This is a genomic window from Halalkalibacter akibai JCM 9157 (assembly GCF_000513135.1).
In the GTDB taxonomy this organism is placed as follows: domain Bacteria; phylum Bacillota; class Bacilli; order Bacillales; family Bacillaceae_D; genus Halalkalibacter; species Halalkalibacter akibai.
In genome coordinates this window covers 1-57,671 of the sequence record NZ_BAUV01000028.1, presented here as the reverse complement: position 1 = coordinate 57,671, position 57,671 = coordinate 1, and the positions used below count along the sequence as shown (strand labels likewise).

General features: G+C 37.5%; 48 protein-coding genes, 4 pseudogenes and 1 riboswitch (1 of these 53 running past the window's edge). All 52 genes and pseudogenes read right to left on the bottom strand.

Annotated features, from left to right (window positions below):
* Positions 1 to 18: the 5' end (the start) of a helix-turn-helix domain-containing protein gene (locus JCM9157_RS14880; RefSeq protein WP_035665863.1), read on the bottom strand. Its footprint begins 438 nt before the window's first position; only the first 18 of its 456 coding nucleotides appear in the window; its start codon is at positions 16 to 18; its stop codon lies off the left edge, out of view.
* A 540-nt stretch (positions 19 to 558) separates the two neighbouring features.
* Positions 559 to 1,608 (bottom strand): PIN domain-containing protein, encoded by a 1,050-nt coding sequence (locus JCM9157_RS14875; RefSeq protein ID WP_035665862.1) that lies wholly within the window; start codon positions 1,606 to 1,608, stop codon positions 559 to 561.
* Positions 1,609 to 3,294: 1,686 nt separating this feature from the next.
* Entirely contained in the window at positions 3,295 to 6,165 is a 2,871-nt protein-coding gene (locus JCM9157_RS14865; protein WP_052013174.1) for an endo-1,4-beta-xylanase, read from the bottom strand.
* Between the two features lie 690 nt (positions 6,166 to 6,855).
* Positions 6,856 to 7,557, bottom strand: a complete 702-nt coding sequence (locus tag JCM9157_RS14860) for an SDR family oxidoreductase (protein WP_035665858.1) — start codon at positions 7,555 to 7,557, stop codon at positions 6,856 to 6,858.
* A gap of 9 nt (positions 7,558 to 7,566) precedes the next feature.
* The gene (locus tag JCM9157_RS14855) at positions 7,567 to 8,043 is read right to left on the bottom strand and encodes a VOC family protein (protein ID WP_035665856.1); all 477 of its coding nucleotides are present in this window, start codon (positions 8,041 to 8,043) and stop codon (positions 7,567 to 7,569) included.
* Between the two features lie 281 nt (positions 8,044 to 8,324).
* Positions 8,325 to 8,894, bottom strand: coding sequence for a LacI family DNA-binding transcriptional regulator (locus tag JCM9157_RS25430; RefSeq protein ID WP_235715024.1), 570 nt, complete (start codon positions 8,892 to 8,894; stop codon positions 8,325 to 8,327).
* Between the two features lie 17 nt (positions 8,895 to 8,911).
* Complete coding sequence (locus tag JCM9157_RS25425) at positions 8,912 to 9,364, bottom strand: LacI family DNA-binding transcriptional regulator (protein WP_235715023.1); 453 nt, start codon at positions 9,362 to 9,364, stop codon at positions 8,912 to 8,914.
* Between the two features lie 303 nt (positions 9,365 to 9,667).
* A complete protein-coding gene (locus JCM9157_RS14845) occupies positions 9,668 to 10,738 on the bottom strand; it encodes a LacI family DNA-binding transcriptional regulator (protein WP_035665855.1) in 1,071 nt (356 codons plus the stop codon).
* A gap of 296 nt (positions 10,739 to 11,034) precedes the next feature.
* Positions 11,035 to 11,790: pseudogene (bglS, locus tag JCM9157_RS14840) on the bottom strand (beta-glucanase); the annotation flags it as partial.
* 759 nt (positions 11,791 to 12,549) lie between these two features.
* Positions 12,550 to 13,014 carry a DUF421 domain-containing protein gene (locus JCM9157_RS14835; protein ID WP_235715022.1) on the bottom strand — a complete coding sequence of 155 codons (465 nt, stop codon included), beginning with the start codon at positions 13,012 to 13,014 and terminating at the stop codon, positions 12,550 to 12,552.
* Between the two features lie 432 nt (positions 13,015 to 13,446).
* A complete protein-coding gene (locus JCM9157_RS14830) occupies positions 13,447 to 15,495 on the bottom strand; it encodes a catalase (protein ID WP_035665853.1) in 2,049 nt (682 codons plus the stop codon).
* A gap of 305 nt (positions 15,496 to 15,800) precedes the next feature.
* Positions 15,801 to 16,576, bottom strand: a pseudogene (locus JCM9157_RS14825) (sulfite exporter TauE/SafE family protein).
* 59 nt (positions 16,577 to 16,635) lie between these two features.
* A complete protein-coding gene (locus JCM9157_RS14820) occupies positions 16,636 to 16,863 on the bottom strand; it encodes a sulfurtransferase TusA family protein (RefSeq protein WP_035665852.1) in 228 nt (75 codons plus the stop codon).
* 41 nt (positions 16,864 to 16,904) lie between these two features.
* On the bottom strand, positions 16,905 to 18,032 hold the full coding sequence (locus JCM9157_RS14815; protein WP_035665850.1) for an MBL fold metallo-hydrolase: 1,128 nt from the start codon (positions 18,030 to 18,032) through the stop codon (positions 16,905 to 16,907).
* Positions 18,033 to 18,169: 137 nt separating this feature from the next.
* Positions 18,170 to 18,745: a sulfurtransferase TusA family protein gene (locus tag JCM9157_RS14810; protein ID WP_035665847.1), complete on the bottom strand. Its 576-nt coding sequence runs from the start codon at positions 18,743 to 18,745 to the stop codon at positions 18,170 to 18,172.
* 55 nt (positions 18,746 to 18,800) lie between these two features.
* Positions 18,801 to 19,085: a rhodanese-like domain-containing protein gene (locus tag JCM9157_RS14805; RefSeq protein ID WP_035665845.1), complete on the bottom strand. Its 285-nt coding sequence runs from the start codon at positions 19,083 to 19,085 to the stop codon at positions 18,801 to 18,803.
* Between the two features lie 19 nt (positions 19,086 to 19,104).
* Positions 19,105 to 19,468 (bottom strand): annotated as a pseudogene (locus tag JCM9157_RS24065) (rhodanese-like domain-containing protein).
* Positions 19,469 to 19,492: 24 nt separating this feature from the next.
* Entirely contained in the window at positions 19,493 to 19,972 is a 480-nt protein-coding gene (locus tag JCM9157_RS14800; RefSeq protein ID WP_035665843.1) for a DsrE/DsrF/DrsH-like family protein, read from the bottom strand.
* A gap of 325 nt (positions 19,973 to 20,297) precedes the next feature.
* Complete coding sequence (locus JCM9157_RS14795; protein WP_035665841.1) at positions 20,298 to 20,558, bottom strand: metal-sensitive transcriptional regulator; 261 nt, start codon at positions 20,556 to 20,558, stop codon at positions 20,298 to 20,300.
* A gap of 565 nt (positions 20,559 to 21,123) precedes the next feature.
* A complete protein-coding gene (locus JCM9157_RS14790) occupies positions 21,124 to 22,323 on the bottom strand; it encodes an MFS transporter (RefSeq protein WP_035665839.1) in 1,200 nt (399 codons plus the stop codon).
* Positions 22,324 to 22,663: 340 nt separating this feature from the next.
* Positions 22,664 to 23,716 carry a tartrate dehydrogenase gene (locus JCM9157_RS14785; RefSeq protein WP_035665837.1) on the bottom strand — a complete coding sequence of 351 codons (1,053 nt, stop codon included), beginning with the start codon at positions 23,714 to 23,716 and terminating at the stop codon, positions 22,664 to 22,666.
* 133 nt (positions 23,717 to 23,849) lie between these two features.
* Positions 23,850 to 25,493 (bottom strand): SLC13 family permease, encoded by a 1,644-nt coding sequence (locus JCM9157_RS14780; protein ID WP_035665834.1) that lies wholly within the window; start codon positions 25,491 to 25,493, stop codon positions 23,850 to 23,852.
* A gap of 195 nt (positions 25,494 to 25,688) precedes the next feature.
* Positions 25,689 to 26,348 carry a response regulator gene (locus tag JCM9157_RS14775; protein ID WP_035665832.1) on the bottom strand — a complete coding sequence of 220 codons (660 nt, stop codon included), beginning with the start codon at positions 26,346 to 26,348 and terminating at the stop codon, positions 25,689 to 25,691.
* Positions 26,341 to 27,921, bottom strand: coding sequence for an ATP-binding protein (locus JCM9157_RS14770; RefSeq protein ID WP_235715021.1), 1,581 nt, complete (start codon positions 27,919 to 27,921; stop codon positions 26,341 to 26,343). Before JCM9157_RS14770 ends, JCM9157_RS14775 begins: the two co-directional genes overlap by 8 nt.
* 269 nt (positions 27,922 to 28,190) lie before the next feature.
* Positions 28,191 to 29,927 carry an SGNH/GDSL hydrolase family protein gene (locus JCM9157_RS14765; protein ID WP_035665829.1) on the bottom strand — a complete coding sequence of 579 codons (1,737 nt, stop codon included), beginning with the start codon at positions 29,925 to 29,927 and terminating at the stop codon, positions 28,191 to 28,193.
* 103 nt (positions 29,928 to 30,030) lie between these two features.
* Entirely contained in the window at positions 30,031 to 31,578 is a 1,548-nt protein-coding gene (locus JCM9157_RS14760; protein ID WP_035665827.1) for a glycoside hydrolase family 43 protein, read from the bottom strand.
* Between the two features lie 120 nt (positions 31,579 to 31,698).
* Complete coding sequence (locus JCM9157_RS14755; protein ID WP_035665826.1) at positions 31,699 to 33,210, bottom strand: glycoside hydrolase family 43 protein; 1,512 nt, start codon at positions 33,208 to 33,210, stop codon at positions 31,699 to 31,701.
* Between the two features lie 491 nt (positions 33,211 to 33,701).
* The gene (locus JCM9157_RS14750) at positions 33,702 to 35,156 is read right to left on the bottom strand and encodes a UDP-N-acetylmuramoyl-L-alanyl-D-glutamate--2,6-diaminopimelate ligase (RefSeq protein WP_035665824.1); all 1,455 of its coding nucleotides are present in this window, start codon (positions 35,154 to 35,156) and stop codon (positions 33,702 to 33,704) included.
* A 239-nt stretch (positions 35,157 to 35,395) separates the two neighbouring features.
* The gene (locus tag JCM9157_RS14745) at positions 35,396 to 36,415 is read right to left on the bottom strand and encodes a phosphotransferase (protein ID WP_052013173.1); all 1,020 of its coding nucleotides are present in this window, start codon (positions 36,413 to 36,415) and stop codon (positions 35,396 to 35,398) included.
* Positions 36,416 to 36,521: 106 nt separating this feature from the next.
* Complete coding sequence (locus JCM9157_RS14740; protein ID WP_035665823.1) at positions 36,522 to 38,033, bottom strand: cobyric acid synthase; 1,512 nt, start codon at positions 38,031 to 38,033, stop codon at positions 36,522 to 36,524.
* A 52-nt stretch (positions 38,034 to 38,085) separates the two neighbouring features.
* The gene (gene cobO, locus JCM9157_RS14735; protein WP_035665821.1) at positions 38,086 to 38,637 is read right to left on the bottom strand and encodes a cob(I)yrinic acid a,c-diamide adenosyltransferase; all 552 of its coding nucleotides are present in this window, start codon (positions 38,635 to 38,637) and stop codon (positions 38,086 to 38,088) included.
* A gap of 9 nt (positions 38,638 to 38,646) precedes the next feature.
* Entirely contained in the window at positions 38,647 to 39,426 is a 780-nt protein-coding gene (locus tag JCM9157_RS14730) for an ABC transporter ATP-binding protein (protein ID WP_035665820.1), read from the bottom strand.
* Complete coding sequence (locus JCM9157_RS14725) at positions 39,374 to 40,165, bottom strand: ATP-binding cassette domain-containing protein (protein ID WP_052013172.1); 792 nt, start codon at positions 40,163 to 40,165, stop codon at positions 39,374 to 39,376. Before JCM9157_RS14725 ends, JCM9157_RS14730 begins: the two co-directional genes overlap by 53 nt.
* On the bottom strand, positions 40,149 to 40,643 hold the full coding sequence (locus JCM9157_RS25420) for an ABC transporter permease (protein WP_235715020.1): 495 nt from the start codon (positions 40,641 to 40,643) through the stop codon (positions 40,149 to 40,151). The genes JCM9157_RS14725 and JCM9157_RS25420 overlap by 17 nt, the downstream gene beginning before the upstream one ends.
* 139 nt (positions 40,644 to 40,782) lie before the next feature.
* Complete coding sequence (locus tag JCM9157_RS25415) at positions 40,783 to 40,965, bottom strand: hypothetical protein (protein WP_235715019.1); 183 nt, start codon at positions 40,963 to 40,965, stop codon at positions 40,783 to 40,785.
* An 11-nt stretch (positions 40,966 to 40,976) separates the two neighbouring features.
* On the bottom strand, positions 40,977 to 41,909 hold the full coding sequence (gene nikB, locus JCM9157_RS14715) for a nickel ABC transporter permease (RefSeq protein ID WP_035665818.1): 933 nt from the start codon (positions 41,907 to 41,909) through the stop codon (positions 40,977 to 40,979).
* Between the two features lie 16 nt (positions 41,910 to 41,925).
* Entirely contained in the window at positions 41,926 to 43,458 is a 1,533-nt protein-coding gene (locus JCM9157_RS14710; protein WP_035665815.1) for an ABC transporter substrate-binding protein, read from the bottom strand.
* A gap of 25 nt (positions 43,459 to 43,483) precedes the next feature.
* Positions 43,484 to 44,132: pseudogene (bluB, locus tag JCM9157_RS14705) on the bottom strand (5,6-dimethylbenzimidazole synthase).
* Positions 44,133 to 44,224: 92 nt separating this feature from the next.
* Positions 44,225 to 44,791: a nitroreductase family protein gene (locus JCM9157_RS14700; protein ID WP_035665814.1), complete on the bottom strand. Its 567-nt coding sequence runs from the start codon at positions 44,789 to 44,791 to the stop codon at positions 44,225 to 44,227.
* Positions 44,763 to 45,557, bottom strand: coding sequence for a uroporphyrinogen-III C-methyltransferase (cobA, locus tag JCM9157_RS14695; RefSeq protein WP_035665813.1), 795 nt, complete (start codon positions 45,555 to 45,557; stop codon positions 44,763 to 44,765). The genes JCM9157_RS14700 and cobA overlap by 29 nt, the downstream gene beginning before the upstream one ends.
* Complete coding sequence (cobT, locus tag JCM9157_RS14690) at positions 45,554 to 46,612, bottom strand: nicotinate-nucleotide--dimethylbenzimidazole phosphoribosyltransferase (protein ID WP_035665812.1); 1,059 nt, start codon at positions 46,610 to 46,612, stop codon at positions 45,554 to 45,556. The genes cobA and cobT overlap by 4 nt, the downstream gene beginning before the upstream one ends.
* 20 nt (positions 46,613 to 46,632) lie before the next feature.
* Complete coding sequence (locus tag JCM9157_RS14685) at positions 46,633 to 48,012, bottom strand: cobyrinic acid a,c-diamide synthase CobB (protein WP_035665810.1); 1,380 nt, start codon at positions 48,010 to 48,012, stop codon at positions 46,633 to 46,635.
* Between the two features lie 15 nt (positions 48,013 to 48,027).
* Positions 48,028 to 49,152 (bottom strand): cobalt-precorrin 5A hydrolase, encoded by a 1,125-nt coding sequence (locus tag JCM9157_RS14680; RefSeq protein ID WP_052013171.1) that lies wholly within the window; start codon positions 49,150 to 49,152, stop codon positions 48,028 to 48,030.
* On the bottom strand, positions 49,149 to 49,922 hold the full coding sequence (gene cobM / locus JCM9157_RS14675; RefSeq protein ID WP_035665809.1) for a precorrin-4 C(11)-methyltransferase: 774 nt from the start codon (positions 49,920 to 49,922) through the stop codon (positions 49,149 to 49,151). Before cobM ends, JCM9157_RS14680 begins: the two co-directional genes overlap by 4 nt.
* A complete protein-coding gene (gene cobI / locus JCM9157_RS14670) occupies positions 49,922 to 50,623 on the bottom strand; it encodes a precorrin-2 C(20)-methyltransferase (RefSeq protein WP_035665806.1) in 702 nt (233 codons plus the stop codon). Before cobI ends, cobM begins: the two co-directional genes overlap by 1 nt.
* Positions 50,620 to 51,837 carry a precorrin-6y C5,15-methyltransferase (decarboxylating) subunit CbiE gene (gene cbiE, locus JCM9157_RS14665; protein ID WP_235715018.1) on the bottom strand — a complete coding sequence of 406 codons (1,218 nt, stop codon included), beginning with the start codon at positions 51,835 to 51,837 and terminating at the stop codon, positions 50,620 to 50,622. The genes cobI and cbiE overlap by 4 nt, the downstream gene beginning before the upstream one ends.
* Complete coding sequence (locus JCM9157_RS14660) at positions 51,824 to 52,939, bottom strand: cobalt-precorrin-5B (C(1))-methyltransferase (RefSeq protein WP_035665803.1); 1,116 nt, start codon at positions 52,937 to 52,939, stop codon at positions 51,824 to 51,826. Before JCM9157_RS14660 ends, cbiE begins: the two co-directional genes overlap by 14 nt.
* A 2-nt stretch (positions 52,940 to 52,941) precedes the next feature.
* On the bottom strand, positions 52,942 to 53,589 hold the full coding sequence (locus tag JCM9157_RS14655; protein ID WP_035665801.1) for a precorrin-8X methylmutase: 648 nt from the start codon (positions 53,587 to 53,589) through the stop codon (positions 52,942 to 52,944).
* Between the two features lie 2 nt (positions 53,590 to 53,591).
* The gene (gene cobK / locus JCM9157_RS14650; protein WP_035665799.1) at positions 53,592 to 54,383 is read right to left on the bottom strand and encodes a precorrin-6A reductase; all 792 of its coding nucleotides are present in this window, start codon (positions 54,381 to 54,383) and stop codon (positions 53,592 to 53,594) included.
* Positions 54,380 to 55,270, bottom strand: coding sequence for a sirohydrochlorin chelatase (locus JCM9157_RS14645; protein ID WP_035665796.1), 891 nt, complete (start codon positions 55,268 to 55,270; stop codon positions 54,380 to 54,382). The genes cobK and JCM9157_RS14645 overlap by 4 nt, the downstream gene beginning before the upstream one ends.
* A 21-nt stretch (positions 55,271 to 55,291) precedes the next feature.
* A complete protein-coding gene (gene cobJ / locus JCM9157_RS14640) occupies positions 55,292 to 56,932 on the bottom strand; it encodes a precorrin-3B C(17)-methyltransferase (RefSeq protein WP_035665794.1) in 1,641 nt (546 codons plus the stop codon).
* A 28-nt stretch (positions 56,933 to 56,960) separates the two neighbouring features.
* Entirely contained in the window at positions 56,961 to 57,344 is a 384-nt protein-coding gene (locus tag JCM9157_RS14635) for a (2Fe-2S) ferredoxin domain-containing protein (protein WP_035665792.1), read from the bottom strand.
* 147 nt (positions 57,345 to 57,491) lie between these two features.
* A riboswitch (cobalamin riboswitch) is annotated at positions 57,492 to 57,671 on the bottom strand.

Sequence of the window (57,671 nt, the reverse complement as noted above, 5' to 3'; positions counted from 1 at the left end):
CTTATTTGTGATAGACATGTATTTTCTCTCCCCTTATTTCATAAGATTTTATTAAAATATATGGTTATGAGGTGATATTAATGACATTATTCCGAAATACAATGGATGGAAAGTCGGCAGGGGAGATAGCGAGGGAAACTTGCAAGCGTGGTCAAAAAGGTTGCTAAAGTTAGGTGTGCAGTTGTTTGAGTAAAGCAAAAAAATTGTGATGTCAGTTTCAGATGTTTTCAATAAATGAAATAAAAAGTCATATTTGTTTTGTGCCAATCTTTTGCCTAATTTTGATTTATTGTTTTAAATACTCTTATTAAAAAAACTAAAAAAGCCTAATTATACATTTGCGTGAATAAAATAATGCATATTTAGGCTTCTTAAAATTTTATGTTTTATTCCACTATCGCTTCCCATTAGATAAGTACTTTCTTTTACAAAGATCTTTCAAATACATGTTGAATACACAGTTTCGTTGTACTGTACAGCAAAGGAACTCTCTACTGGACCAAAAATTTTTCATGTTGCTCGCACTCTTCTGCAATTCTTGGACCTCATCTAAGATGCTTATAGAAAACCTATTTCTTTCTCTACATAATCAGTCATTTTTCCTTCATTAAGAGAATATGTTATGTCTCCCTGTAGATATATATCTGTAGTGCTGCTTTCCGACATCATCCCGTCTCCAGAATCACCTCTTTCGTAAGATGGGTCTATCGTTTCTATACTAAAACTAACACATAACTCTACGCCAAATGTAATTAATAATTGATTCTCTTCGATATCAAAAGTTACTTCAAGTATCTCGAAGTTCACCTCATCAATGTAACCGTCGGTTCCCCACCCGCTAAAGTATTCTCCTTCAAACTCTGAATTCATCAAGAGGTCATTGATTGTATAATTCAAAGAATAATTCCCATCGAAAAAGATACTTAATTCGCTCTCCAATAGTTCTTTATCATATTCGTAATTATCGATGAAGTAATCATGTAAGTTATCTTCTTCGTGTTCAAGAAATGCACCCACTGAATTGTAAAAAAGTAGTCCGCGAATATCGTCTTCTAAATCATTGTGAATCCTGTTTTTGCTCTTATCAGCAAAATCTGTAGTATTGTTTGAAATAAACACTACAATCTCTGGATCTTCATCTTTACAATATTCAACAATACTCTGCCAAATGATAGCATCTTGGAAGGATATTTTATTTTCACCGAAAGGTTTAATCCCTTTAAAGTATCTCTCTGATATTTGAGCAGTAACATATTCTCCAGTTGGATAACCAACTATTTGTATATTATTATTTTCAATCATCTCATCTAGAAATAGTTTATAATGATCAACATACTTTTCTGCCCTTAGTTTCTCCAAATCAAACAAATCGCCAATTTCTAATTCCACCATTTTTTTACTTACACTATTTCTAACCTGTCGCACTTCTTTTATTGCAGGTCTCACGTTATCTCTATACTTTTTTATAATTTCGTTATAGTTGAATTCAGTAATGCAAAGTTTAACTGGTTCATGATTAGTGAACTTCAATAATTTTTTAATAGCGCTACTTTTAAAGAAAAAATCGTTATGCACAACATTAGTATCTATAAAAATTAGGTAACTCATTTGCTTCTCCTTTTGGTCGTGATTTTGTCGTATTCGACAAAAAAGGATATATATCCTTTAAAAACTATTTTAAAATTAGTTACCGAAATTATGATTCTACATCTAAACTAATCACCAGACAGAATAAAAAGACAACAGCATATTGCTGACTTTGGGATATTAATCCTTATTAGACTAAAGCTGTTAGTTTAAGTGTAGTCGTTCACAAAGTCATATGAAAGTGAATACACTAGTTGCACAGTAATTAGTCTACTGCGCAACAAATAACTATAATTCATTAGGTACTCTTCTCCAAAATGAGGGGTTTAAACATCAAAACAATTCACCATAAAAACCATTGTCGCTACATTTCTTACTGAAAATTTTATTATCAAACTGATATAATTTAATAAAGGTAGTGTTCCCTCATGTTTAAAGAACAAAAAAATGAACCTAAAAGAAAATATGACTGGTTAAGTATATTGTTTCACTCCCCCCATAATTGAAGAAATCTTGTTGTATAGCAATTGTCAAATATGAATAACGGTCACTTATGAAGTGACCGCTTTTAAAATTATGTTCCATTACCAGTATCGTTTTACACCATAGTAAATGGCTCGGTGTTTTTCAACAACTTCTTCAGGACTATTCTAATTGGTTAGTTCAGACTACCAAAAGCCCCTCCGAATTATTTATGTAATCTAACGAACGTGACGTTACAGTGACACCTTAACATCAATTGAAATTTCACCTCATAGGTGTGTCGCTTTTATCTCTCTTCTTTCGTTTTAGACTTTGTTATTGAATAAGACATGATAATAGTCCTCGTAAATTTTCCGAAACAACTATCCATTAATTTGAACTTTGATTTGTAAAATTACTCATAACTTCTTATCATATTTCTCTTAAAATCTGGTGCCAAGTTTGGTGCCCTTTTCAAAAAATTTGTTGATACTACGTGAGACTCTATATCACATAAACCTTATTACATAGCACGTTACAGCACTTGATGGTACTAGAAAATACATACCACCAAGAACTTCAAAACCGCTTGGGAGGCGCGTGCCGTCTCCGGTAGGTTCGATTCCTACACAGTCCCGCCATATTAAGATTTTTACGGTTCTAAGGGTTTTAGGTATCACACGGTCTCTGTTAGGTTTTAGACGAAACCGTGGCAGACCGTTTAGGTAAGACCGCCGCTTGGGTTCGTCTACATATTTATTTAATCTGTATCCTTCTACAAACAAATTGTGGAAGGTTTTTTTATGTCAAATCATGAGCAAAAAAGGGTTAGAAAATACTATAGGAGCAAAACTAGTACTAGTAATAGAAACTCCAACAAATCAAATCAGGGCATTCCTTCGGCACTGTTTTTTAGAAAGCTGGTTTAATGAGCCAATTGACGAACGGTTTACACCTGTAAAAACACAAGAAGAACACATTGGAATCTTTTACTCCTTCTGAAGTAAGAGACTTGATAAATACAATTGATGATTCAACTTTTAGAGGATTTAGAGATTTGGTTTTGGTTTATGTACTACTAGATTATTAGATCGTTTAAATCTTCGTCCACTTTAACACTTAACAACTAAAAAAGACCGAGTGAAGAGATAAGCTCTCCACTCAGCCTCTGACATATTTACTACTTCCTTTTACTCTGACCAGGTGGTGTAGCCGGTTTATTTCCGTTTCCTGGGTTAGGCGTTTCTACTCTCTTCTCAAGTCCTGGTGGTGTATCCGGTCTGTTTCCATTACCCTGACCCGGTTTGTCTGTTCCTGGTTCTTCCCCTGGATTTGTTCCCGGTCCTCAGTTCCTGGATCTTGTTCAGGAGCGACAAGTGTAATTACACCAAATACAGAAGGATCATTCCAACCTTGGCCCGTGATATCGTTCCAAGTAGCAAAGTTAGCTCGTTGGCCATTATTTGCATAGTTGATTTGAAGGTCTAAACCAATTTTCTTCATATCTTCTGGTGTTGTTTCGTTAAATGGAATCTTCATTTCAACAACATAATCGTTTCCAGTAATTTTCGTAGCTGACTCAAATCCTTGTCTAACAACATCAGTTCCTGGATTAAATGAAGCTTCATTATCAAAATTCACGCGATATTGTGCAATACCATCTTGATAAGAAGATGTTTTTAGATTTTCTCTGTCTAAGAAAACCTCAACTGAATCTTGTTCATGAGCATTTGTTGCTGATTTATCTAAGTTTGCACCATAAACTTGAATCATAACGTATAGATTTTCTTCATCCCAAAGGACTTTTCCATAGCCATTCCGAACGTTCCAAGCACCACTAACACGATCAAGTAATAATGTGGGAGCGTTATCCCATACACTATCAATTGTTCCATTAATCTCTGGAGTACCATAGACAGCTTCTCCTTGTCTATAAACTCTTCCACCTAATGGATAGTCTTCAAGGAATTTCTCAGGATTAACGACAGCATGGTAAGCTAGCTTCGGTTGTAAGTTACTCTTGAACAACAGTGGAGTTCTTTCTCCTCTCCAGCTCGCTCCATCATCAAGACCCCAGAACGTAACTCGTGAAATTTCATTAGAGTATTCTTTGTAAATTTGGAATAATTGTGCATATAACTGTGCTTGCCTAATTTCTTCTGCTTCAGTTTGAGGTGAATCAGCACTACCAGATGTAATATCTAGTTCCGTAACACCAATTTCAACACCTTCTAGTGAAGTAAACAATTCTAATGAAGCTCTAATAGTGTCAGGGTTCGTGAATTCATTGTAATGCCCTTGCATTCCTAACCCACTAATAAGAACTTCACCAGGGTTTTCCTTTGCATATCTCTCATTGATATCTTTCACCATGTGATACATGATTTCAGCCTTTTCTTTGATATGATCGTTATAATCATTGTAATATAGCTTCATATCCCAGCCGTTTTTATCAACAATTTTTTTAGCAATACGGAAAGCTTGTTCTACATAGTCATCACCAATTGCACGTTTCCATCCAGTGTCACGTAATGATTTTTCCCATTCTTCACTCGGATTGCTTGTGACAACGATTGCTTCGTTCACTACGTCCCATGACATGACTTTGTTACCATAGCGTGTCATGACGGTTTCAATATGTGTTTCCATGTTAGCAAGAGCTTCTTCTCTCGAAAGAGGTGTACCATTTACCGTGTGTAATTCAGGTCTTGATTGTTCATGCCATACAAGTACGTGCCCATGAATTTTCAGGTCCTCTTCTACTGCCGCATTAACAAATTCATCTTGATCAGCAAAATCAAACTCTCCAGTAGCCCGATTATAATAGTATTCTGGCTTCATGACGTTCTCAGCTGTTATTAAATTGTGGTGATGTTTTAGGTGTTCTAGACGAACTCCTTGAAATTCATTCATTGTAATTGCATTTCCGATTAAGAACTGATCTTGATACGTTTCATAAATTGATGGTAAATCTCCATTGAATGTTGGTCTATCTTCAGATTGAACTTTACCAATATGTTTTAATTCAAAGTTATCGATGTAGAATAATCTTTCTGATTCAGGCTGATTCACTAGTTCTACATACGCATTTAGTACAGACGGGGCACTGTTTAAAGTAAAGCGTCCAGATAACTGAACCCACTCTTCATCCGTAGCAGTTGTATCACTTGAAACGTTCGTAAATGAACTACTACCTGACTGAACACTAATACGAACACTCGTATCTGGTTGTCCTTCAGCCATTTTCACCCAAACAGATAAGTCATAAATATGACCTGGGTGCATTTTACCCATTACATCTAATAATGGACCTTGGTATTGTTCTGGAGCATTTGTTAATAAGCTTTGAGAACCATCAAATGCATCTGCATCCGTAGCAACTACGTTATAGCCACTACCTCGTGGAACCCAACCTTGCACACCATCTTCAAAATCAGAAAATACGCCAGACTGGTCGAGGTCTCCATCGTCACCAAAGTCTGGTGCAGGTGCTGTTTGAACCACTTTTACATTATCTACAATAAATTCCACTGTTGAATTATCTGATTCAAAATAAAGCGATACACTTGTCGCTGATAAATCATAAGTATATTCACCTTTAAATTCTACCCAAGCAGAGTCAGTAACCTGTAATGGCGTGGTGCCACTGATGTTAGGGAATTCGTTTCCAGCACCTGGTTGATTAGCAGATAGTTTCATACCACTTGGTGACTGACCTTCTACAAGTTTTGCATAACCAGATACTTCATATGTAGCGCCTTTTTCCATCAAATTTGAAACGTTGATGCTTGGTCCATGCCAACCCGCAGTACGACCTGTTGTTTTTAATGCTTGACTTCCATCATAACCATCGTTAGTAACAGAAACTGAAGCATCACCGCGTCCAGCCCATCCTTGTACGCCATCTTCAAAATCGTAGAATGCGATTTCGTTAGACTCAGAGAGTGTTTCACCTGAGTGTTGCGCAGCACCGTCCCCATTTTTAATCGTCTCATGATAAACTGTCTGCGTCTCACTGTTCGCTAATACCGGAACAACCCAACCAGTCGGGATGACCAAGGCAGCAATCAGTAATAACGCTAGAATCTTCTTGAATTGCTTAAACTTCCTACTCAATTCGCATTCCCCCATAAAAGTTTTTTGGACACATACATGTAATCGCTACCATTAAGCGCTTACATAAGAAAAAATTGGAAATAGTTTTACTACTTTATAAGTATGACATGTCAACAGCAATCAATTAACCTTGAAAACTATATACTTTACTCTGTAAACTTTATAACTATTGAAGTAAGAAGTATAGGAATGGTTCTTATATGGGACAATCAGAAGTTTTGCGTGAAAGGCACTACTCTGCCCCCATCCCTTGGTGATTCAATCTTTGATCCTTTCTCTAGGGTGTTTTGGTTAAAAAAAGAGGAGACCGCTGCAGACCGTTTTCTTAGACCGTGTGGTACCATCTTTTAGCCTCTATAAAATGAAATCAAGCGACCACACAGATTAGCAATGTGCTTTTTTACTTTATAAACGAACAGAAACACCAGCAAATAGAACGACTAAAATCTTTCTCCTCGGCTTTATAATGGAAGAACTCCCTTCCCACTGTAAGTTCATGTAGGTATATGAAGACTCCCACCAGCGTTACGTCTTTTATAGAGAGGGTAACGATTTTTTTCAAAACATTCCCTCCTCGTTATAACTAAGTTCCACTCATTGATTTATGTGACTTTGATAATTAATTGACCACCAAACGCTAGTTTGATGGTCAATGTTGTTTAGCAATGCACTAAGGCGCTTACTCGTTTTTTAAAATGGCATCGGTTCACCTTTAAAATTAATAAAAGTTGGAGAACCCTCAAGCTCCTTTTTTCTTTCAATAATATCTAATAAACCTCTTGCAGAATCCTCCGGTGTTCCCGGAGCTTTTTCTCCACCCATATCTGTTTTGATCCAGCCAGGATGTACAGCAAAAACAGATACTTGTTCATTAGATAAATATTTTCTTAGTTGCTCAGAAAACATATTCACTGCACTTTTTGATAGAGCGTAAGGATAATCACCGCCGTAAGCATTTTGAAAGCTCCCAGCTTCAGATGAGATATTAAGAATCGTCGAGTTAGGTCCTTTGACCAATACTGGCAAAAAGTGTTTAATTACTCTCATTGTTCCAAACAGATTAATTTGAAAAGACTCCTCTACTTTCTCAATATCCAATTCTTCTATCGCTTTTCCACGCTCATTTAAAATAGCTGCATTGTTAATGATTGCATCAAGGCGAATGTCGTCTGCCTCTAACTGTTTTGAGGCTTTCATACATGTGTCTTCATTTGTAACATTTAGTGGTACTATCTTGAGCTGGCTTGGAAAGTCAGCACTTAAATGCCTTAACGCATCCGCTCCCTGTTCCGGGTTTCTGACACCTGCTAAAACACTGTGTCCCCTTTTTATCGCCTCAGTTGTCAAAGCGAGCCCTAGACCACGGTTAGCACCTGTTATTAATAGTTTCATATAATCCCCCTATTTCTTATCATTTTCAAGAAGCTCGATTAAAATTTTTAAATCTTTGAAAGTATCCATGTAAGCATAGCGTCCACCAGTATATTCACCTTTTTGAACTAAAGGCATATTTCTAGCTTCCATTAAAGCTACTTTCTCTTTCATCCCTTCAATAACAAAGGCAATATGGTGCGGTCCTTCGCCATGTTCATTTAAATAATTTCTCCACGTGCTTGGATGCTGATCTGGTTCGATCAACTCTAACTGAAGCGATCCCATATCAAAAAATGCTAGTTTTGAACGAGCTTCCGAAGGAGCACCTTCGAATTCCGTTTGAGCAACATCCATTGGGTCAGTCCAACTCCATTGCGGCTTTTCAACTCCAAAAAAATCAGCATATGCTTGTGAAACGGATTCAATATCATTCACCAAAATACCAATTTGAGCAATTACCTTTGTACCTAACACACCATTTTGAACTTGAGCATGATTTGTCATAATTTTTCTCTCCTTTTACTTAGTTAATTTTTATAATGGACTATCCAACATATTTACACTAGATGTGGTGATTAAATAGATTCAATGAAATGATGTTAATTAAAAAAGAAGTACCTGTAGATAATTTGAAAGATTTATTATCAAGCCTCCTTCAACAATTTGATTATGTAAACACGCGTGAATGCGCGTTCAAACCAGACTAAAAAGAGCACGCTCACAAAATAAATAGAGTTAATCCTTTATCGTAAGCGTATACATCTAAACTAAGAAATTAATGGAGTCTAAAGAGAGCGACACGACTCCCTTACAATCAACTCAGACCCCATAGTAACCTTAATCCCTGATTCTTTTGTCTGCTCAATAGTTGTTATAACATCAAAGGTTAGACTTTTCATCATTTTGCTGAATTCTGCCCTAAAAGTTGTTAAGGGCGGCTGAAACAATTTACTTAAGACGTTATCGTCAATGCCTATGACGGAAATATCTGCCGGAACATTAATTCCTTTTTCTTTAAGTGCTCTAATAACACCAAATGCAATTTTATCGTTTGCAGCAAAAAAAGCTGTAGGTAGTTCCACATTCGACTTTAAAAATCGTTCCATTGTCTGATAGCTTTCATCGCTACTAAAATCTGATTGCAAAACCCATTCTCTACGAACAGACAAACCATGATGTTTCATGCCAGCGAGAAAGCCATTGTACCTAGCAATACCAGCATGTCTTTTTAAATTACCATTGATGATTCCTATCTTCCTATGATTAAGATTAACTAAATAATCGACAGCTTTAGTAGCACCATTTTCGTTATCGAAACTATAAACAATTCGGTTCGGTTCGTCTCTTCCCGGCATATCCTGATCAACAATCCCTAAGATAAAGCTTCTGCAATCAGTTCTTCAATTAAAGGTTCATGATTGTCAGTCCCCATAAAAATACCTGCGTCAATTCTATTCTGATAAAAAACGGCTTTCACCCGTTCTACATTATTAGGAGACCTACAATCTCGAATAATATTAGTTAAAACATAGTAATCATGCTTAGACGCTTCTTCGATGACACTAGTAATAAGTGTATTGCTTGTAAAATCACTGGATACACTCCCCTTATCAATGATGAATAATCCAATCGTCCTCATGTTCTTTCCAGCAAGGACTTGCGCAGACATGTCGGGAAAGTAATCATTTTCTTTAATAATTTTCATTACTTTTTCTCTAGTTTCAGATGGAACATTAGGATAATTATTAATTACTCTACTCACTGTACTTCTTGATACACCAGCAAGCTTGGCAATTTGTGCGCTGTTTATTTTATTTCTTTTCAATATAACTTCCCACTTTCGTGAACGCGCGTTTATAACTTTTCTTAATCCTAACCTTAACAAAATAAGTTGTCAATGGTTATTTAAATATTCAAACTTATTGTTATGTAGGTAATACAGACACTTTTATAGATCTTATATTTTATTCTAAATAACGATAAAGACAGTCCCAAAAAAACAACAAAGTATGCGAAAACATCCTAAATGAAAAAACACTCTCTACGTTTTTTACGAAGGAGTGGTTTTTACAGTAAATATTCTCTATATTTTTTTAAGAACTTCTCGATGTTTCCAAATAACTCAAAATCAAAATTCAGATTTAAATCGTTGGCATGATCCTCTCTCGATTAGATTTACTTTCAACTTTTCTACAATTCCACGTTGTTTCTTTTGTTCAATTGATTCTATTACTAATGTTGCTGCTCTTTTCCCTAATTCAGCAAATGGCACATCAACGGTCGTTAATGGTGGAGATAAATATTGGGAGAAAACAGCGTTGTCAAAACCTACAATAGAAATATCATCCGGTATTTTGAGTCCTAATTCAACTGCAGCTTTATATGCACCTACGGCCATTGTATCATTGCTCAAAAATAGTGCAGTTGGGGGATTCGGTTTACCTAAAATATGCTTTGCCCCATGATAACCACTGCTCTCCATGAAGTCGCCATAATAAATGAAATTTTCATCGACATTTATTTTGTAGCTTTTTAATGTATCTTTGTAACCCTCTAGTCTTTCCATTGCAGATAATTTTTTTAGATTTCCAGTAATCATACCAATCTTTGAATGTCCAAGACCAATTAAATATGAAATAGCCTTACAACTACCTTCGTAGTTATTTGCATTTACGTAGATAGCATTATGATTTGCATTATGAATTTCATTTGTGTCAATAAGAGCAAGGATATGCTCCTTTTCTATAAGTTTAAAGAGTAATTCGTTTTCTGATTCTTCGGTTCCAACAAAGATGGCTCCATCAATCATTTTTTGCGAAAAAACATTCTCCACTCTTTTTAAGTCCTTCTTTGAATAAATAATCGAAATTAATATATAATAGTCAAGTTTATTTGCTTGATCACTAACTGCATTAATGACAGGTGAAAAAAAAGGGTTATTATAAATAAGTGTTTCATCTGTTGTTTTTAAGTGATGTGGGACACTTTCATCTTTTACATCCAACACAAAGATGGCGATCATATTATTTTTTATTCCTGCAAGTTTACGGGCAGAAGCATTAGGAACATAATTATACTCTTTAATTGCCTTCCATACCTTATCGCGAGTAGCTTGAGGTATATCCGGATAATTATTAATGACTCTCGAAATAGTGCTTCTTGAAATACCTAGAAGTTTAGCTAAATCTTCACTTCGCATACAACCTGACACCTACTAAGTAAAATATTTTCCCTTATTATAGCAATTATTTTAGTATGATTGGGTGATTATTAAAGAATGTTCTGATTTTTCCATCTTTGAAGAAATAATATGGTAAAAGTCAATTGATTTCTTAAAAAAAGGTTGCCACAAAGTGTTTACCCATTGCGACAACCTCATTATTATCTGTCATGTTTCACAATACTTCATCAATTGATTTACTATTTTACCTTCGTTTTCTTACATTTCTTGTATTTATTATTTTTCTCATTGTAACAGCCCAGTTCCTCAAGTGGTGTATACTTCACCCAATCGTACTGTGTAACTACAGGAGTATCTTCTCCATTAAATCTACCAGTCCATCCATCTACTCCAATACCAGGCCATAAGTTCATCATTATTTTTTGTGGGGTTTGTGGTATATTTTCTGTTGCTGTATGAACCAGTTCACCATTTACAAACCAACGAATAGATTCTGGTCTCCACTCAAAAGCATACGTATTAAAATCATCTGCTGCATCAAATCCTAATTCATGGTAATGCTCATTTCCGCCTACTCCGTTTGTAAAATAATTAAATTGTATTTTAGTAGTATCCTTACCTAAAAATTCGATATCAATTTCATCCCATGGATCATTATCCCAATCCCAAGGTCCAGTATAGGTGAAAAATGAAGAGACTGTTCCCGTTGATTTTGCAGGTTTCATACTCACTTCAAACAACCCGTAATGATAAAAATCGTTTGTGCGAAGTTCTCCAGCTTTGTATGGCGGGCTTGCAGTTTCATTGTCTTCTTTATCAATTTGCAACTTCATCTTACCATTAGAAAAAGTAACTTGTTCTGGATACCATGTCGCATTAAACATTTGTCCATTTGACCAAACTCCCGCTTTGGACCAACGTTCTGAGTCATAAGATTCAAATGTTTCGACAAATGCAGTCCCAATTGGTCTTTCTGCTGCTTCAGCAACTTGTGGACTTTGAACTAATCCAGATATAAGGCCGCTAAACAATAGCAAACACATAGAAAATAAAACTAATTTCTTTTTCATTAATCCTTCTCCTCCCACTAACGCGCGTTAATTAATTTCCAAAAAAAACAAAGCCAACCTCGTAGAATAGATAAATTAAGTGAAAAGAACCATCTCCTAACTTTTATTATTTTGCTATTTGTTAACTATTCTAAGTTGTTGTATACGCTTACATTCAGAATTATATAACAACTGGAAATAAACTACAATAATTTAATGAATAAAGTTTACTTATTCACAAACTGCCAATTAATTTAGTTATAATTTAAAACTAACAAACTTTTCTTATCCTATTCTAGGTTAGACTCATTTCCAAGGTATTAACAAAAGACCATTTACTTGAAATGGTCTGAGGATTAACACCGATTACTACTAGTTCCTCAATGATTAAACTCGTACCCATTCTTTTGTAGAACTGGACGCTAGAGCAATAAATATCCTTCTGTCTTCGCTCCTCTAAAAAAATCTTTCACACCTTCGCGGCCTGAGGGTTTTCATTTTGTTTTTGTGAATTCTCCTTTTCCTTGCTTTTTCTTTAATTTTTGATATTCGAACTTTCTTCCAGTTGCTATTATATATAGGCAAAAAAAGCATCATCACCTGAACCAATTGTATTAACGATTTAGTAAACCCCAATTAGTTATAAATAGGTGACATTTGTTGTTGTTCATTTTTTAGGGAAACATGAAGTTCTTGATTTTCATTGATGGAAGCAAAAAAGACGCGATTTACTTGTGGAACCTGCCTTTTCAGTAGCACTTAACCATTGTCGGGTTAAGCCTAAATAGTTAAGGTATCTTCATAAATTTCCCCTTCTACGATTAAGGGATAAGACAAACTTTTACTTTTCTTTTCTACATTTATATCCTCAATGGTTACTCCCAAATTACTTTCTTTTTTTAACACACTTATTTGCCCATTTTCTTCAATAATGGCAATTTGAACATCACTTAGATAAAAAATATTTTTTTGTCGTAACATTTGCAACACGTTATCAACGGTATACCTTATCCTTTTTAAGTTATCTACTAAGAACTTCCCATCTTGAATGACTAGCGTAGGCTCGAACGTTATTTTTTTCCCTAGTTTCCGATTCGTAATGGACAAGTGTGCTGTTAATCTTTGTATTAGTGGAATAACTATAATAGCTAAATAAGTGTAGGCATGGTCTACATTTGGATCCGTAATGTCTGCTCCTACCACATTGGCTAAGGTCATAATAATGAGAAAATCAAAAATAGTCATTTATCCAATGGAACGCTTGCCCATATACTGTGTTATCAATAAAAATAAAGGGAAGATCGTAATAATTCTCGCTAATATAATAGCTGACCCTTTCATTTCTAAGAATATTTAGTTAAATAACCGGGCATCAATTAAAGAAGAGTTTTTATCTTCATACATTAAACCTTCTTCTTAATTACCGATTTTTAAACATCTAATGAATAAGCTACAAAAATAAACGAGTTATTTATTCCCATATAATAGTTCGCAAACAGGAAATCTTTGCGCATTGCCTTAAGCTTTTACAAACAAAAAAAGACTATCCCACAAAAGATAGCCATTAAGAAGTTATTATACATGCTAAAAAAGCTTTTGTAGGTTGAGGAATTCACTCATCACCTTATTATATAGTATTAGACTTTCTAGCCCATGCAAGTACACTAATTCTAAACATTACTTCCTATTCCAAAAACGCCGTTTCGTAATGGCAGAGACAAAATCTTGATTGAAAGTGGCATTGTTTCTGGCAAAGACTATTCCTTCTAGGTTATCGGGCTCAATATAAGTGGCGGCAGTCGTGGCTATCCCCATTGGTTTGTAATGTTTATACGCATCATTAATAAATTCAGTGATGTATCGGTCAAATTCCCATTGGTTATCAGAGCTGCCACCAACTACATAAAATGAGTCAAAAAGGACGCTGTGAGTGGAAAGAAAGGTTTTAGTCACCTTAATTTTAGAATTATCAGCTCCAGTAACCGTTCCAAGTTTCTCACTTATCACCTCCACGAACACACCATTTTGCTGAAGAGTGTCTATCACTTTTCTTACCTCCTCACCTTTAAAACCATTTCCAATTAAAACACCTACACGTAAGGAGAAAGCATAATGAGGTGTATGAGCTTGACTTACTGCAGGTGAAGAAGCAGTAACAGGAACATGGTCCCCTGCAGGAGGATTTGCCCCAACGTTATCCGCAATAATCGTGGCCATCTCTTTATCAACATTCACAAACATATCAACAACCTGCTGTCTAATAGCTGGACGATCTACTTTAGCCAATTCAAAGCTGAATGCTTCAATAATATGTTGCTTTTCAACAGGAGACATGCTGTTCCAAAACAACCTAGCTTGTGAAAAGAAATCATTAAAAGACTCACTAATCTCTTTCACTTTAAACCCTTCTACTTTATCCGGATAATGGGCAAATCCACCTTCCTCTTGAGGAGTTGGACCAGGTGTATTATTTGCAATTGAATTCTGAAAATAGTTAACTTGATCGACATCAATGCGATGTCTTTTAAAGCCGTCCCTTTGGTTATTATGAAATGGACAAAGAGATTGGTTAATGGGTATCTCCGGGTAGTTAGAACCACCTAATCTGTGTTGTTGCGTAATCTTATACGTAAAGGTTCTTCCTTGTAGAATAGGATCATCGGTAAAATTAATACCAGGAACAAGATTCGTCACATCAAATGCTACTTGCTCTGTTTCGGCAAAGAAGTTATCAACATTTCTATTAAGTGTCATTTTCCCAATTTTTTCTACAGGTACTATTTCCTCGGGCCAAAATTTTGTAGGATCCAGAAAATCAAAATCAAATATATCTGTGTCCTTCTCATCAAGCAACTGTACACCTAATTCAAAAACCGGATAAGCTCCTCGCTCAATCGCTTCTCTTATATCACGCCTATGATAATCGGGATCCACACCTCCAATGATTTGTGCCTCTTCCATTAAGAGTGAATGGACACCTAGTGTTGGCTTCCAATGAAACTTTACAAAGGTTGCCTTCCCTTGTTCATTTTCAAATCGGAACGTATGAATCGGAAAGCCTTCCATCATCCGCCAGCTTCTCGGTAGTGCTCTATCTGACATGGCCCACATAACGAAATGAGCGGATTCTTGATTATTCGCTACAAAATCCCAAAAATTATCGTGAGCGGCAGAGGCAGTTGGCATGTCATTATGTGGTTCAGGTTTAAGGGCGTGCTGTGAATCAACAAATTTAAACGCATCATGAAGAACGAAGATCGGAAACTGAAGTCCTAATAAATCGTAATTTCCTTCTGCGGTATAAAACTTAACAGCAAACCCTCGTATATCTCTGGCTGTATCCTTTGATCCTTTGCCTCCTTGTACAGTCGAAAATCGGACAAATACGGGAGTCGTTGATCCTGGTTCTTGCAAAAAGCCAGCTTTTGTATAGTTCTTCATCGACTTGTAAAGCTCAAATTCACCGTGCACTCCAAACCCTCTGGCATGTACAACTCTTTCAGGTATTCGTTCCGTATCAAAATGCATTTGTTTTTGAAAAAAATGAAAATCTTGCATTAAGACTGGCCCGCGCGCTCCTGCCTTTAGGGTCGCATCATTATTGGCAACCTTCAACCCTTCATTTGTTGTAATTCTTTTTCCGGTATTCTCTACACGATATTGATCCAGCTGTTCATTTTTGCTGTTTCCATCCACATTCTTGTTGTTACCTCGTGATTTATCCATCTAGACACCCTCTCGTTTGGTGTATAATCCAATTAAATTATATGTAAATTTTTTCTAGGGTTAGAACAATGCTATAATGAAAAAACAATTACATAAACAAATGAAGGATTTATAAATGAAAAAATCAATTCTCTTTAAAGTATCTGTTGGATCCCCAAATTCGGTGAGGGCTTTTTAAAAATTTAAGAGCATTCACAGACTCGCCATTAACAAGTGCAGTGAATAATTTAAATAGGGAAACAGGACGAGGGTAGCTCGCCCCTTCTTTACAGTTTACAAAACACTACATAACGCGGTCGCTTCTTTTATAAGATGTCTATCCAAATTTTCAACGTTGTTGCAGCAATCAATACAGCTAATATCACTTGCAAAATCTTTGTATTCATCTTCTTTCCTGCCATTGCACCTAGTGGAGAGGCAATAAGACTCGCCATAATCATAATAAATGCAGGAAAATAATCAATTTGTCCAGTCGTAATCTTTCCTACCGTTGCTCCAATGGATGAGATGAATGTAATAGCTAATGAGGAAGCAATAGTCATACGGGTTGGAATCTTTAATACAACGAGCATAATTGGGACCAATAAGAACGCCCCAGCTGCACCAACAATTCCTGCTCCAATCCCGACAATTAAAGCAAAGCTTGCTGCTAACCACTTATTAAATATCACTTGATCAAGTGGCACATCATCAATTCCCTTTTTAGGATAAACATCATGACTGCTGCAAAAAACGCTAAAATTCCGTATATAAGGTTAATTCCATCTTCTGACATCAGTTTTGATCCGTACCCCCCAATAAAACTACCAATTAGAATCGCTGATCCCATATAAATAATTAACGCCTGATTTAAGTATCCACCTTTACGATAAGCCCACACTCCACCAATGGTTGCAAAAAACACTTGAATCGCACTAATCCCTGTAACTTCATGCGCACTAAAGGCTGCTAAACCAAACAAGGGTGGAATATATAGTAACATCGGATATTTTATGATTGATCCACCAATCCCTAACATACCTGAAATATACGAACCTATGAAACCAATTAAAAAGATTGTAATAATAAAAGCAAAATCCATCATAACCTACCTCCTTCGAACGGAAAAGGGAACCAACCTGGTTCCCTTTTCTTTTAAATTTAGCCTTTTTTAATCCAGAACTTTAATACACCATCCTCTTCCGTATCTGTTAGTAGCTCATGACCACCAGACTTCGCCCATGCTGCTAGGTCATTTTTTGCTCCTTTATCAGTCGCATGAATTTCTAATATTTGTCCTGACTCAAGTTCAGTCATTGCTTTCTTCGTACGAACGATTGGCATTGGGCAAGCTAATCCTTTGGCGTCTAATACTTTATTTGAATTCATAATGAAACCTCCAAGAATTTTGTTATATTTTTTTATACTAGTTATCTAACCGCACAACGGTTTGGTCCAATTTCCATTTCACGTTGTTTTTCTTCATCTGGAGTGATTTTTCCCATATTTGTTTCACGAATTTCTTGATACGAGTTTGGTTGTGGTGGTAGGTTCTCCGTCACTAGTGATCTAAACTCTTTTTCATCTTCAATATTAAGTCCATGATTTTCGGCGAATAGTTTGCCTAATTTCTCGGCAACACTACCATCTGCATTTAACTCTTCAATGATCATAAAGTGAGCCGGTAAAACAATTAACTCTTCTGAAAGTTCTCTATAACGCTTATAAAGTGACTCACGTAAATCTCCTACCCAATCTTCAGCGAGTCCTGCTAGGTCAGGTCTTCCAATGGAATCAATAAAAAGAATATCTCCGGATAATAGGTATTTTTCATCGATAACAAATGAAGTCGAACCAATTGTGTGACCAGGTGAGTATAGAGCATGGATGTTGATCGTTGAGTTCCCGATTTGCACGTCATTTCCACCTTCAAGTGCTGCGTATTCAAACACTACTTCACCTGCATCTTTTGGAGGTAACCAGTATGTTGCACCAGTTACTTCGGCAATTTTTCTTCCACCTGAGATGTGGTCAGCATGCAAGTGTGTGTCAAATACGTGTTTAATGTTCACACCGACTTCTTTTGCGAAATTCACAAACACATCTGCCATACGTGTTGCATCAATAATCGCAGCTTCTCCATTGGAAACAACCATATAAGATAGACAGCCTTTCCCTAGACGAACAAATTGAAACAACTCACCACCGTCTTTCAACTCACCTATTTTTACAGGTTCTAGGTACTCACTCCAAGCCTTCATACCGCCCTCTAAATACGCTACATCTAACCCTTTATCAGAAAGCATCTCAGCTACCATCATCGAGGAACCTTCTTTCGCACAAACAACTAACACTTCTTTATCTGCTGGGATTTTATCCATAATTTCATCTACGCCATCCAATAGTTCAAAATAAGGAATATTAAAGTAATCAAAGTTCACTCCTTCAATCTTCCAATCAGCGAAATCCCCTTCAATACGAACATCTAGAATGAATAGCTCTTTCTTTTCAATTACTTTTCTTGCTACTTCTTTTGAATTCATCGCTTTTACTGACATCTAAATACCCCCTATAGTATCGTTTAGTTTAAAAAAATTTAATTTAAACGGTAATACATCTGCAAAATACATCCTATCAGTTAAAAAGTTTTTTAACATCACTACGATAACGATTAGAAGTAATCTGATAGTTATTACTATTTACTAAGAATGTCTGTTGGATGACTCCATTCACACATTCCAGGTACGACATTAATTACTTTATTAAATCCTGCTTCTGTTAACTTTTGTGCCGCTAAATCACTTCGGCTTCCAGTGCGACATACAACATAGATTTCCTTATCTGAGCTTACCTCATTTAAACGACTCTCTAGCTCACCAAGCGGAATCGATTTCGCACCAGAAATATGATGGAAAGCATATTCAGCTGTTTCACGTACATCTAACACTAGAATATCTTCATTGTTGGCTAATTTCGCTTGAAGTTCCTCGTTGTTTACAACATGTGGGTGTAGCTTCTCTTCTTTCTCTTCCCCAGTCGCCTTACGAAGATAATGTTTTAACACATCGCCCTCTTCAACCGTTCCTAAATATTGATGTCCAGTGCTCTTTGCCCAAGCTTTAATATCAGCAGTTGATCCTTTATCTGTTGCTTGAATTTCTAATACTTTTCCTGGTTCGAGCTCATTCATCGCTTTTTTTGTACGAACAATTGGCATTGGACATGCTAACCCTTTTGCATCTACTAGTTGATCAAATTTAATAGTTTCCATAAATAATCCTCCTTAGAATCAATACCTATACAGGTATAAATATCTTCAAAAAAATTTACTGAATTTTACCTTCCCAGTTCGTCATACCTCCAACCATATTGGTAGCATGAAACCCATGACTTGAAAGAAACTCAGTGGCTCTTCCACTTCTAGCACCAGAGCGACAAACAATAATATATTCTTTCGTTTTGTCTAGTTCATTTAGTCGAAATTCTAGTAATCCAAGCGGTATGTTTGAACTCCCAGGAATATGTCCTGCCGCTACCTCACCCGTTTCACGAACATCAATAATATTGGGGTTAACTAGACGTTCTACTTCTTTTGGTGTGATTTCTTTCATAACTGATCTCCTCCTAACATTAGTTCCTAGCGCTCATACTGCCTTTTACATTTGTGATTTTTTGGAAACCTATTTTTTTCAAAAATTTTGTTGCCTTATTGCTGCACATACCACTCTGACAAATGACTACAACTTCTTTCTCTTTTTATAACCGGCTTGCTTTTTGAGAAAGTTCATGAAGAGGAATATTTTTAAACGTGTTAATTTTGTTTCTAGAAAACTCACCTGGTGTCCTTACATCAATAAATTGAACGTCTTTTCTCGTTAGCTCATTTTTAAGGTCATTCGTTGAAATTTGATTTACACCTTTAGTAGGCGTGAACTTAATTAATTAAAAAGAATGCTACTAACCCAACAACTATAACATTAATGATTACGTCCATATTGTACCCCCTTGGGTAAACATACTAGATAAATAGATTCACGTTTCCTTCTTCTGCATCAGCTAAATATGCGGCTACACCAGCATATTCTAAACCATCAATCAATTCTTCTTTTTGTAGTCCTAATAGATCCATTGTCATCGTACAAGCAACTAACTTTACGCCTTGTTCTTGTGCCATTTCGACTAAATCAGGTAATGGCATGGCATTGTGTTTTTTCATCACATGCTTAATTATTTTTTGTCCCATTCCGGCGAAGTTCATATTGGAAAGTCCCATGTTATCAGCGCCTCGTGGCATCATTTTCGCAAATAGTTTTTCTAAAAAACCTTTTTTCACTGGTACGTGTTGCTCTTTTCTAAAAGCGTTTAGTCCCCAAAATGTTGAGAAGATTGTTACTTCATGATCATAGGCAGCAGCACCGTTTGCGATAATAAAAGCTGCCATTGCTTTATCATAATCCCCACTAAATAAGATGATCGTTGTTTTCTTTTTGTCTGTCATGTTGCCCACTCCTTTTGCATTAATAACCAATACCGGTATAGGTATAATATCACTTAAAAAAATAAGTTGTCTGCCTTTTTTATCCAGAACTTTAATACATCTTCTTCTCGTTTTTTACAATTGGAACTGACACAAGATAGTCATCTTACATCAAGATCTTAATCTATCTTCAATTAAGATAGCCTCCTTTTTAATACTTATACCCATATAGGTATTATAAAGAGTTAAAAAATTTATCAATAACATTTGAATTTACTCACAGAATCCATTTAAACCTACAGGGGTATTTTGTTGGATATTACTCAACCCTGTCAATCATCTTATATTATCTACTTTTTATTAATAAATTCACAGCTTCTTGGATAAATGCTTCAGTGTCTTCGCCTTTTACAATTTGCTCGCGGACACACTGCTCTAAGTTAGAGCTTACGACTAAACCAATCGCTCGGTCCAACGCATTTCTTGCAGCTGACATTTGAACGACAAGATCCCTACAGTCCTTCTCCTCTTCCATCATTCTAAAAATGGCTCTAACTTGACCTTCTACACGTTTTACTCTGTTTTTCATTTTGTCATTGTACTCCATGTATTTCCCTCCCTTTTTCTACAGTTGAAGTTAGGAAAATGAAAATGCTCATTTTTATATCAATGATCTGCCCTCCTCGTTGTTCATACTCACATATTATACCCGCATGGGTATATAGTCAAGCTTAAATTTTTTTATTAGCTAGAATTTATTAAACATAAATTAGTTGTTACGCCTTAAAACCTTTTATATATGACGGAAATCAGTCTTATTTCAATGTTTAGAACACTCATCTAATTACTTATTTGTTTACATGAAACCTCAAGCACATTAAAATTTTAATAAATATAATACCTTTAATAATAGTTTTAAACATCTATCAAGGAACGTTGGGCTACTGTCAAAAAAGCATTAATAATTAAGTGATTATGTTTTAAATAAACAATAGAAAAAAGAACTTACCTCGACAGTCATCCGAACGACAACTAATAACGGGAAGCCCTTTTGCAAAATTCTACACACTATTAGGAATGATTAACTTTCTTACCATAAGAATGATGACTTAGTAGCGAACTATTATATTTTAAAACTATCTCTAACATAGTTGTTCTAAATAGAATACAAATTATTCTTCTACATGATTAAACTCGTATCGTTTATATTTCACCATAGATAAAATACCAAGAACAGGACCAACTGCTAATAATGCAAAGACCCATTCCCAACCTACATATTTCTGAATGATAGGAATTAGATTAATAGAAAAAATGGTGATTAAGAAGCCTATGCACATTTGAAAAGTAAGAGCTGTCCCTACATATTCCGGTTCTGCTACTTCTGAAACTGCTGCAGAAAACTGTGCAGAGTCAGCTATAACAGACATGCCCCAAATAAAAGAAAGAATAAAAGTCAGCCACATAAATTGACCATATGTTAAACCTATTAATACGGCACATGAAGCACTTATCAACATGGCGTAAATGGTTAAATTTGACCTTCCAATTTTATCAGAGATTAGACCACCCAACACACAACCAATCCCCCCTGCAACCCCTATTGAAATAAAAGAGGATAAAGCAATAAACCAATAGGAAGTTTCTGGTGAATAGCTTATAAAACTAGCGGTCAAAAACGCTGGAAGCCATGTCCACATCGCATAAAGTTCCCACATATGTCCAAAGTAACCATAGTTAGCAAGCATGACAGGTTTATTTGTTACAACCTTTTTTATTAATTTAAAGGAGAAAGTAGATTTTTTAGATGTTACTGGTGCATCTTCTAAAATCCAATTAACAATGACTGCAGCTAATACTGCTAATACCGACGTAAAAATGATTACTATCTTCCAATTTAATGAAGAGAAAAACATAACAACAAAATGTGGTAAAGATGATCCTAAAGTTAATGCTGCTATTAAAATACCAATAGCAAGTCCTCTTTTCTTAGGAAACCATTGTGATAACATTTTTACGGCTATTGGATAAACTCCAGCAAGAGTAACTCCGGTTAGTATTCTTAGTAGAATACCGAAAAAGGCACCACTTGCTACTATTAATAAGACATTCAGTAATGCTCCTAGTAGCGCTGATATAGCAAAGATTTTTCGGGGATTATAACGGTCTGCTATACCAAAATACGAACTAAATAATGCTCCTATTACAAAACCCATCGGAACAGAAGCAGACAGCCAGACTTCAAAATGGGAGTTAAGGTTCCAAATTTGAATTAGTTCAGACGCAATAACTGATGCACTAAACCATAGACTTAGTGCGAATAATACGGCTAATCCAATCCACAGTAACGCTCTCCATGATCCTTGACTCATAATTCCCCTCCCTAATCCATTAGACTAGATACTCTTTCTCTCTCCATCAGTCTATACAATAACGTGATACAAAGGCTAACAAAGGATTCTCTAAAAAAGTCATTTTTTTCTTTACGTTCCAACAAAGCCCTTGTCGTCAAAATCATTATACCTTAATTTCTCGAATTTTCGTTTTCCTACTTGAACATCGACGGCATCAGTGATGGTTAGTTGCAATAAAAGGAGACTCCGCTTTATTTATATTAAAGCTATTTTTCCTGTATTGCATCAATATAATTGAACATAAAATAAAAATGAAAGGACCGGTTCTCACTCCGATCCTTTCATTTTTATATAAAATTCACAGTAACTTTGTCATTACATGCTCAATAACTTCTTTTGTACTCGAATCTCCACCGAGATCTTTCGTTTTAATTCCATCACCAATCGTTTCTTTTATTGCTTTAATTAATAGTGAACCTAGCTCCTCAAATCCAAGGTGGTCAAGCATCATTTTTGCTGTCCATAGCTGACCAAAAGGATTGGCAATCCCTTGTCCAATAATATCTGGTGCTGACCCATGGACGGGTTCAAACATGGACGGATATTTGCCATTCAAATTAATATTAGCTGCTGGTGCAATTCCAATGCTACCCATGATCGTAGCTCCTAAGTCGGTAAGAATATCCCCAAATAAGTTACTTGCCACAACCACATCAAAATGTTGTGGCTTTGAAACGAAGAATGCTGCTAGAGCATCAATGTGATTGCTTTCAGTTTCAATCGCGGGGTAGGAATTTGAAACCTCTTGAAAAACATCATCCCAAAATGGCATGCTATGAACAATTCCATTGGATTTCGTTGCACTTGTCACCCGACCCTTTCGTTTCTGTGCTAACTCAAATCCGTAACGAATCGTTCTCTCTGTCGCTTTTCTAGTGAATACTGCATTTTGTATAGCAATCTCGTCCTCACCACTATGAATTCTACCACCTACCTCACTATACTCTCCCTCACTATTTTCACGAACAACAATAAAATCAAATTGGTTTGGTTCTGCTAATGGTGATTTTACTCCTTCAATATACTGAGCAGGGCGAATGTTAATAACTTGTTCACACTCACGGCGAATCTTAATTAAAAGGCCCCACAATGAAATATGATCAGGTACAAGCTTCGGGTTCCCAACAGCGCCTAAATAAATCGCGTCCGTCTGATGAAGCCTTGCCATTCCATCACTTGGCATCATAACTCCATTTTCAAGATAATATTCACAGCTCCACGGATGGGTTTCATACTGAAATGTTACTCCTCCATGAACTTCTGCTAATCTATCTAACACTCTTAGCGTTTCAGGGACAACTTCCCTCCCGATTCCATCCCCAGGAATCACTGAAATTTTCAATTTTTTCATATGTAACTCTCCTCCATAACTAGTAAAGGGATAGATTCTAGTTTCATAACAGTAACTATTATGAATATCCTATACTCTATCCCTTTCTTTTTATTTTTCGTTTTTTCCTTTACTATTTCTTAAAAATAGTAACTTAAGATCTAAACTCTGATGGGTAAACAGTTAAGTCAATTCCCCATAACAATGGAAGTAAGAAATAGACAGCAAGAGTGATCAATACAACTGATAAAATATTTATCCAAAACCCATTTTTCACCATCTCAATTATTTTTATTTTCCCTGATGCAAAAATAATCGCATTCGGAGGAGTTCCTACAGGAAGCATAAATGCACAATTTGCTGCAATTGCTGCTGGAACCATTAATGCAAAAGGATGAATTCCAAGAGCTAATCCTAAAGCAGCTAGAACCGGTAAGATCATTGTAGCCGTTGCTGTATTCGATGTAATCTCAGTTAAGAATAAGACAAGAGCTGTCGTTAGAGCAATAATTAAAATGAAGTTCACTCCTTCTAATACGGTTAATTGTCCACCGATCCAATTAGCCAAACCAGATTCACGGAACCCAGCAGCAATTGCTAACCCTCCACCGAAAAGCAGTAAGATTCCCCAAGGAACATCTTTCGCTACATTCCAATCTAGTATACGTCCTCCGTTATTAATAGATGGAATTAAAAACAATAGTACTGCTGCAAAAATGGCAATCATCGTATCATTTAGACCTGGAATGGTGATAATTTGCCCTTCCCACAAAAACGTTCTAGTAATCCACATGAAAGCAGCAAAAGTAAAAATGGCTAATACCGCAGTTTCTTCAAAACTGATTTTCCCTAACTTTTTCTTCTCATTTTCAATAAGCTCCTTCCCACCAGGTAACTCTTTTAATTTAATGGGATGAGCGACTTTGGTCAAAAACAACCAACTGCTAATCAGCAAAATGACAACAATTGGCGCTGCAAAAAATAGCCAAGAAGCAAATGAAATTTGAACCCCGAACAACTCTTGTACAGTTGCCGCTAGAATAATATTAGGTGGTGTACCAATTAACGTTCCTAACCCACCAATAGTTCCTGCATAACCAATACCAAAGATTAAAACCTTTGAAAACTTTTCTTCTTCATTTGCTAGATTCTCTTTATTTTTTAACGCCTGAGCTACTTGATACGTAATCGCAGTTCCGATTGGAAGCATCATCATAACAGCTGCTGTATTGGAGACCCACATTGATAGGAAACCTGTTGCAGCCATAAAACCAAAAACAATCCGCGATGGACTCGTTCCAATAAAAGAAATGATGTTTAACGCAATTCGTTTATGAAGATTCCACTTCTCCATTGCAAGTGCAATCAAAAATCCTCCTAAGAATAAGAAAATAATTGGATTTCCATAAGCAGCCGTAACTGTATCACCATTTAGTGCCCCGGTTATTGGCAATAAAATAATTGGCAATAGAGATGTTGCTGGAATCGGAATTGCTTCTGTAATCCACCATGTTGCAACCCATAATGTCGTTGCTAAAACCATTCGTCCTTCATAACTTAACCCTTCAGGAAAAAAGAATAACAACACACTCATGAACAATAATGGTCCTAAGATCAAACCTACCTTTTGTGAAGGTTTATAACTGGGTGGTTTTTGATTACTAGATTCACTCTTATCCTGGCCAACCACAACCATTTTTTTATTTGTTCTCATTGGTAGAGAAAACATTAGTAATTTTTTTGACTGATTATGAGAATTCCACAATTGGTTCCAAGTCGAAACGATACTAGCTTTCATTTTAATTCCCCCTATCTTTTAAACACTCATCCGTAAACTGATAAAACATACCACCCGGTTGATTAACTATTCTGATTATAAAGCGCTTTCAAAAAAGCAACAATAAAAAGTCCTTACTGCTCTTTTTGGTCTTTTTGTTCTCACCTAATAAATATGGATTAAAAAATTAAGATTTATAAAAAAAACACCCAATCATTATACAAAATAATAATGACTTGGGCGTCCTACACTTCCATATTTTACTTGTACTTGGATTTTTTCAATTTGCTCTAAATGTTCTAAGTATCTTCTTACAGTGACTCGTGCCATACCTAATGAAGAAGCTAATTGCTCTGCTGTAACAGGTTCGGGTAAATCAACAAGCTTCAACAAAATTTGTTTCAGAGTAGTCTCACTTAATCCCTTTGGCAAGGCTTGGCCACGCTGCTTAATCTGTTTCATATCATCTATATCCGATTGATTAAAGAAAGGAGTGTTGTGTAACTTGTACCACATTTTATAGTATGATTCTAAAGCTGTCTTAAAGCGCTCAAATCTAAAAGGCTTAACTAGATAATCAACGGCACCTAAACGAAATACTTCATGAATCGTTGCTGCATCTTTAGCAGCTGTTATCATAATGATATCACAATTAAGCTCTTTACTTCGAAGCGACTTTAACACATCAAGCCCTGACTTATCTGGTAAATATATATCCAATAATACGAGATCTGGCATCGTTTCATGAATCCCACTTTCTGCATCTGCACCATTTGTAGCAGTTCCGCATAAGCGAAAAGGTGGCACCTTCTCTAAAAAACCAGTATTCACTTCTAATACCATTGGGTCATCTTCCACAATAAAAACGTTAATCATTCATTTCCCCCTCTTTTCTTGCTTCAATAATCATCTCTGTTCCCAAACCTACTTCTGATTCAACCTTTAATTTCCCATGATGCGCCGATACAATTTGGTGAACGAGTGCAAGTCCAATACCTCGACCTTCTTTTCCTTTCGTACTAAATCCATATGTGAAAATTTTTCCTTGTAGTTCTTTTGTCATACCTCTGCCATTATCTCTTACGCTTATCATTAAATGTCTCTTGTCAATTTCAATTAGACATTCAACTGTTTTCTCATCTGCACCATTTTCAAATGATTCAAAAGCATTCTCAATTAGATTCCCTATAATCGTAACCAAATCTCCTGAACTAAGGCTACCATAGATTTCAGTTAGATAGCTATTTTGATCGATTAAAAGTGTAATCCCAAGTTCTTTTGCCCTTGATCGTTTTCCCAGTAAAAGGCCTGAGATTGCGTAATCTTTAAAGCGTTCTTTTAGAAATAAGATAATACTTTCCTCATCAACTGATTCATCCATAATAATATCTAATGCATCTTCCGTTCGATCTAACTGGATGAGACCAGCAATACTATGGAGCTTATTCATATATTCATGATTCTGAGCTCTAAGTCCGTCTACTAATACTTTAACTCCGGTTAGCTCCTCTGCTAGACGTGTTGCGTCCGTTCGGTCAATCATCGTTACTAGTGTACCTGCATAGATTGCTTTTACATGGATAGGATAAGTTGATATAAGATAGTTCTTATCAAGAAAAACAACATTCCGGTTAATTTGTTCTTTCTGCCCAATCGCTTCCCACGATTGAGGAAATACATCTTGTAGATGCATGAGAAAATTTCTTTCCTCACTTTTCAAATACGTTTTGGCTAAGCGATTCATAAAAGTAATCTGACCCTGCTCATCTACTGCAACAATACCAATATCCATAGCCTGCATGACGGCCGAGCGTTCTTCCACTAACCTCGCAATCTCGTATGGTTCAAGACCAAAAGTCTGTTTTTTTATGCTACGAGCTAATAAATAAGAACCAACTAAACCAATTAATAGCCCCCAAATAAGAGCAATGAATATATCCTGACTATACGTTGCAATGATTGCCTGAAGGGTAGGCGTTAAAATACCCACTACAGCTACACCTACTTGTTCAGCTTCTTCTTCATCCATAATCGGCACAAACGCTCTCGTCGCATTGCCTAATGTTCCTTGTGCGATAGATACATATTCACGATTAGCCAACGCCTCTGATTCATCCCCACCTACAAACCTCTTTCCAATTAATTGTTCATTAGGGTGAGAGTAACGGATGCTATTCATATCAATAATGACAATATAGTCAACATTTGTTGCCTTTCTTGTTCGCTCAGCGATTAGTTGGATTTCTGTTGCTCCTCCCTCCATCCCAACTTGTTGACGGATATCAGGCATTTGTGCCACAGTCCTCGCAATAGCAACGGCTCGTTCTCCAATTTCTTTTTCAAATGCATCAGTGACATTGTTTACCATATTCCAACCAATCGTCGTAACAGAAGTAATAACAATGATAAATGACATGAGTAACATTTTAACACGTAAACTTATTCTCATTGGTTCCATCCTTATTAAGTGATTAAACTGCGCAAACTGTATGTTTCCTTTCTTTAAATAAAAAGGGAACAATTTGATTCTATAAAGGAATTCCCCTAAAGAAAATTAACAGGGGTCACTGGTTAATATATACTCATCCAATTAATACATTGAAATAACCAAAAAAAGCCTTATACACAAGTACAAGACTTCCTCAAAAACTTTATAAGATATACCAAATCCAAGAATCGTAAAACATTTATCATGATTATCAGAAGCCATCTTAATTTCTACAAGGTATATCCAAATCCAAGAATTGTAAAACACTTATCTGAATCACCAGAGGCCATCTTGATTTCTACGAGATGTTCCTTGCTGACATTCTCCTGATACAAAATGACCGCATTGCAATGGGTCCAGTTATTTTCATGAGGATCCGCGGTTCTTACATGTTGTCCATCGACAAAAATGTCCGCTTTTCCAAACTCACTACTACCCGAATCCTTAAAAACGAGCATGAGACTACGGCAGTTAATAGTCATTTTAAAGCTCTCTTCTCCCGAGGCAGCTGTATGCATCCAGTTATTCGGAAACTGCGGTGTCGGTAAAGGGTTAGCATCCATTTCAACCATCTGCAGATCAAGGTCAGTATTCGAAAAACCACCAAAATCGACCGTAGCCACGTTTTTAAACTCTTTTCTATCGAGTAATTGAATGTCGGTAAAATCATTACCGATTACTGGCGTTTTATCTAACGTTATATCATTCTTATCTGTTTCCGACTTTTTTATTTCTGAAAACAGGTATGATAGGCAATCTGCCATGATCATATGACCATCATTTGTTGGATGGTAGATATCATAAAAGAATTGTCTCTTAGAAATAATCTTGCCTTTTCCTTTCGGTAGTCGGAACTGATCTACCACCGCATCCTTTACACTTACCATTGGCAATTCATAATGAAGTCCCACTGGAGAAAGTCTCTCCTGGAGATTCCAGTCATTTTCAAATACACTAAATAACAAGATTACAGCAGGTTTATGATCGTTTGTAAGTATTTTTAAACATAAACTTTCATAACAAATTCCTTTTGTTTCATCCCCTGCGTCATTGACTGCAAATTCAACAATGATGATGTCTGGTTCCACTGTTTCATTCCTTAAGATATCACGGTCATAACGGATGATACCAAGCTGTGATGGCGTACCTCCCACTCCAGCCTTCACAAAATGTACATTCTCTCCTTTATCTTTTCCAAACATTTCTTTGAATTTCAAATAAGATTGATAGGCATAACAATTCGTATGGATTGGTTTTGCTCCAGCACCTTGGGTGATCGAGCCCCCTATATAAGCAATGGTAACCTCTTCACCTCTTTCTGCTTTTTCTATAGCTGCTTTCAACCTTTTGTTATTGCCTTTACTTAAAAGAGATTTACTTATCATGGTCCGATAGGCATCCGAGTTAAACGGAACTGGTGCTTCTACTTCTATTTCTGGAACCTCATAGCCATCATTCAAGTAAAATCTGACGCTTACTTTTGCCATTTGACCAGGTTGGTCGAATTCAAATGCGATTTTACCTAAAACATCGTCATCTGCGGACCACTGAAATTCTTCAAGTTTCATAACTCTTTCCGTACCATCTGTTGGACATGGTATTCTTAGGAGAGTTCCCGTTTCGTATTTCTTCTCTTTCCCCCAATTTTGTAATACAAAATTGATATTTCCGTTATAATTATTACCGGTCTCTATCACTACACCTATACTATGAACTAAATTATGAAACCCCTTACAGTTTGCTAGAAGCTTAAGTATTTCTTCATCTGTAACGCCACCTGTAAGTCTTGCTTTCGTTAATAATTGCTCGCCTTCTAAATAGATCTCCTGTGAAGGCGAGCCTTCAGTACGAGAAGTTGCCTCAATATCTGTTTCAAACATCAAGTAAAAACTACTCCGTCTTTCTACAGGATCCTTAGGTGCTTTGAACTTTATATTAGTGTGTATTGAACCATTAATCTCTGTCATTTTCTAATCTCCTCTTAAATTCAACTAGATACATGTACGATATATGTAAAAAGGCAAGCCCCAAAAGGCGGGGCATTTGCCAATTCAATGGTTTCTTACAGCCTTATAGCCCTACATATTCAAACCAGTCAAAATAAGCACTATTATTACTAGTTTCGCCGTTAGAGCTTGCATATAAGCCTAACTCTGTACCTACAAAACCACCTGCAACATCCGTACTTAAAATCCTTCCATCGACGTTTTCAATTAATGGCTTATAGTCAGACGTGCTTTCTCCATAATAAAAGCTATAATCTTGACCCTGTGCCGTTACCTTCAAATATATTTTAGCTGTATCAACTGGTGATTCCATTAAAACTTCTTCTTCACCAGCTGTACATTTGACTAGCTTCAATACTGATTCACTTCCTATTTTTGTATATACAAACTTAAAGTTGTACTCGTTGCTTTGGAGTAAAACAATACCGGCTTCTTCGTTCTCGTTCTTTGGTGTAAACTCCATAACTGTAGATGCTGCAAAATTAATATGCTGTTGCCTTCTTCCTACAAAACTAGGGGTCACTAACTCCGTTATCTTCTCAGGTCTGACCTTGAGACTTAAATAACCTGGACGCTCCAATAAGCTATAAAACTCTTCTTTTGGCGTACGTAGGATATTCCATTTGTAATCTAGTTGATCCTCTTCAAAATGATCACAAACGGTAGGAACTAATGACTTTCCTTCTGGTAGATTAGGCATTGGATACGTCATTTCTAATTTTCCAGTTCCCGGACTCATAATTGGCCATCCATCTTCCCAAGTAACTGGAACTAAGTATGTTTCTCTACCAAGATTTCGATAATACCCACCGTAAATACGTGATGCTAGGCAGACAGCCCACCATTCTCCATTTTGAGTTTCTACGATGTCACTGTGGCCAACATTCACTACGGGATAATCTTTGCCTAAATGTCTGTGCGTCAGAATAGGATTTCCTGGATTTCCAACATACGGACCTGTAATCGCTTCACTTCTTGCAACTGAGACAGCATGATGATGTCCGGTTCCCGCTTCAGATATTAATAGATAATAGTAGTCTTTCACTTTGTAGATATGAGGACCTTCTGGCCAGATAACATCCCTTAATGCACCTCTCCATAATCCAATTGGCTCTCCAACTAGTTTCTTTGTATCTAAATCTAGCTCTTGTAGCCATACTTCCCAGTTTCCACTATACTTTTCTCCTTCGGGAGCTGGTCTTGTACCGGTATAATAAGCTTTGCCGTCATCATCAAAAAATAAAGAGGGGTCAATCCCTGGGGCATTTAAATAATAAGGATCAGACCACGGACCAGCGGGATCTGTTGCCGTCACAAAAAAGTTACCCCCTTCTCCAACATTAGTTGTAATCATGTAGAAAACACCTTCATGATATCGAATCGTAGGAGCAAAAATGCCACGCGAATGCCCCTGACCTTCTAATGGAAGTTGAGATGGCCTATCAAGTACATGTCCGATCTGTTCCCAATTCACTAAATCCTTGCTATGAAATATAGGTACGCCTGGATAATAAGCAAAAGAGGAAGTGACAAGATAATAGTCCTCATTCACTCGACAAATGGATGGATCTGGATAAAAACCTGGTAGGATTGGATTTTGAAACGTTTTCATTTTTTCTCTCTCCTTAAATAAGATTTGTTTTATTTAGTATTCAAACATTCGAACAACACCACATTTTAATTATTAGTAATCGTTCGATCTGACTTCTCAAAATGAATCAAATTATTTACTCTATATCTTTTTAAGATAGTTAAAATGGTCAAAATCTACAAAACCACTGCTTTCTTTCGTAGCATAATTGAATAAGCCAATTCTGCACCCCATGAAATGATTCAATGTATATTTCAACTGTAACGGAGGCCCTATTTGACACCATTTTAAACCATCATCAGAATAATGAAACGTTGCCAAATCATTGCTATCACAAAAATTAAAATCAATTTTCAAATAAATTTGATGTCCTTCAAATCGAATGGACTCAACTGTCTCTTCGTTACCGTCATTGCCCTTGACACACATTGAAATGTAACGCTCTCCAGTGTCCAAGACTTGAATGCCAACTAAACCGAAATCGTGCTGTAAAGCTACTAATCCAGCTTTGTCACCTGGTTTCATGTTATGTACTTCCATCAAGGTCATTCCACTGCATGCAGGCCCTTCTGTCCGTTGAGTCAACGTATTGCGAGCAAATTCTACACTGTGCGTTAGAGAACCTGTTTTCAATCTCAAAAAGCCCGGTCGTTCTGTTAAAGACCACAATTCATGATCTGGATTGTGATTCCACTGCCAATTAAGAGACAATTTATTTTCGGAACAATTAAACTCATCATTTCTCACCAGTGGTTTAGTCTCCGACTTTGGCAATCTCGCTTTAAACTTGGCCGGTACGATTCCATCTATACCGAAAACAGGCCAATCGTCGGACCATGTTACAGGTACCACACAAGGAACTCTGCCGACAGCATCGTGATCTTGGAACAAGAATGCATACCATTCTCCTGCAATCGTATCTACTATTCCTCCTTGAGCAACTCCCTTATTGTGATAACCCAAATCATCATCAAGAACAATTCTATGTTCATAAGGACCAAGAAGATCTTTCGAACGATAGCATAGTTGTCTGCGACGACCATTCCCAATCTTCGGCCATTCAATAAAAAACAAATAATAGTAGCCATTCAGCTTATACGCATGGCAGCCCTCACATCTTAAACTAATGCCTTCTCGTTCAGTCTCGAATAACAGTTGATTAATACCATCCTTTTTTAAAGCGGTTGCATCTTCTGTCAGCTCAGTAATGCGGATGTCTCCATTTCCATAGATAACAAATATGCTCCCTTCGTCAAATAGCATACTAGGGTCATGGTACAGACCTTGGATAACGGACCGTTCCCAATTTCCGTTCTCAATATCTTTTGTACGGTACACATAGAATTGGTTCGTATCATTGCTAGAGAAACATACATAGAACGTATCATCATGAAAACGTAAGCTTGCTGCCCATGAACCTTGCCCATATATATTATTTCCATGAAGCAAATTATGCTCAACATTATCCTCCAAAAAGTCAAATACATAATTTACGATTTCCCAGTCTTGCAAGTTCTCCGATCTCATAATAGGGCAACCTGGCATTGAGTGCATACTAGTGCTGACCATATAGAAAACGTTTCCCACCCGGATGACACTTGGATCCGGAACATCAGCCCAGATGACTGGGTTCGAAATGGTCATATAGCTCATTTTAATTCCTCCTAAAAAACTAAGCTAGTTGCTCCAAACTTAATTACAAACTTCAATTCATTCGCTACCATCAAGCTTGAATGAATTGAAGTTGAACACGTTTTAGATCCAATGTAATAGGATCGTCTACGCCAATTCTCTTTTTATAAAAAAAGCTAATATATTCCTAGAATAAGTGTAGCTTGTATTAACAGCAACAACAACCTGTCAAACTATAGTCCGACACCCTTTTTCTATAAATGGTTGGGAAGATTATCTTCTGAAGTGAGAAATACTGAAAGAATTATGTTCAAAATTCGCATATTACGATTAATAGCTTGGTCAAAGAAATTAGTAACGAGAGTATTTTTCACGTTAACATTATTTAATACATTCTCAGGGGAAATTAACAATTTCCAATGGGACGGATTTAAAAATAATACTGAGCCTTCTACCCGTCCCATTTCTCTTTAATTTGACTTTCTAAGTTTTTCAATTTTCAATAGAAAAACCTAACACAGTAAGTTTTCTTGCAATATTTTCAAAATCGTGTCTTTATCATTCAGTGTCTTATAACGATACTCTTCTTTATAATTCTCCGGACCTTTTCCCGTAACAATTAATCCATCACCTTTTTGTAATAAAGATAAAACATAAGCGATCGCTTCAGTTCTATCATCAATAACAACAATATTTTCATATGGTTTACTTAGTTCTCTTAACTCAGCTAACATCAACTCTTTATCCGTCCCATTAAGGTCGTCCAATGTGAGGAAAACAAAATCACTGATGTTTTGACTGATTTCAACCATTGTAGCTCTTTTGGAAGGATCTCGCTTCCCCCTAAATCCAAAAAGATGGTAAAGGTTTCGTTCTGTACATTCTTTTGCTGTTCTTAACGCGTACTGAAGACCATCAGGTGTATGCGCATAATCTATAAACGCTTTTGCGCCATTTTCTAATGACACTTCTTCAAATCTTCCTGGAACAGCTTTAAACGTTTCTAATCCTTCAATTACTTCTCTAGGAGTTAGTCCAATCTCTCTTGCACATATATAACTTCCTAGTGCATTATAAACATTGTGCTCACCTTGAATGTTAAGTTTAATAATGTGCTCTTCTCCATTATCATTAATTACTAATTTCACGTCAGGAAAAGTCTGATACGATTTTAAATAAATAGATTCTCCGCCTGTTGTTTGACCAAACGAAAGAGAAGGGATTAATTCTTCCGCTAACTCTTCTTGTAATCTATTTCCCCACGAACTATAGGTGCCGACTATTCCTTTCCCTTCGTTTTTTAAACAGCGGAATAATCTTTTCTTTGCTAGATAATAACTTTCAAGATCTTTGTGATAATCTAGATGTTCATGACTTAAATTCGTGAAAACGGCATAGTCAAACATTGGACCGTGAACACGATACTGGTCTAAGCCGTGTGATGAAACTTCCATCACCACATATTCATCTTCGCTTTCATGCAGCATTTGTTGTAACAAAATCGCATCTGGTGTCGTTAAACTGGATTCTCTCATGTTTCCATTTATCACATATTCAACAGTACCTAACCTAGCAACTGTTTTTCCGTGATGGTTCAATATATGATGTATTAAATAAGAGGTTGTCGTTTTCCCATTCGTCCCTGTAATGCCAATCATTTTATGTTTGTTGTGAGGGTTATCATAAAAATGGTTGGCCAAATTTGATAATGCCTCTCTTGAATCACGCACTTGGACATAAGGAACCGAAAATTTTTCCTGTAATTCCTTCTCCCCAATAATTACAACAGCACCGTTTTGAATAGCAGATTCAATAAACTTGTGACCATCTGACTCATATCCAGAGATTGCAACAAATAGGTTTCCGGCTTTTATTTTCCTGGAATCGAATTGAATCCCCGTTATGTTTATATCGGCATCCCCTTGTATACCCAAGGGGTTAAGCAATTCATTTAATGTTTTATCCATAGATTTTTTGTCCTCAGAAATAAATGTTTTTTATAGCCTAATTTTTAATAGTGTGTACAAAAATCCATTCGTTTACTCAAGGACATTCATTTCAGTTAAAATACGGTGAGTGAAATTTAATAACTTCACATTTGAACAAATTCAAAACAGACATAAAAAAGACACTTCTATCAGAAGTGACTTTTCCTAGTTTGATGAGTTGTAAGACGCATCCCCAACTATGTATCATGGTATCCTTTTTAACCATGCCTTACCGTTTCCCACAAATGCACAACCTTCTTAGCCCTTACACTTAACCAGCTGTGATAAGCAGCCACTTTTTCTATTTGTTCCTTAAGTACCGAGGCATCATCTATCCCATCTTGATGCCTTCCTAAAAAGTGAAGAAAAACGTCTAATCTCCGAAGTTGAACTAACATAGGTAAGGCCTCAAGTTCCGCATCTTTAATAGTTATTCGTGTTCTCAACCCAGAGAAGAAATGTTTGATTTTTTCGAGATAGATGTCCTCATTCAGTTCTTCTGAAATGATTTCGGAGATACAAACAGCTACTTCCATCATTCTAAGGTCTCGTGTTGCAAATTCAAAGTCAAGAATAGCATTTATATGGCGATCTGCACCTACTAGCACATTGGATTCATTCAAATCACCATGAATGACTTGATGTGGAAGGCTTTTCATTTTAGGGGCCAACCGATTGAAATCATCAAGCTGGGAAGCCACCCAAGAAAGCTCCTTTTTATATCCCGCAAAAATGGCAGGTGGATTATGACACCACGCTTCCACTTTTGGTAACGGACAATTCGGGTGAGCATGTTCAAGCTCATAATAAGGACGATAAATAAGATGTGATAAATCTACCTGGTTGAGAGATTGTAACAAATCCCCTACACTTTTTCCAAAAGAAAAAAGAACTTGTTTCGAATCGAAAACTGGGTTAACTCCTTCAATATAATGATAGATACAACCGATTTTATTAGACGGTAACCTTACTAATGATTCCCCTTCTCTTTTAACCGGTAACGGGATGTTGAACGAAAGATCAGATCGTTCATTCAATTTTAATAACACCTCGTGTTCTAGTCTAACCTTTGCTTGATCCTGATGTGTCTCATAAATGCGAATAATATATTTTTTATGATCTCTATCTAGGTAACGAGTGGTGTTGTTATAACCACTTTTACCTTCATACACTAGTCTTGGTAATTTATCTTGAAAGAAATAGTCAATTAGAACGTCTACATCCCGATCCACACTCATGTTTTAGTCCCTCATTCATTTACTATTTATTTAATTTTCGAATTAAGAGGCCATAGCAACGTAGCCACAGCGAAGCTTGTATCATAAAATCATTCGACAAATGTCCTTAATTTTTGTTCTTCTGGTAACGAGTCATGATCTCATAAATTCGGTCCAACTGAATATGTTCTCTTACTACCTTAGCCAATAAATCAAATCCCTCTTCTTTTTTCTGTGCAAAAGAAGATCTATTTAAAACTGGTCCTAGTCCTTTTTTCTGTCTAATATCGTTTAATAGTACTTCCCGTAGCCGGTCGTTATGAAAAACACCATGAAAATATGTCCCTATTAGCTTTCTATTAGAGCTAATAAATCCTTCTTCCCTATCTACTAAATAAATAAACGGGTTGTGTTCTTTTTCATAAATTGATTCACCCATATGAATTTCATACCCACTAACAGCGATACTTCTTTCTCCCAAAACGGCAACTCCTTCTGAGTGAACGGTCAATTTTGTTTGCGTCATTGATGTTTTCATTGGAATTAACCCTAAGCCTGATTTTTTTAAATGGGTTGATTCGACGCCATATTGATCCTCAATAGTGTTCCCTAACATTTGATAGCCTCCGCAAATCCCTACTATCGTAGTCGAACCCGTTTCTGCCAACTGTAAAATTCGATTGGACAACCCATTGTTATCTATAAACATCAAATCTTCAATTGTATTTTTACTCCCTGGTAAAATGACTAAATCCGGATTCCCTAAATCCTCTGCTTTATTCACGAAACGAACATGGCAATCTGGTTCCTCGAAAAGAGGGTCAATATCCGTAAAGTTAGAAATCATCGGATATCGTATGACCGCAATATCAATTTCCTTAGAAGAGTCTTGATTAGTTGCGTATTTACTCAACACAACTGAATCTTCAGCTTCAATCATTAAATCGTGAATAAAAGGGATCACGCCTAAAACAGGAACGCCAGTATATTCCTCGAACCATGTAAGCCCTGGTTCAAGCAGAGTAACATCCCCTCTAAACTTGTTAATAAATACCCCAACAACTCTTTTTCTATCTTCAGGATGAAGAAGTTGTAATGTTCCTACTAAACTAGCAAACACTCCTCCTTTTTCGATATCTCCTACTAGGATAACAGGTGAATTGGCAATTTGAGCCACACGCATATTGACAAGTTCTCTATCATTGAGGTTAATCTCAGCCGGACTTCCTGCCCCTTCTATCACTATTCGCTCATATTGACTAGCTAAACTACTATAAGATTCTTCAATTAACTGCAAACCCTGTTCATAAAATTCTTTGCGATAAGCACCTGCCTGCATATTCTTATAAGGTTTTCCATGCACCACAATTTGCGACTGCGAGTCACTAGTTGGTTTTATTAATATTGGATTCATATCTGTTGTCGCTGCAATTCTAGCCGCTTCAGCTTGTACTCCTTGCGCTCGTCCAATCTCTTTCCCATCCATTGTTATGTAAGAATTTAAAGCCATGTTCTGAGATTTATAAGGAGCTGTTTTAAAACCATCTTGAACGAAAATCCTACATAAAGCTGTAACAAGTGCGCTTTTTCCTGCATCAGAGTGAGTGCCCTGAATCATTAATGGAACAGCTTTTTTCATTTGACTTCACTCCAAACCGATTTCATATATTTAAATGATACACCTATCACTGTTAAAATTCGATACCTTTTACCGCTGGAATTCCTTCATTGTAATAATGCTTTTCTGCTTCAATAACCGAAACGAGATCGGCTAAATCCGTTATTTCTTTTTTTGCATTTCTTCCGGTTATGACAAGATGAACATGTGAAGGTTTATTTTTCAACAATTCAATAACCTCATTTAATGGCAACACATCCTCAATTGGAAACTTCTCAATGGCCAATGCGTTATTTAATTCATCTAAAATTACAACGTCATAATCTCCACTCATAACGGCTTCTTTCGCAATAGGCCAAGCCTTTTGAAGTGCTTCCCGATGTTCTTCAGGGGTTTTAGTCCAAGTGAATCCAATCCCTAATTGAACCATTTCAACTCCCAGCTTTTTTAAAGCAATTTGCTCTCCGTACGATCTTTCTGGCGACTTGATAAATTGATAGATTTTTACCTTTTGGCCTCTACCTACACTTCGAAGCGCTAATCCTAATGAAGCCGTTGTTTTGCCTTTTCCATCTCCAGTATAAACGAGCGTAAGCCCTCTTTTCGTTTTTTTCTCTTTACTCATAGTAACCTCCTAAACTTTTATAAGTGCTTCTATTAAAGAACGAGTATATGAATGTTTTACCTGCTCCGTATCCCAGTGTGTAAGTTCTTCGACTATCTCTCCTTTATACATCACAGCTATGCGATTACAAAAATCTTTCGTTGATTGGAGATCATGGGTAATAAACAGGTAAGAAATTTGTTCTTTTTGTTGTATCGCTTTCAACATTTTGATTATCAAATCTTGTGAATCTGAGTCTAAACTAGCTATTGATTCATCAAAAATGATCACTTGGGGTTGAACAGCTAGTGCTTTGGCAATACAAACTCTTTGTTTTTGACCGCCACTTAATTGGTGTGGATATCTTGTTAAGTAACTAGCATCAAGACCTACTAACTCTACTACTCTAGTTAACATGTCTATCCAGTTTGCTTTCTCGCTAGGAAAATAATTTTGAATTGGTTCCAGCAAGCTTTCTTTTACATTCATTTTTGGATGTAAGGCAGAAGAGGAGTCTTGTAATACTAATTGGACTCGTCTATAAAATTCTATATCCTTGTATTTTTTTCCACTTATTGCTTGAGATTCTAGAAAGATTTCACCTGATGTTAAAGGTTCGAGTTTCATTATGAGTTTCGCTAACGTACTCTTTCCACTGCCACTCTCCCCTACAAGGCCGATACACTCACCTTTATCTATTGTTAAACTTACTTCGTTAATAACTTTTAGAGGACTACGTTTTATCCAGCTTCTTTTCCTAGCTTTGACGGGATAATCCTTCGACACATTGCAAAGTTGAAGTAGGCTCACAAGCAATCCCCCCTGTTTCCATCTGAATCACCCGATCAGCTATTTGATTAACGCTTTGTTTATCATGTGAGATGAGTAATATCGTTAATTGCTGTTCTTGCTGTATTTTTTTTAGTAACTTCAACACCTTATTTCGATTAATAACATCAAGAGCCGTAGTTGGTTCATCCGCGATTAATAGTCTAGGTTGCAAACTTATCATCATCGCTAGTAACACTCTCTGCTGCATACCTCCGCTTAACTCAAACGGATAAGCAGTAAGAATAGATTCAGGGTCTAAAAATCCTACTTGTTGTAAAAGTGTATGTAGGTAGAGTTCCATTTCTTTCTTATTCCATTTTTTTTGATTCAAGAGAGTTTCTGTCATTTGTTTTCTGACGGTACGAATGGGATTTAAACCATTTAATGACTGTTGAATGAAAAAAGCAATTTCATCACGACGAAGTACTTGCATTTGTTTATTTGTATACATACAAACATCAACATCTTTATAAAAAATCGAACCACTTGTCACCTTAACCGCTGAATCTAGTAAACCAACGATGGCTTGGGCCGTCATGCTTTTTCCACATCCACTTGGGCCAACAAGTGCCACAATTTCACCTGGATAAAGTTCAAGCGATAAGTTTCGAACAATAGGAACGCTGTTATTAGCATCAGCGTATGATAATTCTAGTTGTTTAATTTGTAATAATGGTGCTTGATTAACCTTTGTACTCTTATTACACCCACGTATCATTACTTTTCCTCCGTTCACTAATCAGCTGACATCCTAACACAAAAGTCGCGATCGCCAGACCTGGGAAAATCATCACATGTGGGGCAATTTGAAAATATGCCGTAGCGTCATGCAACATTACGCCCCATTCAGGTGTAGGAGGCTGAGCTCCTAGTCCTAAAAAGGAAATACCGGAAAGTAACAGGACGATTCTTCCCATATCTAACGCACCGAATATAAGAATGGGGGAAGCAATAAAAGGGAAAATATAATTTTTAAGAATTCTGCCATGTGAATTTCCTGAGATTCGTGCGGTAAGAATAAACTCTTCCTTTGTTGTTTTTAACACTAAACTTCGAATAAAACGAACATAATTTGCCCAACGAACGATTACAATTGCTAGTATCATATGAAAATAACCAGGCCCTAAAATACCAACAATTGCGATGGTTAAGATCATGTCAGGTAATGCAAGAGTGCCATCTACCATACGCATCATAAAATGATCGGAACGGCCTCGCTTATATCCTGTTATCAGCCAATTGGCATACTAATGATTAAAGTCATAGTCATAATTAGAAAAGCAGTCGTGACGGTTGTTCGGATGCCGTACATCAATCTTGATAGAATACAACGTCCTAAATGATCGGTGCCAAACGGATAAGACCAAGTTGGCGGATGTATCTATTCGCCACATGAATGGATAATGGATCATGAGGAGCTAACGATGGTGCCAAAAGACCAACGAGAATGATTCCAATAACCAGGATCATCCCAGCCACGTTAGCAGCACTAAAACGTTTTGAAATGATGTTCAACATGATCAACTCCATCAGTCCGTTATTCTTAATCGCGGATCTAACCACCCATAAATAAGATCAACGAGAAAATGAATAAAGAAAAATAAAAGTGAAGCGAAAATAACATAGCCTTGGATAACAGGGTAATCTCTCTGCAAAATGGCTTGAATGACATATCTGCCCAATCCGGGCCATGAGAAAATTGTTTCTACAATAATACTTCCGCCAAGCATGAAAGCAAAGCTTGTCCCGATCATTGTTAAAATCGGAAGAAAGGCATGCTTAAACAGGTGGAAGATGAGAATACGGCTAGTAGATAGCCCTCTTGCTTTTGCTGCTTTGACAAAATTTCGATTCAATAATTCAAGCATATTCGCTCGTAGGACCCTTGCGTACACCGCACTCATTCCGATTCCTAGTGTAAGAGCAGGCAATACTAGATGGCGCCAGCTCCCTCGTCCAGTCGTTGGAAAAAAACCATAGCGCACTGAAAAAAAGTAGATCAAGAGAAATGCAAGCCAAAAACTAGGAATCGCCGAACCTAGCAAAGCTAAAAGCTTACTGAAACGGTTCAACCAGCCTTCTGCCCAAATGGCTGAACTAATACCGATTAGTAATGTCATAAAGGTCATAACAACTAAACCAGCGACTGCCAATTCAAGTGTTGCGGGTAATCTTTTTATAAGCTCTGTTAGAACGGGTTCTTTTGAAACATATGAATTTCCCCATTGCCCTAACGCAAGGCTTTTTAACCATTGACCATATTGAATCCAGATTGAATCCGTTAACCCAAGTTCTTCACGCACAGACAAGAGGACTTCCAAAGAAGCAGGCATTCCGTGTGCGGTTAACATGATAAGAGCTGGATCACCAGGTGATATTCTTAAAAGTATAAATGTTAGTGTTGATAAAATAAAAACGATTAAAATCAAGTGAAAAATACGCTCTAGGCAAAAACGAAGCATCGTACCTTCCTCTCCACTACTTGATCGTAATTTTCGGGTGGATATAGTAATACTCAATCGGATGGGCTGAGAACTCATCTACGTTTTTATTTATTCCGAAAATCGTTTCAGGATGTACAACAAATGACTGAGGAACATCGTCTTGAATGATCGTTTGTGCCTCGAAAGCTAATTCAATCCGTTCATCTGGATCCGATGTTCGATTTAATTGGTCAATCACGCCCTCAAGTGACTTCGATATATAGTTACTAACATTTGAAGAGCTGTTCTCACGGTAAAAGATATTTAAGAAATACTGCGGATCTCCCGTATGTGCCGTTAGCATGCTGTACATAGAGAGATCCCAATCCTCTTGTGCTAACGCATCATCTATACTCTCCACTTGACGAATATTAACTTTGATACCTTCTTGTGCTAATTCTGCTTGAATGATTTCTGCCATCACAGAAAGCTCTGGTCTTTGCGGGAATGTTAACATTGTTACTTCAAAAATTCGGTCTTCCTTTTCCCAAATACCTTGTTCATTTTTCTCCCAGTCGTTCTGAATCATAATGGTTTCAACTGATTGGATAGACGCAGGATCAGCTATTTTCCCAAAAGGCAGGACATCTGAAAAAGCACTATTAGCTACAGTGCCATAGCCATTCATAATTGAATCAACCATATCCGTTCGTGGAATCGCTTGGTCAATCATTTTTCTGTACTCAACTTTCTCAAGTAGAGGAGAATTCATGTTATAAAGGACAAGATGAGTTCTTAATGAAGGAGCTGTTACGATTTCCAACTGTGAACTTTGCTCAATTAACGAAATCCCATCTACCGGGATATCAATGGCAATATCTGCATCTCCTGATTGAAGAGACATTAACCTTGTGTTTCCATCAGAAATAAAGTTGAAAGTTACCTCAGTTAGTAAAGCCTTCTCTCCCCAATAGTTATCAAACCGTTCTACGGTTAACGACTCATCTTTAATAAATGATTTAAAAGAAAAAGCCCCTGTAAGAGCGGGATACGCATCCTTGTCATCAATAGTCTTGACATCAACAATAATAAAAGAAGGATCAGCTAAATGGGAGATTAACGCTGAATTACTCTGAACTGTTGTCATTTTCAACTTGTGTTCATCTAGTACTTCGATCGTGTCAATTAATAATAAATCATTTGCACGTGGATTGAGCTCGATTGATCGTTCAAGTGAAATCTTTACAGCTTCTGCATCGAGCTTCGTGGCATTATGAAACAAAACATTTTCTTGAATTGTAAAGAGCCAAGTATTCTCATCCTCTTGTTCCCAACTTTTAGCAAGCCAAGAAACTGGTTGCAACATATCATCTAATTTAATTAACGTCTCCCCTGCACCAGAACGCATCACATCCCAACTATTCCGACCTGACTGATGAGGATCAAGCCCAGGCGGACTCCACGGGAATGCCACCGTCAACGTTTCTTTTGCTCCTTCTTGATGTGATGCATCTGATATCCCGCATGCTGTCAGTAAAAAAAGAGAAATAAGAAACATGACTAAAAAATTTTTCTGTGTTTTTTTCATCTGCAACCTCCAAAATTTCTGTTCTTTATGTATGACCCCAACTATTCCTGTATAAGAGGTCAAAGACATCTCTCCTTTTTTCCCAATTAGATGTTTCTAAGATTGGTTGATCTGGATAGTCTTTCGTGTAACCAATACTTAGGAGCGCAATTGGATCGATATAAGGAGGAATCTCCAAGATGTCACGAATATCCTGCTTTTTATAAAAACTAACCCAGCCAAGTGCTAGACCTTCGGCACAAGCCGCTAACCACATGTTTTGAATCGCACATGCAGTTGATAGAGCATCCGTTTCTGGGATTGAATTTCTTCCTAATACATGAGAACCTCCTCTTGTCGGATCACAAGTCACGCAAATCGTGTAAGGGGCTTCTTTTATTCCTTCAATTTTCAATTGTAAAAAGTGCTGTTTTTTATCCGCCTCATTTTCATAATGAATGGCAAGCGCTCTTTTTTCCTTATCTGCAGCCCAAGCTAAACGTTCTTTAATTTCGATTGAATCAATCACAATAAAATTCCAAGGTTGCATAAATCCCACTGATGGCGCATGGTGAGCTGCTTGAAGAATATTTTGAAGCGCTTGATCTGGAACCAAATTTGGTAAAAAAGGTTCGAATATCTCGCCTTTTGTATAAAACTTTGTAAAAAGCATCTTTCTCTTCTTGTGAAAACATCGTTATTCCTCCAAACATCTAGCAAGGCTCGATCGACATAGCTGTGTTCTCTACTAAAATTGATTCTTGCTGTTTAGTACCTTAGCTTAACGTTAAAGCCAAAAGGTTTTCTCTTCAAAAGAAGTACGTTTTTTCACCTTAGTTCCTTCTGTCTCTGATAGGTCTGGATAACCTAAAAAGATCGTTCCGACCATCTTTTTTCCTTCAGGAGAACCGATAAACTCATGGGAACGCTGATCATGTACAAGGCCGACCCCTCTTGTTCTCCAAACAAAGCCAAGCTCCAACTCACGAGCCGCTAGCCACATCGAATGAATCGCGCAACAAACCGCATATTCATTATCTTTAGTATCAGCTTCATTTGAGACAATATCAGCTGTCACCATAATAATAACTGGCGTATTTTTAACAACCTCAATTGAACTATCAATAAGTTTTGGCTTTGTTGGGAAGCGCTCTTGTAAGAAGTCAAGAGCAACTTGTTCAAACCTTTTCTTTGCCTCTCCTTGAATCACGTAAAAGCTCCAAGGCTCTCGCAATCTGTCATTAGGTGCAAGAGTAGCTACACTTAATAACTGTTCAATTTTCTCTTTTTCTACTTCCCGAGGTTGATAATTTCGAATAGCTCTTCTAGAATGTAGTAACTCTATGACACTCATCTGCATTCTCTCCTTTTTCTTCAAACCAATTTAGCTTCTCTCTTAACTGCACAATGTTTCCAACAATAATCATCGCCGGATGCGTTATTTCTGCTTTCGCTACAATTCGCGCAATGGTTTCTAATGTTCCTGTAACGGTTTTCTGGTGATTGGTAGTCCCTTCCTGAATAACAGCAACTAAAGTGCTAGAGTCTTTCCCATTTTCAATCAGTTGCTGACAAATATGAGCTAAATTACGAGTTCCCATATAAAAAGCGATTGTGTCGCTTCCTTGTACAATGGCTTTCCAATTTACAGCATCTTCTCCATTACCGGCTCGTCCAGTTCCTGTAATCATTGTAAATGATGTACCAAAATCCCGGTGTGTAACTGGAATTCCAGCATAAGCAGGCGCAGCAATTCCAGAGGTGATACCAGGAACAATTTCATATGAAATCTGTGCCTTTGCTAACACCTCTGCTTCTTCTCCTCCCCTACCAAACACAAAAGGGTCGCCACCTTTTAATCTTGTCACAATTTTTCCCTGAAGAGCCTTTGTTACTAGTAAATGATTAATTTCTTCTTGAATAAGGATGTGGTTCCCAGGAGATTTTCCACAGTAAACAAGTTCTGCCTCTTTTTTTGCATGGTTTAGAAGCTCTTTGTTTACCAACCGATCATAAGCGATTACATCAGCTTTTTGAATACATTCGAGACCATAAACAGTTATTAACTTCGGATCTCCTGGTCCTGCACCAACAAGAAAAACCTTTCCTTTTTGAGTCATACTTTCACTCTCTCCGTTTTCTCAGATATACCTGCAGAAGTAAAATTAGCCATTTCACTTAGCATTAACGTAGCCGACCTCATAATAGGAAAAGCAATCGCAGCACCTGTGCCTTCTCCTAAGTGTAGTCCTAAATTTAAAATTGGTGTTTTCCCTAGAAGACTAATAGCAGTAGCATGTCCTGGCTCAGTAGAATGATGGGTAAGAATCATATAGTCAACAACATTGTTCACAATTAACTTAGCTATCAAAGCAGCTGTCGTACAAATAAATCCATCAACAAGAATTGGAACTCTCTTTTCCGCAGCTGCTAGCATAGCTCCTGCCATTCCAGCAATCTCCAAGCCTCCTATTTTAGCTAAAATATCAATAGGATCTTTTGAAGAAGGCTTTCTATTCGCGATCGCTTGCTTAATAACTCTTTCCTTATGAAGCAGTTGTTCAGATGAGATACCTGTTCCATATCCGATTAAACAATTGATATTTTTATTGCTAAGAACAGCTAATATAGCACTACTAGAAGTTGTATTCCCTATTCCCATTTCACCAAGAATTAATGATTCTGCTCCCTGGTTAATTATGTTCAGCCCTTCGGAATACCCTATGTGAATGGCTTGCTCTGCTTCTTCACGACTCATTGCATCTTCGTGGAGAAAATTCCCCGTTCCAAATCGTACTTTTTCACTAATTAGGTGATGATGCTCAATCTCTGTTGCTACACCGATATCAATAATTTTTAAGTCAGCTTCTATTTGCCTACTAAATACATTTATGGCCGCACCACCATTTAAAAAGTTTCTCACCATTTGCGCTGTGACAGCTTGCGGATAAGCAGATACCCCTTCAGCTACAATCCCGTGATCAGCTGCAAAAACGAGGATGCCAGCTGGTGTAATCGTAGGAAAAGGATTATTTTTCATTACAGCTAGTTCAATCGCTAACTCTTCTAAGCGCCCTAAACTACCACGCGGTTTTGTTAGACTATTTATATACTTATTTACTTTGTGTCTCATCTCTAGATTCAAAGCTGGAATGGATATCATTTCTTGTATCATCTTTCTATCCCTCCCTCAAGTTATAAACATTCTTTGCGTTGGCTGCATTTATCAATCCAATTTTCGACCATTTTTGCACATGAGGCAAAATGAAAATGCGTATATCCTGCTATCAAATTGTGGATCATATAGCCTTCTTGCTTTGTCCCGCGCATGCCCTTTGTTTCATATGCATATGGAACTTCTTCGTTACAATGAAAAGTAGAATAATGAAACTCATGACCTCTTGCTTTATCAATGTCACTAATAAGAAAGTTACCTCTCTGACCGGTAATTTCACGATACCCTAGAGCAGCAAGATTTTTCTGCATTTTAACGTGTCCAGGTATTAAACCAACCATCTGAAAAGCTGACTGATCAGTCGTTTCAATAGATTCTGTCAAATACATAAACCCTCCGCATTCTGCAAGCGTCGGCAAATCGTTTATAATGGCAGTAGAAATGGACTGCTTCACAACATTATTTTCGGAAAGTTGTTGGGCATATTCTTCAGGAAATCCACCGCCAAGATAGAGTCCGTCGACGTCTTCAGGAAGCGGCTCATTCGCCAGTGGTGAAAAGAATACAATTTCGGCCCCATATGACTGTAAGAGTTCTAAGTTCTCAGGGTAATAGAAATTAAAAGCTGCATCCTTTGCAACTGCAATTCGAACGAACTTGTCTTTCTTTTTCTCAAATATAGATTTTTCTGTATGACCAGCGGAAAGTGGTCTTGCATCCGATAACTCCAGAATCTGATCAAGATCAATTGTCTTGCTTACTAGGTCTCCTAATTGATCAAAAAAAGGATCAAGTTCTCCTCTTTCAATAGATGGGATTAATCCTAAATGTCTTTCGGGTATTTCAATATCAAGTTCTCGCTTCAAGTACCCGATAACGGGTACTTTGCATTCTTGTTCAATCGCTGTTTTAACAATCTTAAAATGGCCTTCGCTACCCACTCTGTTCGCAATTACACCCACTATGTTTGGTCCTTCTGCTAACAGTTGAAATCCTTTTACAATAGCTGCAGCACTTCTTGCCATACTTGCACAGTTTACAACTAAAATAACAGGACTTTCTGTAATCATGCTTATATCCGCCGTACTACCTTCATTATTTTTAGGGTTCTTCCCATCAAAAAAGCCCATGACGCCTTCAATAATTGATACATCCGCACCTTTACTGCCACGTTTGAAAATATCCAATACCGTTTCTTTTTCCAGCATCCAACTATCTAAATTTCTCGAAACGCGACCCGTTACAGCTGTATGATAACTCGGGTCAATATAATCCGGTCCACATTTGAAACCTTGTACAGATAACCCTCTTTTTTGCAGGGCTGACATTAATCCAATAGTCAAAGTCGTCTTGCCTACACCACTGCCTGTACCAGCGATGACGATTCTTCGCTCTGTCATTTACATCCCCTCCTATTAATAAGGAATTACAGCAACCGATATCGTTACGTTTCCTGACTTTTTCTTTACAAGTGACAACGTATTTGCCCCACTGTACAATTTAGCAGCTGGTTCACTAACTCCATAAGCTCCCGTGAATTTAAAGACGGTCTCGGAAGGATCCTCAATTAGCGTCCGATTTAATTCCTCTGCCGAATAACAAATAAACTCCCAATTGTTCTTATCGGTGATGGATAACAGCCCTTCTTCATTTTTTTTCAAATCAATTGAGCAGATAGCCTTTACGCTCTTTATCGAAAATTGCAACTCCTCAAGTGTAGTTTGAATCACTTTATTAATCTCTTCTTCTGATGTCCCTCTATTACAGCCGATCCCAAGTACAATAACCTTTGGACGATAAAGCACACCGTTGTTAAGAATTGGTTGTTCCTCTTGTTTTAACTTACGGTGAGTGACAACAAGTGCAGCATTCGGCTTAGCCTCAAGAGCGTCCTCAATGGTTGAATACATCTTAATCGTATGAGGAAGTGGATGGTCGTATTGCCACCAGTCTCTCTCTCCTGATTCTTGTATAATAGCAACTTGTTCTTCATTCACAACAGAGGCACTCACAGGAGTTAGCTTGTCAGCAGATTCCCACGTCCAACCGAATCGACTGCCAAATAAATCGACTGCAATTGTTTTTTGAACATCCGACGCCGTCGTTATAACTGGTGCTGCTCCAAGTAATTCAGCGACTTCCCTTGTTAACTCATTTGCACCACCCAAATGCCCAGACAATACGCTTATGACATGTTGCCCTTTATCATCAATCACGACAACGGCTGGATCTGTTTTTTTATCTTTTAACAAAGGAGCAATCATCCTGACAACTGCTCCTAAAGAAACAATCATGATAATACCTTTATATGTTCGGAAAAGAGAGGGCAACAAAAGACGAACATTGCCTTCGAATAAGGAAATATTCCTTCTTTGTTCATCTCCTCTTTCAAATTTACTCATATAAAACAAGTCTGTTTGAGAAAACTGATTATGTAGATGACGAGCTAATTCAACACCGTGTTTTGTGATGGCCACGATTGCATATGTTCCAGTCTGTTCTAGACTAACTTGTTTGCCTTCCTCTAAAACAAGTGTCATTGTTTCACTCCCTTCCGAAAGCCATGTGTGAATTCTTTATCATACAGTTTTGATTTAAAATCCTTAGAATGAATATCTGGATCTAGTGCCCAACCAGCTAAAATCATCGCTTGTTTTCTAATGCCATTCACGCGCATATCTTCATCTAGTTTTTCAAGCGTTGAACGGACAATTTTTTGATCTGGCCAAGTCGCTTTATATACGACCCCTACTGGTGTATCTTTACTCCACCCTGCTACTAGAAACTCTTTGACAATTTTCTTCGTCAGCGTTGCACTCAAAAACAAAGCAACCGTGCAATTGTGTTTTGCTAAATCTCTTAGTTTCTCTGTTTCTGGAACTGGCGTGCGCCCTTCAGCTCGCGTTAAAATTACCGTTTGAGTTAAATCTGGAATCGTTAATTCAGCTCCCAATGCGGCAGCTGAAGCAAAAACAGAACTAACTCCTGGAATAATCTCTACATGAACGTCCTGTTTATTTAAAAGAGAAATTTGTTCCATGATCGCGCCATACACTGCCGGGTCCCCTGTATGAACACGAGCGACCTTTTTACCTTCTTGCACACGCTCAACCATAACCTGAACCATTTCTTCAAGATGCATTCCAGCTGTTTTAATCACTTCTGCTTCCGGCTTTGCTCGCTCAATCAGTTCCGCACTTACAAGGGAATCAGCATACAAAACCACATCGGCTTCTTCTAGCTTCTTCAAACCTTTTACCGTAATTAAATCTGGATCGCCAGGACCCGCCCCAATAATTGTGATTTCCATTATTTTCTCACCACCATTAATGTTAAGTATTCTAGTTCGGCTCTTTCTAGTTCATCAACCTGCCAAATGACTTCCTCATCAGATGTGACTTTCGTAACAACAGATGCCTTGTCCAATAAATCAAGCTCACGTAACACGCTAAGCATAAGATCGATCACTTTTGCCACTTTTATAAACACAACACAATCATGTTCAACAATCGCTTTTTTCATCGCTTCATAGTCATCTCTTGCTGGAATAATTGCGACATGATCATCCCCTTCAGCAAGCGCAATGCCAAGTCTAGAAGCTGCCCCGTTAATAGATGAGATCCCTGGTACAGTCTGAATCGACACCTCTGGATGTCGTTCTTTTACTAAATTCATCATATGGATAAACGTACTGTATAAAAGGGGATCTCCTTCTGTTACAAACGCAACATCTTTTCCAATTTTCAGATGCTCCCAAACCTGGTCTACTGTATTTGACCATTCCCGTTGTAAAATAACTGGATCCTTTGTCATTGGGAACACAAGACCTAACATTTCTTTTTCCCCTGGGGTTATGTATACATCAATAATACGGTGCGCGTAACTTTTGCTCCCTTTCCTCTTTTTAGGGTAGGCAATTACATCTGCTTCCTTCAATTTCCTAAAAGCTTTAATCGTCAGAAGTTCTGGATCTCCCGGACCAACTCCTAATCCATACAGTGTTCCTATCATTTTGAAGCCCCTTCCCTATGTTTAGCGGTAATGATATAAATTGGATTCAACGCATCGAATCTTGTTAAATTTAAGATCGGTTTGCTTCTTGAAATTTGCGCAAGTGTAATCGTTGGTTCAAACCCATTTTGTTTAAAAGCCTCAACGGCTTGCATTAAATTTTCGATTGTAACAGCATTTAAGACAATTCTTCCGCCTTTTTTCAACCGGGTGCAGCAAGTCGTTAAAATATCTTCCATTCTTCCGGCTGTTCCCCCAATGAAAATAGCATCGGGATCTGGAAACGTGTCTAGCTTTTCTGGCGCCTTTCCTTGAATGGCCGTGAAATCGGTTCGAAATTTAACCTGATTTAACATACAGTTTTCAAGGTCATGTTCATTTTTTTCAATTGCAAACACACTGCCTTCTTTTGCAATTAGACTAGCCTCTATCGCAACTGAACCCGTACACGTTCCAATATCCCAAACCGTACTGTTTTCTTTTAAATTCAAAGCCATTAAACTAAGGGTCCGAATTTCCTTTTTCGTCAGTAACCCTTTTTCTGGCTTTCTTTGATGAAATTCTTCATCCTCTATACCCATCCCCCAAGTTTTCACTTCTTTCACTTTTTGAAGAATGACAACATTTAGTGAAGAGAACTCCATTGCTTCGATTTTTTCAAAATCATAGAAACCATAACGCTCATTTTCTCCACCAAGATTTTCAGCAACGAACATTCGATATTCATTAATTCCAAACGAACGTAAATAGCGAGCTATTTTTACCGGACTGTTCTCTTCATCTGTTAGTAACGCTATTTTTTCCCGTCCGTTTATTCTTTGGATTAGTCCTTTGATGCTTCTGCCATGAACACTCGTTATATAAGCGTCCTGCCACCGTTCATTCATCCGGGCAAAAGCTAGTTGGATCGAGCTTAAATAAGGATATATTTCAACCCTGAATTTTTTAGCTAGAAAGCTGCCAATTCCGTAAAACAAAGGGTCTCCAGATGCCAAGATGACTATTTTTTTCGTTTCCTGACTTAAATCATTTACGAGATTCGTTAAACCACCCTTGATAACTCTTTTTTCTCCTGAATAATCAGGAAAGAAAGCCAGCTGTCTTTCTCCCCCTACTAAAATCTCACTCTCATAAATCCACTTTTCATAGATTGGTAATAGGCTTCGTTTCCCGTCATCACCTATTCCAATGACTTTCATTTTATGTTCTGCCATCTTTTCCTGCCTTTCCAAGAAACACACCCTTCATCGAGTACAAAGTTGTTTCAATTGAAATTCCTCCGCCCACTTCCTTTAATCCTGCTGCACAACAATAGTCGCAAAGAATGGAGAAAAATGTTTCATACCCATGTTCCAACATTAAATCACCAACTTGTGAAGCCGTATTAGCCCCACTTACCGCTTCAAGTAACGTCTGATCTGTTACACCCGCATCACGTGCAACGTTCTCTAAGAAGTTAAAGTCAACAGGTGCACTTTTAGAATGGACCATCATTACACCTTGTGCCACTTTTGAAAATTTCCCCATCATGCCAACAAGTGATACTTTCTCGATACCTTGCTTCTTGCATTGCTTCAAGGTAAAACCAACAAAATCTCCCATCTCAATAAATGCTTCTTCAGGAAGTTCTGGATATTGCTGAATGCCATATTTCTCACTACGCCCACCAGTCGATATGACAACATGGCGACAGCCACTTGCCCGTGCAACACTAATCGCTTGAACAATGCTTGCCATATAAGCGGAACTTGAAAAGGGAATCACCGTTCCTCTAGTACCTAATATCGAAATGCCACCAATAATGCCAAGACGCTTATTTAACGTTTTCTCAGCCATTTTTTCGCCTTCAGGAACCGAAATGACAATCGAAATTCCTCTCTCAATTCCAAAAGAAAGAAGAACTTCTTCTGCTGTTTCACAGATCATTTTCCTCGGAATTGGATTTATGGCCGCTTGTCCAACTGGTACAGGAAGACCTTCCTTTGTCACTCGACCAACACCAATCCCACCATCTAAGTGGATTCCAGGTTCAGAAGACCAGCTTACTTTCGCTATAATTAACGCACCATGTGTGGCATCAGGATCATCTCCCGCATCTTTGATCGTCCCAACTTCAGCATAATCAGGACCGAAATCACAGTTTTCCATTTCAAAGGTTGCGAACCTTCCAACAGGTAAATAGATCGTTGCCTGCAATTGCTTTTCTTGTGTAATAAGAGCAGTTAGTGCTGCTTTCGTTGTAGCTGTTGCACAAGCGCCCGTCGTATAGCCCGAGCGCATCTCTTTTTTATCCTTCTTCTTAGCTTTCGCTTCCATTTTTACGCCTTTTCAGCTAAAAGGGAGATTGCATTTAAAGCCGCAACCGTAACCGTACTACCGCCTTTTCTGCCGACATTTGTAATAAACGGTATGTCGAGCTTTGCTAATTCTTCTTTTGATTCAGGTGCCGATACAAAGCCCACCGGCAAACCAATTACTAAACTCGGCTTAGCATAGCCTTCTTTAATTAAACGAATTAACTCAAGCAAAGCGGTTGGCGCATTCCCAATCGCAAAAATACCGCCTTCAAACTGTTGAATCGCTTTTCTAACAGATATAATCGCTCGAGTGGTGTTTAATCGTTTCGCTTCTTCCATCACATCAGGGTCGGAAATATACACATTTACACTTCCACCATGCTTTTCGATTCTTCCTTTACTCACGCCACTTACAATCATTTGTACGTCCGCATACACTTGTTCACCATTTCGTATCGCTTCAATTCCTGCTTGAATCGCTTTTTCATGAATTAACATGCTATGACCTAGTTCAAAATCTGCCGATGCATGGACGACTCGCTGCACGACTTTATATTGTTCCTCCGTAAAAGAATGCTCTCCAAACTCCTCATCAATCATTTGGAAACTCATTCCCTCAATTTCTTGTGGTTGTACCGTTAAAGGTTTAAAATCTGTTAAAAAATCCATATTTAATAACCTCCAGTCGTATTCGTTTCTTTTTGTAATAACTCGTTAACGCATTTTAAAATATCAGTGAAACTAGAAAACTGATTCTCATATTGAATTTTAGGTCTCTTAATGATAATCGTCTCTATTCCAAGTTCTCTCGCTGCCTCTATCTTTTCATCTACGGATCCAACTTTGCCGCTTTCCTTTGTAATCATCGTTGTCACTCCGTACTGACGATAAAGAGCGTGGTTGAACTCTTTTGTAAAAGGACCTTGGATCGCAATTATGTCTTTTTGTGGAAATCCTAATTGTTCACATTTTTCCATGTTATCCTTTCTAGGTAGCATACGAGCAATCACTCTTATATCAGGTTGATTGAGAAGTTTCTCTGTAAAAACTTGAAGTGTTTTGCTTCCAGTAGTAAGCAAAATCACACCTTTTTTCTCAAAAGCTCGTTCAGCAGCTTCTTTGTATGATTCAACCATCGTTACGCCTATTTGTTCATGAGTTTGTGATTCACGCTCATAACGTATATAAGGCACACCTGCTTCTTTTGCTGCAGTTAAAGCATTTAAACTAGCTTCTTCAGCAAAAGGATGACTCGCATCTACTACAGCTCGAAAGCCTTGCTCTTGTATCAATTGTTTAAAATCTTCACTCGTTAACCGCCCTACTAAGACATCAAGTCCTGCCTTACGCAATTCAATCGCAGCATTGTCTGTAACAACCGTTGTCAAAAGCTTTTGTCCGGCATCGGACAGCATACTCGCTAATTGTCTAGCATCACTTGTTCCAGCTAAAAAAAGAATCATAGCTTCTGAGCCTCATGCTCGTGCTCGTGATGATGGTGATGACCGTGATCGTGGTCATGATCATGATGATGGTGGTGGTCAATATGTTCCATTGCAGCAATACGATATTGACATGTATCACAATTCATTTTGACATCGCCTTGAAGCGCTTCTTCAATTCTGTCTTTAATAATGGTTTTTAAGCGCTTGTGGAACCCGAAGTAACCAGCTAGCTTAAATTCCACACCTAGGTATTCTAGTTCAAAGTCACTTATCAAGCCTTCTAATCGCTTAATTAAAATTCCAGTAAATAAAAAGTATGGCAAAACAACTATTTTCTTGGCTCCTAGCTTGATACAGCGCTCTACTCCTTCTTTTATTAGAGGATCAGTTACTCCCATAAAAGCAGGTTCAACTAATTTGTAATTGGTTTTTTCCCAGAGGAGGCGATTTATCTTATAAAGATCACTGTTTGCATCCGGGTCACTACCACCCCGACCTAATAAAAGAACAGCTGTATCCTCTTTTGGTTCAGCTAGATTTTCTCCCACTTCCTCTAAACGACTTTTACAAATTTCAATCGCTTCCTCGTGAATGCCAAATGGTCTGCCGTACGTAAATTTGACAAGAGGATATTGCTTTTTCGCTTCATCAATCGCTGCTGGGATATGGATTTTTGAATGTCCCGCCGCGAGTAACATAAGGGGAATCACGTAAACACTTGCTGCTCCCTTTTCGACACAAGCTTGAATTCCTTGTTCAATTGTCGGCTTTTCAAACTCTAAAAAACATGTCTCAACTAGTAGGGTTGAATCTAGTTGACTCGTTAATTCTTCGATCATTTGTCTGACCTGTTCATTTCCTTCAGGATCTCTACTACCGTGTCCAACGAGTAAAATAGCTTTCATGTTCATAACCCCTATCTTTTTTTAGTCTCCACAAGGAGCTGGTTCAATCTCAATTTTTGGTGTCATATCTTGGTATGTATAGCCTTGAATGTTTCCTACACGTTTAAAATACTTAAAGAAGCGTTCGTTTGGATGACCTTTTTCTTTGTACTCCTGGATGATGGTTTCAACAACATCGACAATGTTGTCAGGTTCAATTCCTTCTGCCACAGGCTGACCCGCATGAGCTGTTCGACCAACAGTTTTGGCCCCTAAAAATAAATCAAATTTCCCTTTTCGGAAAATAATTCCGATATCATCATTAACGGCTCCGTAACAAGCCATGCCACACCCGTTAAATCCAACCTTTAATTCTTTCGGGAGTGGAAGGCCACTTAATTTTTGATGCAACTCTTCTGCATGCGGGATTGAATCTTTCTTCTCCCCTTCACAAAAATCACACGCTTTTAATTGAAAGACATCTCCTAAAGGTTCCAGAATAAAGCCTGCCTCTTCTAATTTTTCAGTAATATCATCCGGATTTGCCGTTGGAATTCGCAAATGTATTTGGTGATGAGGCGTATATTCCATTTTCCCATCATTTCCGACCACCTCGGCCAAAGTAAGCATTTGTTTAGCTGTAAACTGCTTATTAACAATTCCTGGACTTACTGCTAATTCAAACACCGAGACAACTGGATGATGTACGGTTTTTATTACTTTCTTATCACTAGAAGCAGTACCCTCTTTCACTTTACTTAGCGCCTCTAAAGCTAGTTCAAGTGAGCCAGTTTTAATTGGATTTATTGTTGTTGCAGCGGTTTCTGCTTTCTGCAAATGCAAATCGTTTTTCCCTTGATGTAACGCCCAAGGCTCATTCTCATGACGTAACCGCTCATGTGGCCTTAATCGTTGTTTTTCAGTATGTAATGTGTATTTTCTTTGATAGCCTCGCGGCGTAATCATTTTGTTATCATAAAGAAATGTAGATGAATTTCCGATCACAACGGTTGTCAGCATGCCAATATCATGATTCAGCATATTTTCAAGATCGGTTATCACAATATGCTGACGATCTCGGTAAGCACTTTTCACCAAGCCTACAGGCGTTTGCGGTGAACGATATTCAAGTAAAATTCTCTGAGCCTCTTGAATTTGCCTCGTTCTCCGGCCACTTTTTGGGTTATACAAACTAATTACAAAATCAGCTTGTGCAGCTGCATCAATTCGTTTTTCAATAAGAGCCCAAGGTGTTAGATGGTCGCTTAAACTAATCGTACACGCATCATGCATGATCGGTGCTCCGAGTAAAGAAGCGCAGGAGTTGCTAGCAGAAACACCTGGAATTACTTCAACGCTTACTCCTGTGTTCTCTGTCCATCCTTTTTCAATTAAAACCTCGTAAACTAGTCCTGCCATTCCGTATACTCCGGCGTCTCCGCTTGAAATCACAGCAACCGTTTTTCCTTGTTCTGCTAGTTTTACCGCTGCCTGAGCACGGCTTACTTCTTCAGACATTCCCGTACTAATAATTTCTTGATTCGTTAATAAACCTTGAATTAAGTCAACGTATGTTTTATACCCAATGATGCATTCACTTTCTTGTATGGCCGTTTGTGCCCTGTTCGTCATATGTTCAAAACTTCCGGGACCAAAGCCTATGACAAGTATTTTCCCAAGCATCTTACTCGCCTCCTTACAGGTTAGAAATCTAAACGTTTGTTTTTTGCTTTTTCGTAACTCCTTCAATTCTGCTTGACTCATTGACTGCAGTGATTTCATCGTCTACGAAGTCATATATTAAGGCTTCTTCTAATTGGATGGTTCGATCAACGTGATGTTGTATAATGGCACGCCCAACTTCGGTAGACGTTGCTGAATACCACTTTCCTTCTGGATACACAATGACGACACAAGCATCTTTGCAGCGACCATTGCAACGAGTACGTGATGTATGAATTTGGTGATCTAGTTCAAGATTTGCAATCTCATCTCTAATTGCTAACGTTATTTCCTCTCCTTCCTTACGCATACAGCTAGAACCATTACAAATTAATACATGCTTTTGGGTACCCGTTAAATTCCAAGTTGTCATGTTCATCAACCTCCAAATTAATATTTTCACAAAAAATGCTATAACTAAAGAAAGATACAAAAACACCTCTATCAAAGATAGAGGTGCATTAAACGGCATACGAATAGTAAGCTCATCTATTACACTTCTCTACCTATGACCCGTAGGTATTGAAGACGAAACAAGGCAGGTCTCCTGACTTAGGTTCATCATCTCATTGTGTCTTCCCGAATTCTCAGTGACTTTATACAATGAAATTCCCCATTACAGTGGCGGGACCGTGACGGATTTGCACCGTTCTTCCCTTTTAAGCATAACGAGTAGTTATGCACCTTGTATCAAAACGAT

Excerpts from the sequence above, each read along its gene's own strand:
- cobJ (WP_035665794.1), bottom strand. The coding sequence starts at position 56,932 with ATGCTTGGGAAAATACTTGTCATAGGCTTTGGTCCCGGAAGTTTTGAA.
- cobT (WP_035665812.1), bottom strand. The coding sequence starts at position 46,612 with ATGATACAAGAAATGATATCCATTCCAGCTTTGAATCTAGAGATGAGA.
- JCM9157_RS14770 (WP_235715021.1), bottom strand. The coding sequence starts at position 27,921 with ATGAGAATAAGTTTACGTGTTAAAATGTTACTCATGTCATTTATCATT.
- JCM9157_RS14680 (WP_052013171.1), bottom strand. The coding sequence starts at position 49,152 with ATGACACTTGTTTTAGAGGAAGGCAAACAAGTTAGTCTAGAACAGACT.
- JCM9157_RS14860 (WP_035665858.1), bottom strand. The coding sequence starts at position 7,557 with ATGAAACTATTAATAACAGGTGCTAACCGTGGTCTAGGGCTCGCTTTG.
- JCM9157_RS14810 (WP_035665847.1), bottom strand. The coding sequence starts at position 18,745 with ATGGAAACTATTAAATTTGATCAACTAGTAGATGCAAAAGGGTTAGCA.
- JCM9157_RS14755 (WP_035665826.1), bottom strand. The coding sequence starts at position 33,210 with ATGAGCTATATGACCATTTCGAACCCAGTCATCTGGGCTGATGTTCCG.
- JCM9157_RS14830 (WP_035665853.1), bottom strand. The coding sequence starts at position 15,495 with ATGGATAAATCACGAGGTAACAACAAGAATGTGGATGGAAACAGCAAA.
- cbiE (WP_235715018.1), bottom strand. The coding sequence starts at position 51,837 with ATGGCAGAACATAAAATGAAAGTCATTGGAATAGGTGATGACGGGAAA.
- JCM9157_RS14775 (WP_035665832.1), bottom strand. The coding sequence starts at position 26,348 with ATGATTAACGTTTTTATTGTGGAAGATGACCCAATGGTATTAGAAGTG.
- JCM9157_RS14710 (WP_035665815.1), bottom strand. The coding sequence starts at position 43,458 with ATGAAAAAAACACAGAAAAATTTTTTAGTCATGTTTCTTATTTCTCTT.
- cobO (WP_035665821.1), bottom strand. The coding sequence starts at position 38,637 with ATGAGTAAAGAGAAAAAAACGAAAAGAGGGCTTACGCTCGTTTATACT.
- JCM9157_RS14745 (WP_052013173.1), bottom strand. The coding sequence starts at position 36,415 with ATGAGTGTGGATCGGGATGTAGACGTTCTAATTGACTATTTCTTTCAA.
- JCM9157_RS14820 (WP_035665852.1), bottom strand. The coding sequence starts at position 16,863 with ATGAATTCAAATAAAGTATTAGACGCCAAAGGATTAGCTTGCCCAATG.
- JCM9157_RS14815 (WP_035665850.1), bottom strand. The coding sequence starts at position 18,032 with ATGTCAGTAAAAGCGATGAATTCAAAAGAAGTAGCAAGAAAAGTAATT.
- JCM9157_RS14750 (WP_035665824.1), bottom strand. The coding sequence starts at position 35,156 with ATGGATAAAACATTAAATGAATTGCTTAACCCCTTGGGTATACAAGGG.
- JCM9157_RS14645 (WP_035665796.1), bottom strand. The coding sequence starts at position 55,270 with ATGAAAGCTATTTTACTCGTTGGACACGGTAGTAGAGATCCTGAAGGA.
- cobM (WP_035665809.1), bottom strand. The coding sequence starts at position 49,922 with ATGGAAATCACAATTATTGGGGCGGGTCCTGGCGATCCAGATTTAATT.
- cobI (WP_035665806.1), bottom strand. The coding sequence starts at position 50,623 with ATGATAGGAACACTGTATGGATTAGGAGTTGGTCCGGGAGATCCAGAA.
- JCM9157_RS14635 (WP_035665792.1), bottom strand. The coding sequence starts at position 57,344 with ATGACAACTTGGAATTTAACGGGTACCCAAAAGCATGTATTAATTTGT.
- JCM9157_RS14655 (WP_035665801.1), bottom strand. The coding sequence starts at position 53,589 with ATGGATTTTTTAACAGATTTTAAACCTTTAACGGTACAACCACAAGAA.
- JCM9157_RS25415 (WP_235715019.1), bottom strand. The coding sequence starts at position 40,965 with ATGTTGAACATCATTTCAAAACGTTTTAGTGCTGCTAACGTGGCTGGG.
- JCM9157_RS14780 (WP_035665834.1), bottom strand. The coding sequence starts at position 25,493 with ATGAAAGCTAGTATCGTTTCGACTTGGAACCAATTGTGGAATTCTCAT.
- JCM9157_RS25420 (WP_235715020.1), bottom strand. The coding sequence starts at position 40,643 with ATGATGCGTATGGTAGATGGCACTCTTGCATTACCTGACATGATCTTA.
- nikB (WP_035665818.1), bottom strand. The coding sequence starts at position 41,909 with ATGCTTCGTTTTTGCCTAGAGCGTATTTTTCACTTGATTTTAATCGTT.
- JCM9157_RS14725 (WP_052013172.1), bottom strand. The coding sequence starts at position 40,165 with ATGATACGTGGGTGTAATAAGAGTACAAAGGTTAATCAAGCACCATTA.
- JCM9157_RS14800 (WP_035665843.1), bottom strand. The coding sequence starts at position 19,972 with ATGACAGACAAAAAGAAAACAACGATCATCTTATTTAGTGGGGATTAT.
- JCM9157_RS14785 (WP_035665837.1), bottom strand. The coding sequence starts at position 23,716 with ATGAAAAAATTGAAAATTTCAGTGATTCCTGGGGATGGAATCGGGAGG.
- JCM9157_RS14700 (WP_035665814.1), bottom strand. The coding sequence starts at position 44,791 with ATGAGTGTCATAGAGTTACTACATTCTAGAAGAGCTATTCGAAATTAT.
- JCM9157_RS14855 (WP_035665856.1), bottom strand. The coding sequence starts at position 8,043 with ATGACAAATCATGCTCAAGTTCAAAATGGTGTGTTAGGTACAAAGGTA.
- JCM9157_RS14660 (WP_035665803.1), bottom strand. The coding sequence starts at position 52,939 with ATGGAAGCGAAAGCTAAGAAGAAGGATAAAAAAGAGATGCGCTCGGGC.
- JCM9157_RS14765 (WP_035665829.1), bottom strand. The coding sequence starts at position 29,927 with ATGACAGAGATTAATGGTTCAATACACACTAATATAAAGTTCAAAGCA.
- JCM9157_RS14835 (WP_235715022.1), bottom strand. The coding sequence starts at position 13,014 with ATGACTATTTTTGATTTTCTCATTATTATGACCTTAGCCAATGTGGTA.
- JCM9157_RS25430 (WP_235715024.1), bottom strand. The coding sequence starts at position 8,894 with ATGCCGGGAAGAGACGAACCGAACCGAATTGTTTATAGTTTCGATAAC.
- cobA (WP_035665813.1), bottom strand. The coding sequence starts at position 45,557 with ATGACTCAAAAAGGAAAGGTTTTTCTTGTTGGTGCAGGACCAGGAGAT.
- JCM9157_RS14795 (WP_035665841.1), bottom strand. The coding sequence starts at position 20,558 with ATGGAGTACAATGACAAAATGAAAAACAGAGTAAAACGTGTAGAAGGT.
- cobK (WP_035665799.1), bottom strand. The coding sequence starts at position 54,383 with ATGATTCTTTTTTTAGCTGGAACAAGTGATGCTAGACAATTAGCGAGT.
- JCM9157_RS14805 (WP_035665845.1), bottom strand. The coding sequence starts at position 19,085 with ATGAAAGAAATCACACCAAAAGAAGTAGAACGTCTAGTTAACCCCAAT.
- JCM9157_RS14845 (WP_035665855.1), bottom strand. The coding sequence starts at position 10,738 with ATGCGAAGTGAAGATTTAGCTAAACTTCTAGGTATTTCAAGAAGCACT.
- JCM9157_RS14790 (WP_035665839.1), bottom strand. The coding sequence starts at position 22,323 with ATGAGTCAAGGATCATGGAGAGCGTTACTGTGGATTGGATTAGCCGTA.
- JCM9157_RS14760 (WP_035665827.1), bottom strand. The coding sequence starts at position 31,578 with ATGAAAACGTTTCAAAATCCAATCCTACCAGGTTTTTATCCAGATCCA.
- JCM9157_RS14740 (WP_035665823.1), bottom strand. The coding sequence starts at position 38,033 with ATGAAAAAAGCTGTTCCATTAATGATTCAGGGCACTCACTCTGATGCA.
- JCM9157_RS14875 (WP_035665862.1), bottom strand. The coding sequence starts at position 1,608 with ATGAGTTACCTAATTTTTATAGATACTAATGTTGTGCATAACGATTTT.
- JCM9157_RS14685 (WP_035665810.1), bottom strand. The coding sequence starts at position 48,012 with ATGACAGAGCGAAGAATCGTCATCGCTGGTACAGGCAGTGGTGTAGGC.